Source organism: Gluconobacter sp. OJA (genome assembly GCF_039638325.1).
Lineage (GTDB): Bacteria > Pseudomonadota > Alphaproteobacteria > Acetobacterales > Acetobacteraceae > Gluconobacter > Gluconobacter cerinus.
Genome location: NZ_JBDIWI010000006.1, coordinates 55859 through 96425 on the forward strand (window position 1 = coordinate 55859; position 40567 = coordinate 96425).

The 40567-nt window shown below is 55.7% G+C and carries 32 protein-coding genes and 5 pseudogenes (1 of these 37 only partly in view); 16 read left to right on the forward strand and 21 right to left on the reverse strand.

The features are described from left to right. Positions 1–149, reverse strand: partial view of an NAD-dependent malic enzyme gene (locus ABDK75_RS16945; protein WP_346006521.1) — the beginning only. The gene continues 1474 nt to the left of window position 1, outside the view; the window shows 149 of its 1623 coding nt (coding positions 1–149); the start codon lies at positions 147–149; the stop codon falls past the left edge of the window. Between the two features lie 106 nt (positions 150–255). On the opposite strand from ABDK75_RS16945, the gene ABDK75_RS16950 reads away from it, so the two are divergent. The 4 genes and pseudogenes from ABDK75_RS16950 to ABDK75_RS16970 all read left to right on the forward strand — a co-directional run bounded on the left by ABDK75_RS16950 (position 256) and on the right by ABDK75_RS16970 (position 4555). Then, complete coding sequence (locus tag ABDK75_RS16950) at positions 256–1161, forward strand: LysR family transcriptional regulator (RefSeq protein ID WP_346006522.1); 906 nt, start codon at positions 256–258, stop codon at positions 1159–1161. Positions 1162–1298: 137 nt separating this feature from the next. Then, positions 1299–1807, forward strand: a pseudogene (locus ABDK75_RS17865) (transposase); the annotation flags it as partial. A 277-nt stretch (positions 1808–2084) separates the two neighbouring features. After that, complete coding sequence (locus ABDK75_RS17870; RefSeq protein ID WP_408874448.1) at positions 2085–3851, forward strand: Hint domain-containing protein; 1767 nt, start codon at positions 2085–2087, stop codon at positions 3849–3851. 371 nt (positions 3852–4222) lie between these two features. Next, complete coding sequence (locus ABDK75_RS16970) at positions 4223–4555, forward strand: SMR family transporter (protein WP_193391487.1); 333 nt, start codon at positions 4223–4225, stop codon at positions 4553–4555. Positions 4556–4659: 104 nt separating this feature from the next. On the opposite strand, the gene ABDK75_RS16975 is transcribed toward ABDK75_RS16970, so the two are convergent. Next, complete coding sequence (locus tag ABDK75_RS16975) at positions 4660–4962, reverse strand: hypothetical protein (protein ID WP_346006524.1); 303 nt, start codon at positions 4960–4962, stop codon at positions 4660–4662. A gap of 341 nt (positions 4963–5303) precedes the next feature. On the opposite strand from ABDK75_RS16975, the pseudogene ABDK75_RS16980 reads away from it, so the two are divergent. Then, a pseudogene (locus ABDK75_RS16980) lies at positions 5304–5666 on the forward strand (transposase); the annotation flags it as partial. 7 nt (positions 5667–5673) lie between these two features. Here the strand turns inward: ABDK75_RS16980 and ABDK75_RS16985 are convergent. Next, positions 5674–6431 (reverse strand): IS5 family transposase gene (locus ABDK75_RS16985; RefSeq protein WP_346006525.1). Its coding sequence is split into 2 segments (ribosomal slippage): positions 5674–6110 and positions 6110–6431, totalling 759 coding nucleotides; the frame shifts between segments, so codons are not numbered across the junction. Positions 6432–7051: 620 nt separating this feature from the next. Here ABDK75_RS16985 and ABDK75_RS16990 point away from each other — a divergent pair. Beyond that, positions 7052–7603, forward strand: a pseudogene (locus ABDK75_RS16990) (chromosome partitioning protein ParB); the annotation flags it as partial. A gap of 197 nt (positions 7604–7800) precedes the next feature. Here the strand turns inward: ABDK75_RS16990 and ABDK75_RS16995 are convergent. The 4 genes from ABDK75_RS16995 to ABDK75_RS17010 all read right to left on the reverse strand — a co-directional run bounded on the left by ABDK75_RS16995 (position 7801) and on the right by ABDK75_RS17010 (position 13313). Continuing rightward, a complete protein-coding gene (locus tag ABDK75_RS16995) occupies positions 7801–9270 on the reverse strand; it encodes a catalase (protein ID WP_408874446.1) in 1470 nt (489 codons plus the stop codon). Between the two features lie 55 nt (positions 9271–9325). Next, positions 9326–10759: a coniferyl aldehyde dehydrogenase gene (locus tag ABDK75_RS17000; protein ID WP_346006398.1), complete on the reverse strand. Its 1434-nt coding sequence runs from the start codon at positions 10757–10759 to the stop codon at positions 9326–9328. A gap of 79 nt (positions 10760–10838) precedes the next feature. Next, complete coding sequence (locus ABDK75_RS17005) at positions 10839–11675, reverse strand: alpha/beta hydrolase (RefSeq protein ID WP_346006356.1); 837 nt, start codon at positions 11673–11675, stop codon at positions 10839–10841. A gap of 282 nt (positions 11676–11957) precedes the next feature. Next, positions 11958–13313, reverse strand: a complete 1356-nt coding sequence (locus tag ABDK75_RS17010) for an IS1380-like element IS1247 family transposase (RefSeq protein ID WP_006473457.1) — start codon at positions 13311–13313, stop codon at positions 11958–11960. Positions 13314–13582: 269 nt separating this feature from the next. On the opposite strand from ABDK75_RS17010, the gene ABDK75_RS17015 reads away from it, so the two are divergent. Beyond that, on the forward strand, positions 13583–14317 hold the full coding sequence (locus ABDK75_RS17015; RefSeq protein WP_346006526.1) for a hypothetical protein: 735 nt from the start codon (positions 13583–13585) through the stop codon (positions 14315–14317). A 131-nt stretch (positions 14318–14448) separates the two neighbouring features. On the opposite strand, the gene ABDK75_RS17020 is transcribed toward ABDK75_RS17015, so the two are convergent. From ABDK75_RS17020 to ABDK75_RS17040, 5 genes are all read right to left on the reverse strand, one after another. Next, a protein-coding gene (locus ABDK75_RS17020) for an IS3 family transposase (protein WP_408874449.1) occupies positions 14449–15587 on the reverse strand; the annotation gives its coding sequence in 2 pieces (ribosomal slippage) (positions 14449–15332 and positions 15332–15587; 1140 coding nt in all). A 199-nt stretch (positions 15588–15786) separates the two neighbouring features. Beyond that, complete coding sequence (locus tag ABDK75_RS17025) at positions 15787–18876, reverse strand: CusA/CzcA family heavy metal efflux RND transporter (RefSeq protein WP_346006528.1); 3090 nt, start codon at positions 18874–18876, stop codon at positions 15787–15789. Positions 18877–18878: 2 nt separating this feature from the next. Beyond that, positions 18879–20033, reverse strand: coding sequence for an efflux RND transporter periplasmic adaptor subunit (locus ABDK75_RS17030; RefSeq protein ID WP_346006529.1), 1155 nt, complete (start codon positions 20031–20033; stop codon positions 18879–18881). Next, the gene (locus ABDK75_RS17035) at positions 20030–21319 is read right to left on the reverse strand and encodes a TolC family protein (RefSeq protein ID WP_346006530.1); all 1290 of its coding nucleotides are present in this window, start codon (positions 21317–21319) and stop codon (positions 20030–20032) included. Before ABDK75_RS17035 ends, ABDK75_RS17030 begins: the two co-directional genes overlap by 4 nt. Further along, entirely contained in the window at positions 21316–23454 is a 2139-nt protein-coding gene (locus ABDK75_RS17040) for a heavy metal translocating P-type ATPase (protein WP_346006531.1), read from the reverse strand. Before ABDK75_RS17040 ends, ABDK75_RS17035 begins: the two co-directional genes overlap by 4 nt. 75 nt (positions 23455–23529) lie before the next feature. Between ABDK75_RS17040 and ABDK75_RS17045 the strand changes: the two genes are divergently transcribed. From ABDK75_RS17045 to ABDK75_RS17060, 4 genes and pseudogenes are all read left to right on the forward strand, one after another. Continuing rightward, a complete protein-coding gene (locus ABDK75_RS17045; RefSeq protein ID WP_346006532.1) occupies positions 23530–23985 on the forward strand; it encodes a helix-turn-helix domain-containing protein in 456 nt (151 codons plus the stop codon). A gap of 133 nt (positions 23986–24118) precedes the next feature. Then, positions 24119–24802 (forward strand): transporter, encoded by a 684-nt coding sequence (locus ABDK75_RS17050; protein ID WP_346006533.1) that lies wholly within the window; start codon positions 24119–24121, stop codon positions 24800–24802. A 160-nt stretch (positions 24803–24962) separates the two neighbouring features. Further along, positions 24963–25262: pseudogene (locus ABDK75_RS17055) on the forward strand (transposase); the annotation flags it as partial. A 182-nt stretch (positions 25263–25444) separates the two neighbouring features. Continuing rightward, positions 25445–25600 (forward strand): annotated as a pseudogene (locus ABDK75_RS17060) (IS630 family transposase); the annotation flags it as partial. Between the two features lie 407 nt (positions 25601–26007). Here ABDK75_RS17060 and ABDK75_RS17065 read toward each other — a convergent pair. Both ABDK75_RS17065 and ABDK75_RS17070 read right to left on the reverse strand, forming a co-directional pair. Then, entirely contained in the window at positions 26008–26328 is a 321-nt protein-coding gene (locus ABDK75_RS17065) for a helix-turn-helix domain-containing protein (protein ID WP_346006534.1), read from the reverse strand. 43 nt (positions 26329–26371) lie between these two features. Continuing rightward, a complete protein-coding gene (locus ABDK75_RS17070; RefSeq protein WP_110914744.1) occupies positions 26372–26968 on the reverse strand; it encodes a recombinase family protein in 597 nt (198 codons plus the stop codon). Between the two features lie 155 nt (positions 26969–27123). On the opposite strand from ABDK75_RS17070, the gene ABDK75_RS17075 reads away from it, so the two are divergent. Continuing rightward, positions 27124–30081 carry a Tn3 family transposase gene (locus tag ABDK75_RS17075; protein WP_062020722.1) on the forward strand — a complete coding sequence of 986 codons (2958 nt, stop codon included), beginning with the start codon at positions 27124–27126 and terminating at the stop codon, positions 30079–30081. Positions 30082–30571: 490 nt separating this feature from the next. Then, positions 30572–31312 (forward strand): hypothetical protein, encoded by a 741-nt coding sequence (locus ABDK75_RS17080; RefSeq protein WP_346006535.1) that lies wholly within the window; start codon positions 30572–30574, stop codon positions 31310–31312. A gap of 234 nt (positions 31313–31546) precedes the next feature. On the opposite strand, the gene ABDK75_RS17085 is transcribed toward ABDK75_RS17080, so the two are convergent. The 5 genes from ABDK75_RS17085 to ABDK75_RS17105 all read right to left on the reverse strand — a co-directional run bounded on the left by ABDK75_RS17085 (position 31547) and on the right by ABDK75_RS17105 (position 34626). Then, positions 31547–32362, reverse strand: coding sequence for an abortive infection family protein (locus tag ABDK75_RS17085; RefSeq protein WP_346006536.1), 816 nt, complete (start codon positions 32360–32362; stop codon positions 31547–31549). A gap of 134 nt (positions 32363–32496) precedes the next feature. After that, the gene (locus ABDK75_RS17090) at positions 32497–32916 is read right to left on the reverse strand and encodes a hypothetical protein (protein WP_346006537.1); all 420 of its coding nucleotides are present in this window, start codon (positions 32914–32916) and stop codon (positions 32497–32499) included. A gap of 185 nt (positions 32917–33101) precedes the next feature. After that, complete coding sequence (locus ABDK75_RS17095) at positions 33102–33545, reverse strand: type II toxin-antitoxin system VapC family toxin (RefSeq protein ID WP_346006538.1); 444 nt, start codon at positions 33543–33545, stop codon at positions 33102–33104. After that, positions 33545–33799, reverse strand: coding sequence for a type II toxin-antitoxin system Phd/YefM family antitoxin (locus tag ABDK75_RS17100; RefSeq protein WP_061928388.1), 255 nt, complete (start codon positions 33797–33799; stop codon positions 33545–33547). The genes ABDK75_RS17095 and ABDK75_RS17100 overlap by 1 nt, the downstream gene beginning before the upstream one ends. 68 nt (positions 33800–33867) lie before the next feature. Next, positions 33868–34626, reverse strand: coding sequence for a hypothetical protein (locus tag ABDK75_RS17105; protein ID WP_346006539.1), 759 nt, complete (start codon positions 34624–34626; stop codon positions 33868–33870). A gap of 172 nt (positions 34627–34798) precedes the next feature. Between ABDK75_RS17105 and ABDK75_RS17110 the strand changes: the two genes are divergently transcribed. Next, positions 34799–35008: a hypothetical protein gene (locus tag ABDK75_RS17110; RefSeq protein WP_346006540.1), complete on the forward strand. Its 210-nt coding sequence runs from the start codon at positions 34799–34801 to the stop codon at positions 35006–35008. A 41-nt stretch (positions 35009–35049) separates the two neighbouring features. Here ABDK75_RS17110 and ABDK75_RS17115 read toward each other — a convergent pair whose 3' ends face one another. Beyond that, the gene (locus ABDK75_RS17115; protein ID WP_346006541.1) at positions 35050–35496 is read right to left on the reverse strand and encodes a hypothetical protein; all 447 of its coding nucleotides are present in this window, start codon (positions 35494–35496) and stop codon (positions 35050–35052) included. Positions 35497–35609: 113 nt separating this feature from the next. Here ABDK75_RS17115 and ABDK75_RS17120 point away from each other — a divergent pair, with 113 nt between their 5' ends. Beyond that, the gene (locus ABDK75_RS17120) at positions 35610–37058 is read left to right on the forward strand and encodes a site-specific integrase (RefSeq protein WP_346006542.1); all 1449 of its coding nucleotides are present in this window, start codon (positions 35610–35612) and stop codon (positions 37056–37058) included. Positions 37059–37517: 459 nt separating this feature from the next. Beyond that, positions 37518–38453: a replication protein RepA gene (locus tag ABDK75_RS17125; RefSeq protein ID WP_211555666.1), complete on the forward strand. Its 936-nt coding sequence runs from the start codon at positions 37518–37520 to the stop codon at positions 38451–38453. A gap of 355 nt (positions 38454–38808) precedes the next feature. Here ABDK75_RS17125 and ABDK75_RS17130 read toward each other — a convergent pair whose 3' ends face one another. Then, entirely contained in the window at positions 38809–39471 is a 663-nt protein-coding gene (locus tag ABDK75_RS17130; protein WP_346006543.1) for a ParA family protein, read from the reverse strand. Positions 39472–40567: the final 1096 nt, after the last annotated feature.

The window sequence follows — 40567 nt, forward strand, 5'->3', positions numbered from 1 at the left end:
TCCATCTGCCGATCAAGGGTTTCGACGACGTCAGGTAGAAGGCCGAGCGTACCATTCCTGTGTCGCTCCTCATTTGTGAAGGCAGTTTCGCGGTTGTGAACCGCGTCCAGAAGGGGAGGGAGTGAAGATGCAGTGCGATCGGACGTCATGTCTGTCTCCATTCATTGATGAACAGACAATGGATGTGCGTTGATGGTGCTGGTAGTCGCATAAAAGGAATTGTATCTGTGTATAAAATGCAAAGATGGCCCCTCAATGCACGATGACGCCGGTGACCTGAGATTTTTCGTACTTCTCGTTGAAGCGGGAAATCTGACTGCAGTCGCGCGTCACCTCAACGTTTCGGCAGGAGCTTCCAGTCGAAGGCTGGCTCGGCTGGAGGAGCGGCTTGGCGTACGTCTGGTCACAAGAACATCAAGGCGCTTCGACCTGACGGACGAGGGACAGACCTTTTATGAGCGTGCGGCAGAGATCATGATTGATATCGAGGCGGCTGAAGCAGAGATTTCTGCCCACCAGCAAGAGCTTCGCGGTGTCCTGCGGATCGGGGCGCCACTTGAACTGGGACGCCGCCGTTTGGCTGATTTTGTCAGTGAATTTGCCGATCGTTTTCCAAAGCTGCGTGTGCATCTCCTTCTGTCAGACGAAGGACTGGATGTCGTTAACAGTCGCCTTGACCTGGCCATTCGGATTGGAATGCCAAATGAAGCGGGGACTGTCGCGACGAAGATCATGAATAGTGAACGGATCATCTGCGCTTCTCCAGCTTACCTCGAGAGGTTTGGCATGCCGACCACCCTTGCCCAGTTAACTGAGCACCGTTGTATTTGCCTGATGCGAGGGCATGAACTGGGGATGCTCGACCAGTGGAGACTATCTCGTTCGGGAGAAGATCAGATTGTCGAGGTAACTCCTCATCTCTCGACGACGAGCGGCGAAGTGGTGCATGACTGGGCCCTCAAGGGCAAAGGTATCGTGTTCAAAGTCTTGTGGGACGTCGGCGACGACCTGCAACGCGGCAGGCTGGTCCGTCTTTTTCCGGAGTACCAGGGAGAGACGATCGGATTGTTTGCAACGATGCCCAGCCGACGCAACGTCCCGCTACGCGTTAGAGCTTTTCTTGATAATCTAAGAGACTTCTTGGCGCCTCCTCAGTCTTGAGCGTATTCGGGGAGGTGAAGAGCGATCAGAAGGGCCGATCGCAAACAGTGCTGTCGGCTGGAAAGTTCTAAAAAACCCCTTGGTTATGATGGGTCCTCGATGATTCACTTTTTTATCTTGTGATGAGGGGGGGGTATTTGAAGCAGCCAGATTTCTTTAATGTTGAAAAATGGATTGCTCGGCTGAGTAGGTTGGGTGATCAATTCGAAGCATTTTCTCGGACGGTGGATTTTGAAGTGTTCTGCCCTGATCTGGAGATGTCTCTGACTTGTTCAGACGGAAGAAAAGGCGGTCATTTCCCGTTTGATGCAGTGTTGGTATTCAAGATCCTGGTAATCTAGACGTTGTACAATTTTCCTGATGAGCGGACGGCATATCTGATTAACGATCGCCTGTCGTTCATGCGCTTAATGGGATTGGGGCTGTCGGACCGCGTGCCAGATGCCCAAACAATCTGGTCATTGGGTTCTTTGGCCACAAATCCCATGTCTCCATCAACCGGAAGTTCCGGTTCATCCGGAAATGGAAAACGACGGATGCCCCCGCCAGTGATGGTGTGCGGTTGAGAGAGGGGCTGCTGGAAAAGACCACTACGGCTTCAACGGTACGAGCAGATACGGTTGATTTCTTAAAAAGCGATGAAGACTCCACAAAAAACAAACGTAGAATTATATTTCCATATCCCATCAGATAATCTAGTAAATAATTTTTTTAATAAATTAGACATAAGAAAACCTGAATAATAAAACAATAAACAAATGTTAGTTTATTTACGAACCAGAGAATATTAATATTAATTAATGAACCGGATATGATATTTTTACAGAAACTATACATTCTGTAATTCATCACACATACATCGTTGCTCTTTGAAACATATCGCGTTAAAACGCGTCAACGATAAATTAACGAGAGGATAAAAGATGTCGCTGATATATGGATACAACCATACTGTCACGAAAAGCGGGAGTTACACTCTTGTTCCAGCTTTGCCTGTCCTTGGACTCGTATCGATTGGCGGAGCGAGCGCTAATTTTTCAGGCAAAAACGTCAATGCTTCCGTCAATTTTTCTCCCTCATTAATTTCCCTCGCAAACCCTTGGAGTGTCACCTCAAGCAACAACGCCTTTGTTACAGTAACTGGATTGACTGGTGGCGTTGTCAATGCATTGACTGGTGCGACATTCACAGCAGATGGAGGCACCATTTCCATGGATAGTGCCTCGACGATATCAGCCCTTTCTGGTTCGACGTATAATATCTCTTCTGGCGGAAAGCTGATTCTGAATTCAGTACAGAACCAGGCTGCGATTTCTGCCTTAAGTGGGTCTAAAGTCGCTTTCGGAAAAGGTGGTGGTACACTTCTGATTAACCCAGGAAGTAATGTATCCGTCATTTCTTTTCAAAGTATATCAGGATTTCAGAATGCGGGATCAACCATAGAAATTCCTGGCGCAACAAAGGTTGTTTCCGTTTCAAAGAACGGAAATAGCACAAATATCGTCACAGATAATGGAAAAACAATCACGGTATCTGGAGATTTTTATGACTATGGAACAAACAATAATTTGTTCCAGTCATATCAGGATGGAAATTTATTCATTAGTTCGACCCCGTTAAATAACACAAGTCAGAACGGAGTCTTGGTTTGCTTCCTGAGGGATACGATTATTTCTGTCCCCAATGGAAAAAAAGCCGTGCAGGATATCGTCATAGGTGACGAAGTCCTCTGTTATAAAGACGGGGTGACATATACAGATATCGTCACGTGGGCGGGACATGCGCATTGTACGGTGCGACCGTATCTTCCACTGGATCAGGCAGGCTATCCCGTCCGTATTCTGAAGGACGCAGTATCCGACGGCGTGCCGTTCAAGGATATGCTCATCACAGCCGAGCACTGCCTGTTTTTTGATGGAAAATTCGTTCCGGCCCGTATGCTCGTAAATGGTCGTTCGATCTTCTATGACACGTCGATAACCTCTTACGATTACTATCACATCGAAACTGAAGAACATTCAGTTATCATGGCAGATGGTATGCTGACTGAGAGTTATCTTGACACTGGAAATCGTAGTGCGTTTCGGCAGGCAGGAGAGGTCGTGTCCCTGACACCTTCCCGTAATCTGTCCTGGGAGGATGCAGCAGCGTCTTTGACAGTGGCCCGTGATCTTGTCGAACCCCTCTTCCGCCAGATTGAGACACGAGCTGTTCACTTCAATTCTCCTCTTATGACTGATACTCCCTCCCTGACGCAGGAGAACGATCTTCACCTGGTCACAGATACCGGTGCAACGCTCCGCCCGATCCGTAAGAATAATGATCGGATTATGTTCATGATTCCGGCTGGTGTTGAAAACGTTCGGATTGTTTCAAATGCAAGCCGTCCGTGTGATGTTGTCGGACCGTTCGTGGATGACCGCCGTATGCTCGGCCTGCTGGTTGGCGACGTCCAGCTTTTCGAGGGAAACGCGACGAAGACCCTGACATCTCATCTGCAGGACATCGATCTGTCCGGATGGAATAATGTCGAGGACGGCATGTCCCGCTGGACAAACGGAAGCGCGCTCTTGCCTCTTGGGACCCGGCCGATTGGAAGTATTGCTCTAATGGCGCTTCAGATTCACGCTTCGGGACCATATCTGGCCTCAGGCGCTGAAGCTGCTGACCTGCACGCTCTACAGGCTTGACGTGACACCAACCCAGCGTCAGTAAACGCTGGGTTGGCACTACATTTGCGTTTTCTTGAGAATTCTGAATCTATGGGCAACCATAATTTGGAACGAGATGAGTGGCACGGCTGGCACCATCATGTCACGCTGGCCATGCTCACATGAACGATGATAGTCGATCCATGAAATCCGCCGTCGCATCGTGAAGATCATCTAGGCCCGAATTCAGATCACATACATCAGGTCGCAACATATCTCTCACATTTTAAAACGAAAGCGCAACTGTATTACCAGATACAGAACCCATTAATATGATTTCCGAATAAATGGGTTATTTTTCGGGTTCTTAAGAGGGGCTTTTGTTCTAAGGTAGCCAGGACTATTATCACATTATGAGTTATCTCTATCTCAGCATTGCCATCATTGCGGAAGTCATCGCAACCTCGCTTCTCAAGGCCTCTGAGGGATTCACACGTTTCATCCCGACAGTCATTCTCGGTGTCGGCTATCTTTTTGCGTTTTATTGTCTTTCGATGGCTCTCAGAGAGATTCCAACCGGGATTGCGTATGCAATATGGTCTGGTGTGGGAATTGTCCTTGTAGCCGTGATCGCTTGGGTCTTTCAGGGACAGAGCATTGATCTTCCGGGCATAATTGGAATGGTTTTGATTATCGCAGGTGTACTAATGATGAACCTCTTCTCAACAACAACAGGGCATTAAGGAGCCATTCGGAGCGCCTGAAACAGCTTCAGATCTTATACAACATTTTGTCTCGATAACCTCCAAGAGAAGGAGACTAAAGCTGGTAGCAATAGATATGGTAATCAATTCATACTGTAATTATAATGCATAATTTCGTCGTCATTAACTCCATACACGCATTCTAATTTAGATAAATAACTCTTTATTTTATTGTATTTGTCATTTCTTATCCCTCCAATAACTATAGAATTTATATTTTTCATATTATATATAATATTGATTTTATTTTTATATAAAAATTTATCGATTTTTATATTACATTCACTGCTTTTATCATAAAATATAATGAGTTTTTTTTCATCTTTATGATTGGTATGGCACGAAGATAACAATATAAATGAAATAATAAATAAGCGCAGTGTCATTGGGGGATGCCTCCTATCAGAGTTATTGATTGCGTATAGAACATAAATTCTGCATGTTTTATCAATATTAGGAATCAATAATTTATTGTTATGTTAAATTTTCTTATGTATTGAGTTAATATATCCGCTCCCGCTTTTTGGATGCCGTACATCAAACATTCCTTATTTTGGATGGTAAGCGACCTCACGTCAAATGCAAGTCACACGTACTACAATAATACTTCAGAAAAATGTCAAACCATCAGCGTAGCCGGGCCTAGTACTACTTTGGCAGAAGCATGATTTTTAGGATTCCCATGGGGCTGATTGCGTGATTCATGGGGAGCCAGCTTTGACGGAGGCTGGCATTGGAAGAAGACTGGCAAGCGGATCTTGAGCAATGGCTCGTCCCGTATCTGGATGGTCTGGGCAACAAGACGCGGCGTAAAATGTGCCCGGCCTATATCGCAGGTCTGATTGGGCCAGGAGATCGCAAGAGCATCCAACCCATGGCCGCACGCTCGGATGCGGTCCCCTATGACCGGCTGCATCATTTCATCGGAGCCGGGCTTTGGGACAAAGCTCCACTGGAAGCGACCTTATGGAAACAGGCGGATGAACTGGTTGGTGGCAACGGATCCTGGCTGATCATCGATGACACCGCCTTGCCGAAGAAGGGCAAATCCTCTGTTGGCGTTGCGCCCCAATACGCAACCGCACTAGGCTCAGGACTCATAGCCAGAAGATGACGGTTGCAGCGAGGCAGATGGCTGAGAAGAAGACATTCGGGCATCTGTCATAGCGTGTTGCGACCCTCCGCCAGTCCTTGAGCCTTCCAAACATAATCTCGATGCGATTACGGCGTTTATATTTTCTCTTATCGTATTTGACGGGTTTTCCACGAGATTTCCGTCCTGGAATGTAGGGCTTTATCCCCCTCTCTTCCAGGGCGTCCCTGAACCAGTCGGCGTCATACCCGCGATCGCCCAACATCCACTGTGCCATAGGAAGACTGTCCAGCAGGGCAGCGGCACCGGTATAATCGCTGACCTGTCCCGCCGTCATGAAGAAGCTCAGCGGTCGTCCGTTCTGATCGGTGATCGCATGCAGCTTCGTATTCATGCCACCTTTTGTCCGCCCGATCAGACGCCCTGGATCCCCTTTTTTAGCCGCAGGCTTGAAGCCGTGCGGTGTGCTTTGAGATACGTTGCATCAATCATAATCGTCCGAGGCTCGGCTTTTGCAGCAGACAGGCCATCCATCATCCGCATGAAAATGCCCATGTCGCCCCAGCGCTTCCAGCGGTTGTACAACGTCTTATGTGAACCGTATTCCCGGGGCGCATCACGCCAGCGCATCCCATTGCGGTTCACGAAAATGATCCCGCTCAACACGCGACGGTCATCAACGCGAGGTTTGCCGTGGCTCTTTGGGAAAAAGGGCCGCAGACGATCCATCTGTTCATCCGTCAGCCAAAACAGGTCGCTCATCTCCAGTCTCCTCACAGAGCCTGAATCAGATTTCCGTAATCAAATCAATGGGTCCTGAGCCTAAGCTCTTTTTAGCCCTCTTCTACGGAACTTCTGGGACTGTCTTTTGTCATTGTAACACGTGGTAATATCCTCTTACCGTACTAAAAAAAAGCCGGATAATGGCTGGTATAGCAGAAAAGCTTCTATGTGACGCGCGCACCAAAATTCTTACGATCTTGGCATTAAGTTACCCCAATTCGTCCAAAAGGTAATTCTCCGTCTTTTTTCTAAATAATGCCCCTTTTTCCTGACCTATGTCCGTTAATTTCCATTATCGGACATAGGGGGTGGGAACCAAAAAAGACCCGTGAAGGTCTTTACGAGGCGTGTTCCACAGAGGCTCATGCACGGACAAAGCCTGCTGCTGGAAAGACAGTCTGATCGTCTCTGGCCCTCTTTGCGAGAGACATTCCAACTCACGCAGGTCTGTAACTATTCTGAGGCTCGCAGCTGACTTGGGGGGAAGCGGAATGTCTGCTAATTGGCAAACTAACACATGATAGCTGACGTCCATTGAAGCAGCCTTTCCCGAACGAGATGCCATTGAGAAAGCCCGGGCTATCTTGAGCGCCGTTTTTAAGGTCCATTCCCCCGACATGCCGGGCAGCCTGCCGGCTCATGCGCTGCGCCAGCGCAACGAGGGCTGGAAGCACGATCTGCCGGAGGATGAAGACGCCCTGTGGCGCTGGATCGACGGACTGGACGACACCAGCCGTCTGGCCCTGCTGGCGCATTGCCTGTCTTTCGGGATCAACGCACTGCATGAATCGTCTCATGGTCCGTCTCTGGCACGCAGCGTCAGGGAGCGGCTGGCCCGCGCCGACCGCCTCGCCACTGCGCTTACGCTTGATCTGGTCGAAACGGGCTGGCGGCCGACGGTGGAGAACTATCTGGGCCGCGTCACCAAGGCCCGTATTCTCGAAGCCGTGCGTGAGGCGCGGGGAACTGAGGCAGCCGAGCGTATCGCACATCTGAAAAAGAACGACATGGCGCAGGCGGCCGAAAGGCTGTTTGAAGGCACCGGCTGGCTACCGGAGGCTCTGCGGACGAAAGGACTGTCTGCGCAGATGAAAACTGATGAAGTCCCTGATTACTCAGCAGACGGGCCTGCCGCGGTCGCTGCGGAATAGCATTTCCCTGAATGAAAATGGCGGCTTCCGGTCTCCGGGAGCCGCTTTTTTTCATGCTGTCATGCTACTCGGCAGTGCTTCTGCTTCCGCCCTCATTCCCGACGTGGAGTCTCCCAAGCAGATGACCGTAGCGCGGATATCTGCGGGGTTGTTTCTTCAGGCCGAATTTATGACGTAGGGATGAACGCCAAACAATCTTAATCTCCTGCTCGTTCGGCGAGCACACCTTCCTTTACCCGTGCTCCGATCGTCGCGTCGATTTTCGACCAGTATTCGAAGACCCTCGACAAAACAGGCTCTTCGACGCTTTGCAACACATGCCCGACGATATTGTTCACCAGACGGTCACGCGCTGCGTCGTCCATGACGCGGTTGATCAGGGTGTTGGCCTGACTGAAATCGTTATCGTCCGTACGTAGCGTGTAGGCCGCACGCACGAAGTCGCCGTCTGCTGCCCAGACGGCGTTTTCCGGGAAGCGCTGCGGGTTGGCCGTCGGGCCGCCCTTGGAATTGGGGACGTAGGCAGGATCATGGGCTTCGCGTATCCGCATGGCGCCCCCTTTCGTGTAGCCATGAACCGGACATTTCGGCGCGTTGACCGGAATCTGCTTGTAATTCACCCCGAGCCGCGCCCGATGTGCATCCGCATAGGCGAACGAACGCCCCAGCAGCATCTTGTCGGGTGACAGTCCGGTTCCCGGCACGAAATTGTTCGGCTCGAATGCGACCTGCTCGATCTGGGAGTGGAAATCCGTCGGGTTCCGGTCGAGCGTCAGCTTGCCGACCTCAATCAGCGGATATTCGCCCTGCGGCCAGACCTTGGTCAGATCGAACGGGTTGATGTGATAGGTCTTCGCGTCCTCATACGGCATGATCTGCATCTTGAGCGTCCAGCTCGGATGCTCGCCACGTTTGATCGCCGTATAGAGATCGCGCCGGTGATAATCGGCATCCGCGCCCGCAAGCTGACCTGCCTGCTCCTGCGTCAGGCACTTGATGCCCTGATCGGTCTTGAAGTGATACTTCACCCAGAACCGCTCGCCAGCCGCATTCACCCATAGGTAGGTGTGGCTGGAGAAGCCATCCATATGACGCCAGCTTGCCGGGATGCCACGGTCGCCCATCAGCCATGTCACCTGATGCGCGGTCTCCGGGCTCAGTGTCCAGAAATCCCACTGCATGTCGTTGTCGCGCAGGCCGTTATCCACACGGCGCTTCTGCGAATGGATGAAATGCTGGAATTTCAGCGGATCGCGCACGAAGAAGACCGGCGTGTTATTGCCGACCATGTCGAAATTGCCGTCCTCCGTATAGAATTTCAGGGCAAATCCACGCGGATCGCGCCACGTATCCGGGCTTCCGGCCTCTCCCGCCACGGTCGAGAAGCGCGCGACGACCTCCGTCCTCGCGCCCGGTTGCAGGAATTTGGCGCAGGTATACCGGCTGACATCGTGGGTGACTTCGAACCGACCGAACGCGCCGCTGCCTTTGGCATGGGGCTGACGGTCGGGGATCATCTCACGATTGAATGCCGCTATCTGCTCGATCAGGTAGTGATCGTGCAGCAGGATCGGGCCATCGGCACCGACAGTCAGCGAATGCTCGTCGCTGGAGACGGGAATGCCGGACTCCGTCGTATGATATGCTGTTGTCTGCTCAGTCGTCATGACAGTTTCCTTCGAACGGTTATTCTGAATGTGAATCCGCGCTGACATTCTGTTTCTAAGCGTGTCGGCGCGATTTTCCGAGCGTCGCGCGCAGGGCAATATCCGCCAGACGTCCGAACGGTGCACGCAGCAGGGCGGGTAGGTTCCAGCGGCTCTGGATGAACACGCCCCTGGCATGGCTCATGGTACGAAACCCCTCGATGCCATGATAGGCGCCCATGCCGCTGGCGCCGATGCCACCGAACGGCAGATCGTCCTGAGCGACGTGTATCATCGTGTTGTTGATGCCGACATTCCCCGACGTCGTCCGGGCCAGCAGCCTGGCGCAGTCGGCATCGCGCGCACCGAAATAATACAGCGCCAGCGGGCGTGGGCGCGCGTTGATGAAATCGATCGCGTCGTCCATCGTGCGGTACGTCCGGACCGGCAGGATAGGACCGAAAATCTCCTCCTTCATCACCGCAAGATCGTCCTCAGCGCCGATAACAAGCGTGGGCGTGAGGGTCCGTTTCCGGGCAGCGTCAGGCCGGGCACCCACCTCGATCACCCGGGCCCCCCGTTGCCGCGCCTCGTCGATCAGCCCCGTCAGGCGCGTGTAATGGTGGTCGTTGACGATGGACGAATAATCGGCACTGGTCGGACCATCGGGATAGGACCGGGTCACCGCGCGATCCCAGGAGGTGATGAACGCCTCCAGATCGTTTTCATGCACCAGCGCATAATCGGGGGCCACGCAGGTCTGCCCGGCATTGGACAGTTTGCCGAACACGATGCTGTTCATCGCATTGTCGCTGACATGACCGCGCGCAACGACGACCGGGCTTTTGCCACCCAGTTCGAGCGTCACGGGAACAAGATTTTCGCTCGCGGCCGCCATGATGTGCCGGCCGACCGAGGTGCTGCCGGTGAACAGGAGATGGTCGAAGGGCAGTCGGCTGAAGGCTGCGCCCACATCCGGACCGCCCAGCACGACAGCAACTTTCTCGTCGCCAAATGCCTCGGCCAGCATCATCCGGATCAACGCGCTGGTCCGCGGCGTCGTCTCCGATGGCTTGATCATGACGCGGTTCCCGGCGGCGATGGCCGTTGCCAGCGGGATCATGACCAGTGAAAACGGATAGTTCCACGGGGCCATCACGCCGATCACACCCTTCGGCTGATACGTGACATGCGCGCGGCCGCCCTGATAGATCAGGCTCACATGCCGCTTCTCCGTCCGCATGAAGCGATGGAGGTTGCGGGTCAGGTAGTCGATGGCCTGCACGACGCCGACCAGTTCCATCAGGTCGGTCTCATGGCGCGACCTGTGCCCGAAATCGGCGTCGATCGCCTGTTCGATCGCGCAGCGGTGCTCCAGCACGATGGCGCGCAACCGTCGGAGGTCGCGCCGACGCTCCGTGCGTGTGGGTGGTCCGTCACGCAGGAAGGCAGCCCGTTGCCGATGAAGTGTCTCCGTCATCGCGGCCAAAGGATCGGTGTCTTTCAACATGGCTGTCACGTCACCCGAAACGAGGGGCAGGCGGCGCATCGGCGCCACCCGCGATGGTCAGACAATGATGAGGCGACCCTCACCCCGTGATGAAGGCCAGGATATCGGCGTTGATCTTGTCGGCATGGGTCGTGTGCATGCCGTGCGGATAGCCGGGGTAGATCTTCAGCACACTGCCGGCGATCAACTGATGCTGGAGCAGAGCCGCGTTCCTGTAGGGAACCACCTGGTCGTCGTCGCCCTGCAGGACGAGGGTCGGCACCGTGATCGCCTTCAAATCTTCGGTCTGGTCTGTTTCCGAGAAGGCCTTGATACCTTCATAATGCGCCTTGGCGCTGCCCATCATACCCTGCCGCCACCAGTTGCGGATCGTGCCTTCCGAGATCGCAGCACCCGGCCGGTTGAAGCCGTAGAACGGTCCGGTCGGGACATCGAGGAAGAACTGCGCGCGGTTGGCGGCAAGCCCGGCCCGCAGGCCGTCCAGCACCTCGATCGGCGCGCCTTCGGGACTGCGATCGGTCTTGACCATCAGGGGCGGTACGGAACTGACCAGCACCGCCTTCGCGACGCGCCCCTGCGGCTGCCCGAAGCGCGCGACATAGCGTGCGACCTGACCGCCGCCGGTGGAATGACCGACATGAACGACGTTCTTCAGGTCGAGATGTTCGACCACGGCCGAGGCATCGGCCGCGTAATGGTCCATGTCGTGCCCCTCGCTGACCTGCGTCGACCGTCCGTGGCCGCGCCGGTCATGGGCGATGACCCGAAACCCCTTGGACAGGAAGAACAGCATCTGCGCGTCCCAGTCGTCGGCGCTGAGCGGCCAGCCATGATGGAACATGATCGGCTGCGCGTCCTTTGCGCCCCAGTCCTTGTAGAAGATTTCTACGCCGTCTTGTGTGGTGACGAATGGCATGTCGGTAACTCCAGTATGGTGGGTTGATGAAGGGTACGCCGGACTCAGCTTGTCATGTAAACCTGCATTCCCCAAGTGGCGTGTCGTTTGAGGTGAAGATCGCCTGTATCCGAGCGCTAGACAAGGATTTTCTGCCGCAAGCGGCACCTGCGGTCGCGCAGACTGCTGGATCTGGACGGATCAGACCGCGAAGCCGCTGTTTCCTTGCCCAAGGGCGGCGTTTTTCAGCGCAGCGGACAGATCTGTCCAGCCGCTTTCGTTCAGTTTGAGCGTGGATCGCGATCATGCGCATAGCGGTGGCGCTCGCAATCGGCGGATAGCGGCGAGGATGGCGCGTACCATCGTGCCGGTGACAGCGACCTCGGCCAGCTGGAAGGTGATGGTGCGGGCGTGACGGACCACACGTGCCCCGATCTTGATCAGCTTCAGTTGCAGGCTGGTCAACGACCAGTCGGCCATGGCCTCGGGCAGCTCGATGCAGCGCAAGAAGGTGGCCAGGTTGTACGCCAGGGCGTGCAGTTGCAGCCGCACCTCATTGTCGCGGAACTTCCGGCACGACAGCCGCGTCCAGCGAAAGGCGTATTTGCCCTCTTTGATGTGCTGCTCGGCGGTGCCGCGCTGGTTGTAGAACCGCACCACCCAGTCCGGCTCCATCGGCAGGTTGGTGACGATGAAGCCGACACGCGGGAACAGTTCGCCCGGATGCCATTCGATCTTGGCGATCACCCGGCGTTCCTTGTCCCAGGACGCCGCCTGATACTCGAATTCCTCGAAGAACCGCTTGACCTTGGTCAGTGACGGCCGCCCGACAGGGCGCGTTAGCCGATGCGCGATCTTGTCCTTGAGGACCGCGTTTGCGGGCAGCCGGATGGCGTAGAAGAACCGCGCTTCTTCCAATCGCTCATAGATCGCCGGGATCGCGTAGGCAGCATCGGCCCGGAAGAACCTGCCACCAAGGTCGCGCTCCGCGTAGCGCGCAATGACGGGGTCGAGAACATCACGCCAGCCATCGGCGCTGTGGACGTTGCCATGGCGCAGGGCGCAGCGTTCCAGCATCCCGAACTGGTTGAACAGAAAGTTGGGGTGATAGCAGCTACAGTCGAAATGGCCATTCCAGGCGGACCCTTCCTGGTCGCCATGGGTCGGGCTGACCGAGCTGTCCATGTCCAGAACGATGTACTTCAGCCCGTTACGGTCATGGAACCGGTCGATCCATTGCCCGTTCAGGTCGGCCAGCGCGGCACGGTTCCCGGCCAGAGCCAGCGTCTCGGTCTCGAACCGTCCCATCTGCGATGCCGAGGCCGCTTGTGCATCGACCGCTCTGCCGCCGACAACTTGGCGCATGACCGGATCGCAGGCGAGACGGTTGGCGTCGTTGACATCCTCGTATCCGGCCAGCCGCCCAAAGACTGATTGCCGGAACAGGCCGTCGAGCCGATGGACCGTGTTCTTGCCAGAGCGAGTATCGCGCAGCGCCGCTGACGCCAAATCGGACAACCCGAGCGCGTCATCAAGCTCGCGCATCACCAGAAGGCCGCCGTCGGAACTGAGCTGCGTGCCGCGAAATTCCAGCCGCACGCGAGGGTCGAAATCCACCCGATCTGCCCGTTGCAAGCCCGCACCCTCTGGGTGATCCATGAAACGCGCCCCTCGCAGCCTTCAACACCATGTTTTATATAGGAAATATAATGGTCAGGACAGCGAAATCAGCGCCTTACTTGGGAAATGTGGGTTTTAATCAGGTAGATATTGGCTTCAATGCTTATCATAAATTATCTCGAGTTATTCATGCGCCAGACCTATTTTGCCGTTTATGTTATTTAACATTTTAGAATAACATGTTATCCGCAAGTCAAGTTATGTGAATAAATTATCAAAAGTGAATGCGATATCATAGGATGCATGTTATGACTGAAGATAAAGTTCCATCATTGAATCCAGAGGAATTGACTTCAAGAGCTACACGTTTCTATAGTCGTTATGAACGAGATCTTGAGCAGATTAAAGAAATTCTTAATATTAGACTCAACCAACTTGCACTTGCTTATACTATTAAAAATAGACTACCACCTGAAGCAATCCAAGTTACTTCACGTGTAAAATCCATTAAAAGTTTTTTGCATAAACTTGAACGAAAAAACTGGCCACAATTCTACTATCCCACTGAGATTGTAAGTGATCTAATTGGAGCGCGTGTGACGTGTTGGTTCGTTGATGACTGCACAGGTATTCATGAGTTTATCAAGAAGTCAAACCACCTCTCGGTCCAAGGACAACCTAAAGACTATATTGCGAAGCCAAAAATATCTGGATACCGCTCAATTCACCTGACTGCCAATGTGAATTATGATGCAGTACGGCATGATGAATTCGGAAACGTCAAAGTCATTGACGACAAAATGAAGTGTGAAATCCAAATTCGAACGAAAATTCAAGATGCCTGGGCTGATTTAACTCATGAATTTCACTATAAAGCTGGAAGCGCTGGGATTACAAACGAAACCTACGAGCGTATGATGTCCGAGATTGCTGAACGATTGGCCAGTGAGGATCGTTCGCTCATTCACCTTCGTGATGCTTATCAGCAATGTGCTGAAGAGAAATTGGCTAACGACGAACGCGAAAGTTTTCGCGAAAGATAGTTGAATAGATCAATGCTGCCTTAACGAACGCCCGCTTCCAGAAATTCAGAACAACTGTTCTATGTCTACGATGTAAGCGTAAGCAGCAGGTCTGGACGTGTCACGGTTTAGTTCCGGACCATGGGTATCTGTTAAGCGACGTTGCGCTCATGATCCAGAGGACTTTTCCACTGGAGTGCGGAATGCCGCCTCTGCGCGTTGTAGAAATTGTTGATGTAAAGAGTGATGGCCTGCTCGACCTCCTGACGTGTGCTCCAGGCCTGTCGCCACATGAGTTCTGCTTTCAGGGTTTTGAAGAAGCTTTCTGTCACTGCATTATCCCAGCAGTTTCCCTTTCTGCTCATGGACACGAGAAAGCCATGAGCAGAAAGGAGCTGACGGTAAGCCTCTGAACAATACTGACTGCCACGATCAGCATGATGGATGCAGCCAGGTGGTGGCTGACGCAAGGCAATAGCGCGTTGTAACGCTGTGGCGGCAAGATCTGCGGTCATACGGACATCAAGGTTCCAGCCGATGACTCTTCGTGAGAAGAGGTCCAGCACCACAGCCAGGTAAACCCAGCCTTCCCGCGTCCAGATGTCTGTGATGTCCGCTGTCCATTTCTGGTTAAGCGATGTTGCGGAGAAGTCCTGTCCCAGAAGGTTAGGTTCAATGGCATGACTGTGAGCGCTCTTCGTGGTTGCTTTAAAGCGCTGCGTTCGGACAACCCGGATGTCATTCTCCCGCATCAGCCGTCCCACACGGCGATGTCCGGCAGAAAAGCCACGAGCTCTGAGTTCCTCTGTCATGCGGGGACGTCCGTAGCTTCGCCTGCGCTGCGCGTGAATGGTGCGGATATGGACCATCAGAGCATCATCCTGTCTTCTGCGGGCACAGACCGGACGACGTCGCCAGGCTCTCAAACCTCGGTCGCTGACACCAAACAGCCGACAGACCCGTTCACGGGAAAGCGGACCGTGATATCGCGCAATGAACCCAAACCTCACGATCTTTGGTTCGCGAAGAACTGTGTCGCCTTTTTTAGCAGTTCCTTCTCCTCCTTCAGCAGAAGGTTTTCACGTCGCAATCTCTCATTCTCACGTAATAACGCTGTATGATCCGTTGTGTCAGCAACGACAGTGTCGTGCGTCTGCGCATCACGGATCCATGTCTTCAACGTCGAAGACCCAATACCCAGATCCTGAGCAATACGCTCACGCGACAGACCGCTACTCAGAGCTAAACGCACCGCCTCGTGTCTGAACTCAGCCTTGTAAACTCGTCCCATTCCAATTTTCCTTTACAACCACTTTCGGTCTTAAAGGTCCGGCACTAAACCGCGACACGTCCAAGGACCGGACGTACCTGCGGCAGGCCGGCTTCTACGACGGGCTGATCTACGACGAGCCCAGATCCTTCAACTTCACCCTCCGCGGCCATTACTGAAGGCGACACCGACGGGCGGCCCTGTGTTCGCCACACTGCGCCTATCCCGGCGTGATCGCATGCCGCGCGCGGGGAGCCCCGTTCCTGAACACCATGGCATAGAGGCTTGGCAGGACCAGAAGGGTCAGCAGGGTGGAGGTGACCAGGCCGCCGATCACGACGGTGGCGAGGGGCCGCTCCACTTCGGCACCCATGCTTCCCGAAAACGCCATGGGAAAAAAGCCGAGGCTCGCCACGCTCGCCGTCGCAAGGACAGGACGGAAGCGTGACCGTGCGGCGTCGAACGCCGCCGTCGCGGCATCCAGACCGCTGTTCCGGAGCGACTGGATCTGGCTGACCAGCACCACGCCATTGAGAATGGCGACGCCGAACAGCGCGATGAACCCGATGCTGGCGGCGATGCTGAACGGGAGACCCCGTAACGTCAGCGCGATGATCCCTCCTGTCGCCGCGATCGGCAGGTTGAAGAAGACCAGGCCCGCGGCCTTCACGGAACCGAGTGCTGCGATCAGCAGGACGAAAATAACCAGGAGCGCGATCGGCACGACGACACTGAGCCGCTGCATCGCGGAATGGAGATTCTTGAACTGCCCGGCCCAGACAATCCGATATCCGGCCGGAAGCACAACGTCCGTCGCAACGGCCTTCTGGGCGGCCGCCACGAAGGAATTGACGTCGCGCCCGCGAACATTCGCCTGCACGGTGACCCTTCGCTGCAGACCGTCCCGATCGATACGCGAAGGTCCCTCCTCCAGTTTGATCGTCGCCACCTCGGAGAGAGGAACCCAGCCCCGACCGTCGATTCTTCGAACGGGAAGGTTGCCTATGTCTGTTTCAGACAGTGTCGATTGCGGATCGAGCCGGATCTGGGTCGGAATGATCGTGCCGCCAATCACCACGGGTTTTCCGACGAGACCGCCGATCGCCGTGATCTGGGCGAGTGCGTCAGAGACCAGAACCCCCCGTCGCGCGGCGGCGCCGCGGTCGACGTCTAGATGCATGAAGGGAACAGTGCCGTCTCCCTGCGGGGCGACGTCGGCCGCTCCCGGCACGGCCGCGACCACCTGCGTGACGCGATCCGCCAGTTTTGCAAGTTCGTCGAGATCGTCTCCGTAGATGGAGATCGCAAGCTGCGTGCGTACCCCTGACAGAAGCTCGTCCATTCTCATTTGGATGGGCTGGGACCACTCGTAGTTGGCGCTCGGCAGCTTCGTCTCCAGCAGTTTCGACATCTCGGCGACGAGTTGCTCCTGCGACCGGCCCGTCTTCCAGTCCGATCGGGGTTTGAGGATGATGAAGCTGTCGGACTCGTTGGATCCCATGGGGTCCGTCGGAACGGCGGCGGTTCCGATATTCGTCACCACGGTCTTGACCTCGGGGAAGGAACGGATCAGCCGCTCCTGCTTACCGATTTCCTCGATCACCGTGGGCAGCGACGCACTGGGCCACCGAGTGACCGTCGTCGTGAGCGATCCTTCCTCCAGGGTCGGGACGAATTCGCCCCCAAGACGGGTCGCAAGCCCAACCGATACCACGAAGACGCCGATCGTGATCAGGAGGACCGTTTTACCCCGTTTTTCGCTCCAGGCGAGCATGGGCTCATAATACCGGCGCGCCTTGCGTACGAACCATGTTTCCCTGTGGCTTTCGCCGCCTCGCAGAAAGACGGCCGAGAGCACCGGAATGCAGACAAAGCAGTAGACGAGCGAAGCGAGAAGGGCCATGGCGACCGTCTGCGCCATGGGCCGGAACATCTTCCCCTCGATATCTTGAAGGGCGAAAATCGGGAGATAGACCATGATGATGACGAAGATCGAGAACGTTACCGGGCGCACGACCGACGTCGCGGCCTCAATTGCCGTGTCGCGCATCGACATCCTGTCGCTCCGGCCTGAGCGCAAGGTCATGAAATGCTCGACGACAACCAGAGAACTGTCGACGATCATGCCGAAATCGATCGCCCCGAGACTCAGGAGGTTGGCTGACACGCCGAAGACCCGCATCCCGATGAACGCACATAGAAGTGCTGCGGGGATCGCGGAGGCGATCACGAGCGAAGCACGCCAGTCTCCCAGCACCACGACCAGAACGAACAGCACCAGAGCCGCGCCGATCAGAAGGTTTTCCTTGACGGTCGCAATGGTCTCGCCGGTCAATGTCGAGCGCATATAATATGGATCGAGCGTCACGCCGGGAGGCAGCGACTTGCGAATGGCGGGAAGGGCCGCGCGGATGCTTGCAAGCACGGCGTTCGAACTCGCACCGTCCTGCATCATGACGGCGCCTAGCACGATTTCTCCATTCCCGTCACGTGTGGCGGCTCCAAGCCGGGTCCGTGGACCGAGTCCGACGGTGCCGACATCATATACCCGGATGACGTTGCCATCCTTTCCGATGCGCACCGGGATCTGGCCGAAATCGTCGAGTTTGCCCACGAGCGCACGTCCGACGATCACCTGCTGCTCCGCCTGATGCGCGATCCATCCACCGCCTGCGGAAGCGTTGTTGCCGTCGATCGCCTGGTAGACATCGGAAACGCTCACGCCGTAGCTGCGCAGACGCAGGGGATCCAGAACGACCTGAAATGTCTGCTCGGCGCCGCCATTGGCGTTGACCTCGGCGATACCCGGCAACAGCTTGATCGCAGGGGCCACTGTCCAGCGCATGATGCGGTTGAGGTCCATCAGCGAGTAGGCAGGTCCTTTGAGCTGGAACTGCATGATCTCGCCCATTCCTGTCGTGCGTGGGCCAAGCTCGACGCGGACACCGGGGACGGCGACGGTGTCGCGCGCATCCTGAAGACGTTCGGCGACCCGGGCCCGATCCAGATCGATATCGGTCGCATCGTCGAACTGGAGGTAGACGGCCGACACGCCCGTCCGCGAAACCGATCGAAGGTCAATCAGGCCAGGCAGGGCAGTGAAGCTGGTCTCGACGGGGAAGGTGATCAGCTTCTCGACCTCCTCGGTCGCGAGCCCGGGAGCCGTCACGGTGACCATCACCTGCCGGGGCGAGATGTCCGGAACCGGCTCGACGGGCAACCCCTCGACACAGGCGACGCCGGCAACCAGCAGGGCGACGATCAGCCCGAAAACGAAGAAGCGTTGCTTTTGGAAGAATGCAAACAGCATGTTCAGTCTCCACCGAGACCGGAAAGAAGAGCCATGGCCTTCAGGGAGAACGAACCCTGCGCCACGATATCGTCCGCCGCTGTGAGCTTCCCCGAGAGCACGCTTCTATCCGGCTCTTCCAGCAGACTTTGCACCGGCACCGGTTCGAAGCGATCGTCCCCGACCTTCTTGTAGACCACCGGATGGCCATCGACTCTCTGCACGGCCGCCGTTGGCACGATCATGCCCGTCACCTGCTCCCTGACAGACAGCCATGCATCGAGTTGCGTTCCGGGCCTTAAGATCGTGCCGGGGTCGTCAAACGTTGCGATCACCCTGACCAGTCCAGTCTCGGGATCGGCGGTTCCTTCGATGGTCCGGATCTTCGCCGTCCGAAGTTCGGCCTTGTCCGCGCCAAGCGGCAGAAAGCGCATCTCGGATCCGACTTCCAGTCGTGACACGTCGTCGGGCCGCACGAAGGCCGCGATCCAGACATTGGACGGTGTGACGATCCGCACGACAATATCCGCAGGCGCGATATCGTCCGCGACGGCGGTGTCGACCCGGCTCACGACGCCCGCGAAGGGTGCGATCAGGACAGAATTCTCGTCCTCGACGATTTTCTCCGTGGATGAAGTGAATTCCTCCTCGAGACGGTGGGTCAGCGTGTCGATGGCAGCCTGCTGATAGCGCACGGCATTTTGCGTCTCCTGCATCGCGGACAGACGTCGCGCGACTTCGCCCGCGGAAACGGTGGTGCCCGACAATGTCCTGCCGCGCCGATAGGCGAGCGTCGCATCCGCGAGCCTGGCTTTCGCGCCGGCAAGGTCGGCGCGCGCCTGGGCGAGCTGCAATTGCACGACATGCAGGGCGTGATCGACATAGGTCACGAGAACCTGCCCGGTGGTTACATGGTCACCGGGAATGACCGAAACCTTGCTAACCTTTCCGTCTCCGGCGGGTCGGATCGCGACCGATCGCCCCGCGTTCTCCATGACGGTGGCCATGGCCTTGATCTCGGGACGCAGCGCACCGGCGACCGGCCGAACGATCTGCAGCCCCTCCACCGTTCCCGCGTCGGGTTGCAGGGTGATGGTCTTCTGCCAGTTCGCATTCTGCGCATGTGCGAGGATGGGCGTCATAAGGCCGAGCGCCAGGATACAGGCAATCCGTTTCAAGGTAGATATCCCCAGGCTATGACAGTTCGAACAATGGCGATGCGGTATCCTGCTTCTGCGGTCTCGAACCGCAGACGCGCGTCGTAGGCATCCATGCGGGCGCGAATGGCCTCGATCAGCGGCGTCTCGCCAGAGCGCCATGATCGTTCCACCGCATCGGCGCGCGTCAGCATGTCACGCGCCGCCTGTGCCGTCGTCACGATCGAGGCGGACGTGTTGCGCAGGCGGGCCTGAACGCGGGCAACCTCCGCCAGAATTGTCCGGCGGGTGTCGATCTCGTCGCGTTCGGCTGTCGAGAGCGCCCCCTGTGCCTGAGTGCGGACAGGAACACGGGTGACGTCGGTTGGGATCGGCATCCGAAGGCTGACACCGATCTGGGTGTCCCAGGGCGATCCGTACTGGCCCTGATTGATCACACCCGCGCCAATTTCCGGATTGGGCATATAGCTGTGTGCCGCAAGACGATCTTTCTCGGTCGCGACCCGCACTCTCTGATGGGCCGCCCGCAGCCGCGGATCCCGGTCTTCGGACCAGGGGACCGCCTGGGCTCTCAGATAAAGCGGCCAGTGACTGTCGATCTCCGCGAGCGATACCCGCGTCGGCCGCCCGGTCAGAATATCAAGGCTTGCCTGTGACGCGTCCTCGTCTTCCACGCTGGCGTTGACGTCGCTCTCGATCACGGCCATCTGGCCGTTGACTGCTTGCAGATCGGCGGATGTGCTCTCACCGGCCCGCACCGATGCCTGCACCGCACCGGCGAGACGTCGAAACGCCGCGAGTGTCATCTGCGCCGTCATCCTGCGCGCGCGTGCGAGTTGCAAGGCACCAGTCGCATCCGTAACCCGGATGGCGACCGCCATATGGGCGACCTCACGCTGTGCCGCGGCAAAGGTCGCGTCTGCGCGGGCGACGTTTTCGGTGGCAGTGCCCTGTCCCGGCAGCCACAGCGGAACGGACAGGCCTGCCTGGGTCGTCCGATAGGCGTAGTTTCGCCCGCTCGGGCGATCATCGAAATATTGCGCGTCGATCGTCGGGCTGCCCGCGAACCAGGATCTGGCCGCCCGTTCGCGTTTCTTCGCACCGCTTTCCTGAAGCGCAAGATCGTTCTGCGCCGGATCGTTGGTCCACGCAGCTTCGATCGCATCATGAAGTGTGCCGGACGTGGGGTCGGTCGGCTGGGCCCAGGCTCCCTGTGGAAACGAGGCAACCATCAGGCCTGCGATCACCACATTGCCCAGAACACACGAAAACGGGAGGCGGCGCGCGCGAGGGAACAATCTCTTCATACGGAGACGCCCGTCCTGCCCGAACGCAGAAGGCGCAAGGCATTCAGAGTCACGAGCACCGTCGCGCCCGTATCGGCCATGATCGCCACCCAGAGCCCGGTCACCCCGGCGATGGATGTCATGAGGAATAGCCCTTTCAAACCCAGTGCGATCGAGACGTTCTGACGGATATTGCGCATGGTCGCGCGAGACAGGCGGATCAGGGCTGGAATGTCGCCGACCCGATCCCGCAAGAGGGCGGCGTCCGCCGTTTCGAGGGCGACATCGGTGCCCGAACCGATGGCAACGCCGACCGAAGCCTGTTTCAGTGCGGGTGCGTCGTTGATGCCGTCTCCGACCATCATGACGGGGCCTTGCTCCCCAAGCGTGCGAATGGCCGCAAGTTTCTGTTCGGGTAACAACTCAGCCCTGTATTCCGTACCGAGCGCGGTCGCGATGGCCGCTGCCGTCCGGGCATTGTCGCCTGTGAGAATGACCGGCGTGACGCCAAGGGTTCGGAGCTGGCGCATGGCGTCCCCGGCATCGGCGCGAGGTTCGTCTCGCAAAGCGATCAGGGCCAGGGCGCGGCCGGCATAGAGAACCGCTACGGTTTTTCCTGTTTCCTCAAGAGCTCTGACCTGGTTCGCACCGTTTTCATCCAGCGCACCGTCCTGTGTTGCATGTCGGGGGCTGGCGACTGCATAGCCCTGCCCTCCGATCGTTGCCGTGACGCCCTTGCCCGGTATGGCTCTGCTCTCCTGCAATATCGGGAGAGCAAGTCCCTCGGCCCGCCGTAAAATGGCCTTGGCCAAAGGATGGCTCGACGTGCTTTCGACCGCAGCAGCAAGTGCAAGGCAATCGCGTTCCGGCATATCTGCCAGTGTGATCACGTCCGTGACATCGGGACGGCCCTTCGTCAGCGTGCCAGTCTTGTCGAGCGCGACTGTCCTGATCTTCGCGCTCGCTTCGATGACCGCGCCCCCCTTGAGGAGGAGACCATTCCGGGCACCAGCCGACAGCGCCGATGCAACCGCGGCGGGGACGGAAATGACCAGTGCGCAGGGACAGCCAATCAGCAGAAGTGACAGACCGCGATAGATCCATGTCGACCAGTTTTGTCCCAGAAACAGCGGCGGCGCGACGGCGACAAAGGCCGACAACCCGACGATGGCCGGCATGTACCAGCGACTGAAACGATCAATGAACCGTTCGGTCGGCGCGCGTGATTCCTCCGCCTGTTCGACGAGCCGGATGATCCTTGCGATGGTACTATCGGTGGCCGCCCGCGTCACCCGTATCCGGAGGGCCGCCTCGACATTGATCGCGCCGGCGAACACCTGATCGCCCGGTCCGCGTGTCACGGGAATGCTCTCGCCCGTCACCGGGCTCTCATCAATGCCGCCTGCTCCCGAGAGGATGTCGCCATCGGCAGGGATGCGATCGCCAGGCCTGGCAAGAACCACGTCACCAGAAACCAGATCGGACGCTGCAACCTCCCGCACGACGATACCCTCCTCGCGCAATGCCGTCTTTGGGACAAGAGCCCCGAGCGCCTGTATGCCACTGCGGGCATGTTCGACCGCGACGCCCTCGAGCAGTTCTCCCAGCGCGAAAAGGCATACGACAAGAGCTGCCTCCTGCGCGGCCCCTATAAACAGCGCGCCGATGGCGGCAATGGTCATCAGGGCTTCGATCGTGAAGGGTTCCCCCGATCGCAAAGCAGCCCATGCCCGTTTCGCAATGGGCAGTAGACCGGCAAGGCAGGCCATGATGAAAGGCCATCGACGAGAACTCTCGGGCAGGAGAGTGCTGCCCCCCCAGGCGAGTGCCAGTAGCGCGGTCGTCAGAACAACCAGAAGTCCTTTGCCTGTCCTGTACCAGGGTGTTTTTGTGCCAGCGGCCGTTGGCGCAGGATCATCGACGGCCGCCTTGCGGTCTATCCCGCCGCGCGTTGTTTCGTAGCCAAGCCCCTTTACAGTGCCCTCTATCGCTTCAGGTGTGACGAGAGTCCGATCGAACTCCACGCGCAGCCGCTGTGCCAACGGGAAAAATTCGACACTTTCGATCCCCGGCGTCTTTGTCAGCGTACCCTTCACCTTGATGCCACAGGCCTGGCAGTCCATGCCTGCGACAAGCCACTCGTGTCTCTCCAGCATTCGAATCTCCTGTTCATGAGGAGGAGATTCGAGTAGATACGACCTCTAGCGACTAGAGGGTCAAGGCGATTTTTCATGGTCAATATCGGAAAACTATCCGCCGAAACCGGCGTCAAAATCCCCACGATCCGATACTACGAGCAGATCGGACTTCTGCCGGAACCCGAACGCAGCAAAGGGGGGCAGCGAGTCTACACGAAGGCAACGCTCGAGCGATTGAGTTTCATCCGCCACGCGCGAGAACTCGGATTTTCTCTCGATGATATTCGGGAGCTGACCGCACTGTCTGAGTCTCCCAATGAAAGTTGCGAAGTCGTCGACAGTATAGCGATGCGTCAGCTCAATGAAGTGCGCAAACGGATTCGTCGTCTGAAGGCATTGGAAGACGAATTAGAGAGAATGCTTGACCAGTGCAGCGGCGGCACTGTCGACACCTGTCGTATTATTCAGGTTCTCGGCGATCATAACCTGTGTATTACCGATCATTATGACACGTGCGGCAAAGCAGATCGTTGGCCGTCATCACTGTGAAAGCGACTGCGTCCCGAATCCGTGGATAATTCACACTCAAGGCGTGTCTGCGATGCCTTTCGCTACATCCCCAATCAAGAATATAGCAAATATTAATTTGTAATCGTAATATTCAACTACAGGAACAACGGCTTTGCACACTCTCGTCTATGGTCTCCCTCCTGTCCTGGCTGCCATAATCGGCGGCTTAATCGCCGTTTACCGACCGCCAGAAGAAAAGCTCGTCAGCGGAATGCAGCATCTGGCCGCAGGGGTCGTGTTCTCGGCTGCATCCGTAGAAATCCTGCCCTCCATCATGCACGGCGCGAATCCTGTCGCAACGCTGGTGGGCGGAGGAATCGGCACGGCAACAATGCTCGGCGTCAAGGCACTGGACAGCCGGCTCAGAGGTCCAGCCGCGTTCCTCTGCATGATCGGGCTGGACATCTTTCTTGATGGACTTGTTCTGGGTTTTGGTTTCGGTGCAGGGGCACGGCAAGGCTATCTCCTGACTGTCGCGCTGACACTTGAGGTCTTGTTCCTCGGGTTGAACATTACGACTGCGTTGGCCGAGAACGGGACAGGGAAACTCGCGATCATCGGGGCGACAGCAGCCATCAGTATGCTTCTGCCCGTCGGTCTGGTTGTTGCCACGCCTGCTCTTTCACTGCCGCATGCGTTTACGACCGGTTTTCTGAGCTTTGGGCTTATCGCATTACTCTATCTCGTCACCGAAGAGCTTCTGACCGAGGCACACGAGAAACCTGATTCGCCAGCATCGACCGCGATGTTTTTCATAGGGTTCCTGTTTCTTCTTGTTCTCGATGAAATACATTAGGTGTGATACTTTGTCTGGAGCACATTTGAGACACTCCCCCGGGTTAGGCATGATGGTCGGCGGGTATGGGCGTAATGCCTTGACCTTACGCAGGATTTAGAGGGTTATAAAAACCTCTTTGTTTTGAGCCCTTCTCCAGGATTTCATTTTTCCTGCTCGGATTGGAGTGATAGATGATGAAGAGCGGCTTGCTCGTTTGAACGGGCTTGGCGATCAGCTTGAAGCCTTTGCCCGGACTGTGGATTTTGAGGTGTTCCGCCATGATTTGGAAGCGGCTCTGGCGTATTCTGACGGAAGCAAGGGCGGACGTCCTCCGTTTGATCCGGCGCTGATGTTCAGAAGTCTGGTCATCCAGACACTGAACAATTTCTCCGACGAGCGGACGGAATACCTGATCAACGACCGCCTGTCTTTTATGCTTTTCCTTGGTCTGGACCTTTCGGACCGGGGGCCGGATGCCAAAAACGGTCTGGCTGTCCCCTGAGCGTCTGATATAGACGGGTGCGCTTGGAAAGACTGTTTGACCGATTTGGCGCGACCCTGCGGAACGCTGGTAATACCAAAGGGTGTGGCCGTTGACTCGTGTGTGAAGTGACGAGCGGCGTCGGTTCTGATTCTCTTGAATTGGGGAGGATCTGGCGGATGACGAGGGCGGTGAAGCTATGGGATGACTACTCGACCTCTGACCCGAGACGACTTGCGGCGCGCAGCCGGCAGGCGAACGTCGCACGCCGGCTGCGCGCCCTGGCGGCGATCCGTGACGGGTCCAGCCGGACGCATGCGGCTCGCACAGGTGGAGGGTTCGAAAAACCCCAATCCCGGCTTTTCCAGACATAACAATATCAATGAGTTATCAATTTTGATTGGTTGGAAAAAAGGGTTTTTCGAACCCTCCAATTTCATGAAATTCTCTTATGAACAGGTAAATGTGAATCAGGGAATAACGGGAGGCCTAAACAGTTCCTGAATGAAACAGCATAATCTGAAGCGCATTAGAATTTTTTTTTACGTGTCTGCTAATCAGCGTTTTGATCCGACAGGCGCCAGCAGCCATTATATCCGACTATAATCGTGCGAAGTATTTACCGGAAAAGCGGGCCATCGGACTGTGACCCACTGAGGCGAAGTTTACGGTTCTCAGCAACGAATTTGCGGCATAATCTCTGGCAAACACTCCGTCGACTATTGCTCCGGAAGCATTATGCCTACTGAGATTCAACATCTTCACAGACCAGCGTAGGACGTCCCGTGCATTTCGCGAATAGAGCGATAGCGCGGTCACAAACGAGGCAATGCCCTTCGCAGCAGTCCCTCATCAGGAAGGCCACCAGGTCTGAGAGAGCCGGAAACGTCGCGCTGTAAATGATCTGACGACCGTCGCGGAGACTTTCGATAAGACCGGCTCGTTCCAGATGTCCGAGGTGAAAAGAAAGGCGAGACGGTGGGATATTTCCGAGGAATGTACTGATAGCACCGGCCGAGCGGCCGTCTGCGCCGACCGTCACGAGATAACGGACGATCCGCAAGCGCGTTTCGGGGTCACGACACGAAAGTGTACTTTACGTACGCTTAGAGTGAACCCGACAAGAACATTGAGGCTGTTCTGCTGAGAGCTCGATAGACTGTCGGACGAGAGATGGAAAAGACTTCGGCTAGATCGCTGATGGAGTAATCGCCGGTATCATACATCCGGCGAAGCTCCTTCTGCTGCCGGTCAGAGAGCTTAGGTTTTTTCCCGCGTAGCTTGCCTTTGGCGCGGGCGACCGCCATGCCTTCGCGGGTGCGCATCCGGATCAGATCGGCTTCAAACTCCGCGAAAGTCGCCAAGATGTTGAAAAACAGTCTACCCATCGGATCTGACGGATCGTGAATGCTGCTCCCAAGTTGAAGCTTCACACCACGGGCTGTCAGACTATCGCCAATGGCTCGCGCGTCAGGGACAGATCGGGCCAGCCGATCAAGCTTTGGCACGACCAAAGTATCGCCACTGCGAACAGCCGCAAGGGCTTGATCAAGGCCGGGTCGCTCCCGGTTCGTGCCAGTAAAGCCTTTGTCCGTGTAGATGCGATCGGCAGCAACACCGAGTTTGAGAAGTTCCTGCTGCTGGACCGCGAGGTCCTGTTTGTCCGTCGAGCATCGGGCATAGCCGATCAATGTGTGCGTCATGCGGGAAAGTGTAACGTATAACGCCCCGTCAATGCAAAAAATATGGTACCATCTATATGAGACTCGGCTTTCGGCTGTTTTTCTGCCTTGGCAGGTGAACCAGTGATCGTCCGTTCAATGATCCCCTTCCGGACACATGAAGGAGACATCCGATCATGGCGCGGCGCCGTCTTCTGACCCGTGAAGCTCTCGCCCGACATTACGAGCCTTCTGTCGATGATCGCGAGATCACGAGACATTTTACACTCAGCCAGGATGACTTCGATCTGATCGCAACCCGCCGCGGAGAAGCCTCCCGATTGGGTTTTGCGATGGTCATGCTCTACATGCGCTGGCCGGGACGGGTGCTGGAATCTGGTGAAACACCACCGGCTTCCATTCTGTCATTTGTTGCGCGGCAGCTCGACCTGTCCCCTGGGCTCTGGTCCCATTACGGACGTCGTGACGAAACCCGTCGATCCCATCTGGCCCACCTGATGAAGCGTTATGGCTACCGAACCTTCGATCGGTCGGCATTTCATGACATGACCGGTTTCGCGATGCCAATTGCACATCATGTGACCCAGCCATCCCGCATGGCTGCGATCCTGATTGACGAGATGCGTCGCCGAAGCATTCTCCTGCCGTCGGTCACTGTCATTGAAGCCTTGGTGCGCCGTGCTCGCCAGCAGGCCAATCACCTTGTCCATGACGTCCTTGCAGGGGATCTGCCGCCGGAAACCCGTTGTCGTTTGGACAAAATGCTGGAGCGTCGTGGCGATCGCAGTGCCTCCTGGCTCTCGTGGCTGCGTAACCCGCCCCTGTCACCAGCCGCGCGCAATATCCTGCGATTGCTGGAACGCCTGGAGTATGTACGATCCCTGAACCTCGACAGCGCTCGCGCCACGACCATACCGCGTGTGGCCTTTGACCGTTTGGGCGAAGAAGCTGCCCGGATTACGCCCCAGCATCTGGCCGAGCTTCGGTCATCCCGTCGTTACGCCATTCTGGTGGCAGCCGGGGTCCGACTTGAGGAGGTTCTAACCGACGCGACCCTCACAATGATGGAAAAACTGCTCGGAAGCATGATCCGCCGTGCCGAACACCGGGTCCGTGACAAAGCGATTGTCACCGTGCGATCGTTGCAGGCGCAGCTCCGTCTGCTCACAACCTCCTGTCGCCATCTGATCGAAGCGCGTGATCAGGGTGTTGATTCACTGTCTGCCATTACGGGAATTGACTGGCCCCGCCTCCAGGACGCCATCGGCAGGGCTGAAACCCTGACAGCTCCAGAGACAATTGATCGCACGGCCGAACTGATCAACCGGCATCGCTCGCTTCGTCCTGCCATTGGTCCATTCCTGAACGCGTTCCAGTTTCAGGGTGGTCGCACGGTACAGGGATTACTGAAGGCGGTGCAGATCATTGGAGACCTCTATCGGACCGGTAAACGCCGCTTGCCTGACTCCTGTCCGATCCGTTTCATTCCGCCTTCCTGGCACAGCTTTGTCAGGCCAGAGGGAACAGTCATACGACAGGCTTACGAACTCTGTGTTCTGACCCAGCTGCGCGAGCGTCTGCGTGCCGGAGACATCTGGGTAACGGAAAGTCGCCAATACCGCGCATTCGACACCTACCTTCTTCCGGAAGCCACGTTTGCAGCGATGCGCGCGCAAGGACCGTTGCCTCTGGCGATCAATGCTACGGCTGACACGTTCCTTTCTCAACGGCGTGCAGTGCTGGAAACCGCGCTGAACCGGGTGACGGCTCTTGCCAGGAAGGGCGAGTTGTCACAGGTCCGGCTTGATGCACATGGTCTTGTGATTTCGCCTCTGAAAGCAATTACACCCCCTGCTGTGGAAGAGTTGAGGCGGGCGGCTTACGACCGGCTGCCACGGATCAAGATTACTGATCTTCTGCTGGAAGTGGACCGCTGGATCAGCTTCACCGACTGCTTTACCCATCGCCGTTCCAGCCGTGTCGCGGATGACAAAAACGCCCTGCTGACGGTGATCCTGGCGGATGGGATTAATCTTGGTCTGACACGCATGGCCGACACCTGTCAGGGTGCCACCCTGCGCCAGTTGGCGCATCTGCATGACTGGCATATCAGCGAGGCCGGATACGCCGAAGCCCTTGGCCGTATGGTTGCAGCCCATCGTGGGCTGCCCCTGGCGTCACTCTGGGGAGACGGCACATCGTCCTCAAGTGATGGTCAATTGTTTCATGCAGGTGGCAGAGGCGCTGCGATCAGCGATATCAATGCGCGCAATGGCAGTGAACCGGGCGTCAGTTTCTACACCCACATCTCCGATCAGTATGATCCGTTTTCGACCCGGGTGATTGCGGCGACGGCCGGTGAAGCGCCCTATGTTCTGGATGGGCTGCTGTATCATGCTAACGGACTTTCCATTGAAGAGCATTATACAGATACGGGTGGGGCATCGGATCATGTTTTCGGGCTGATGCCCTTCTTTGGTTATCGATTTGCGCCCAGGATACGGGATCTGAAAGAGCGGAAACTTCACCTTTTTCCGGGACAACACCCGGGCGAACTTCTGGGTGGGATGGCCGGTGACCTGATCAATACCAACCATATTGTGGAACACTGGGACGACCTGCTGCGTCTCGTCACATCTATTCGGAGTGGAACCGTGACCGCTTCGGCCATGCTGCGCAAACTCGGATCTTACCCCCGTCAGAATGGTCTGGCTGTGGCTTTGCGCGAAGTCGGCCGGATCGAACGGTCAATTTTTATGCTCGACTGGATACAGGATCTGGATTTGCGCAGACGAACCCAGGCTGGACTCAATAAGGGAGAAGCCCGGAATGCGCTGGCTCGGGCGCTCTTCTTCAATCAGCTTGGCGAACTGCGGGATCGGCGTTTTGAAAATCAGGCCTATCGGGCGTCAGGTCTGAACCTGCTGGTGGCAGCGGTCATCCTATGGAATACGCGCTATCTTCAGTCTGCCATCACGACGCTCGGTATTTCAGATGACCTGGCCCAGCATATCGCACCCCTCGGCTGGGAGCATATTTCTTTGACAGGCGACTATCGCTGGAATGTCGATGAGCAGCCCGAAGCTGGCGCGTTACGACCGCTTCGGGTACCTGCATCCCTACTTGTTGCGTGAACCTCAATGTGGCCAGTTCTACAGGTGTTCACTCCAAGCGTACGTAAAATACACTTTCGTGTCGTGATCCCTCTTAGATAGGATCGATATTGCGAGCACCATTACGTTACTAATATGTTATATTTTGTATGAGTTTTTTCACGTTGGCCACAAAATGTATAATAGATACTCCTTAATTCTATCTTTAATAGCCCTCGGTGTGTCTATATTATACGTGATGCTCTCATATATACTAATAACGAAAAAAATAAGAAGATATCAATCAGAAGTCTTCTTGGCTCAATTGTTTCTGTTCTTCTTTTTTGCCCTGAACAACAATAGCGACTGAAGAGGATGAGGAACTGCCGATTGCGCTGAGTGGCAGAGTTAGTACTGCAGCACTATAACGAGAGGGTGATCCGCGAACCTCCCGTTAGCGTTGTTGAGATATGTTCTGCGTCCCTCGACACTGCGTCTTTCCACGACGGTCTTCCGGCCGTCTCTATTTGTGATGACTGCATTGACCAAACTCATCCCTCTTTGTGTACCGTTCGAACGCCGCCACGAAGCCTCTCAAGGGGGTGCCTTCTTTAACGGTGAGCAAAAGTGCTGGATGGGGCACCGGGACAAGCTCGACGCTCTAATGCCTTTCGTCCCTTACCGGTATCGGCCGGATCGCAAGCCACCCTATATCCGTCCGTGGATGGTGCCGCAGGCTCTGTGGGGCTTTAATCTGCGCGCCTTCCTGGCGCCCGAAGACTGGAACCGGATCCGGAAGGATGCCTATGCGCGATCAGGGTCCCGCTGCCGGGTATGCGGAGGACGAGGACCTCAATGGCCGGTCGAGGCTGACGAAGGGTGGGCGTATGACGACGAACGCCGGGTCCAGATCCTTAAAGGGGTGATTTCCCTCTGCCCTGACTGCCATGGCGTGCGTCACTGGGGAAAGACCATGACCGAGGGCAGGCAGGATGCCGCTTTGGCCTGGATGGCGGAGGTGAATGGCTGGAGCCACATCGAAGCGGCGCGGTGCGGAGACGAGGCCATGAAGCGGTGGCATATGCGCAGCCGCCATACCGACTGGCAGTGCGACATCTCCTGGGCAATCAGAACTTACAGTGTTGTGCCGATCAAGGACGGCGAAACGCTGGCCCGCGAGCTGAACCGGAAATTCGTGCGGCAGGCGCAGACGCGCGTTGGCGTAAGGGCTGTGCACGTCACGCACATCAAACGTCTGTTCCGTGAACGATAGAGGTCGATTGCCGACACCTGTCAGTCTCCCTTACATTCCGTCTATGTACGGGACGACCATCGCTTCTGCGATCGCTTTGCTAAGACGCATTTCTAAAGACATAGATTGTCGACGGACTATAACTCCTAAACATACTGATGTGTGCCCTAGCATCCACTCCAGAGCACACCGCTCGATGCACGGTGCTTCGTGAGATAAGTAGTATGGTTCTAACGAGCGTGCTTCCGTCGACTTTTAATTCTCTGAGTTTTTAATTAGCCACGACGCCAGTATTAAACCGCACGAGGTAACGAGGCTGGCGTCGGCGGCCGTCACCTCTGTCTCATGGTCCACGTCACGGCCGTGACCGGCTCCAGCCGCGTTTCTAAACTCATTAGCGGTTAAAATCATTTTCTTTGCAGCGCTAACGATTTTGCGGGTGTGGCGTTCACTGTCGGTCTTTGGCTCGTCATTTGGCGTCAGTCCCAGTTCATTAAAGCACTGGGATGTCAGACCTGAAAAGTCGAGGTCTTTGACGCCTTGATACCCTTTGCGACCTAGTATTGTCCTCATAGTCGCCTCGAGCATCTCCTTAGTTACACCAATAGCGAGGGGCGGATCATTGGGAAGCGCGTTTTGTACGCGTTTAGTATACGTAGAAAGATCGATAATGCCTTCCACGGCTTCAGTCTCTGCAAGGCTGTGAGCGATCGCTTCCACCAAAGGGTCGGCGCTCTCTGTAAATACTTTAAGAATATCAGGAGCATTCGAACTGAACCAACGCTGTATTTCTGATCTATTGAATAGATCCATTAAGGCGGGTTGATCGTCGGAAAGTAGACGATCGACAATCTGCAGTATCTTAGCTTCATAGTCAGGATTCTGATATCTTACGCTGTTCATGAAATGCTGGTTTTTGGTGATTTCCTCATCAAGGTAATAAGTAAGTCCGAATTTCGACCATTCGCTCTCGTCCATACACTTAGCCAGAGCTTCGGCGAGCGTTACCTGGAAGCGTCTTGATAGGTTTGCGTCGCTGATTATACGAGCAGGGAGGGTTTCATGTGTCATTTAGTATTCAACCTTAAAGAGCGAGGATAATGAAAATCTGATGGGTACCAAATACCCTAGGAGATATGTAATATTAGACAGACATTGATTATCGTGAAGATATCTGTCTAATATTAATCTACTATTGGGGAATTTCAGCGGTGAACAGTTTTGTCTCCCTCTTTAGACATTATGAGAAGTGGTCTGCCGGAAGGCAAACCGAATGCCGGCAACACCAACCTCCTAGCAGAAGACTTGTCCGACAGTAATAGAAGAGCATTCCGGTTGAGGAATACAGAGCGTGGTACCCGCAATCCATTGTCGTAAAAGGCGATTAGCTCGCCCCCTCCCAATTCTCGAAAAAGCTTTCTGAGTGGCCCCCACTTGCTATCAATGTCAGGAAGCTCGGGAAGGTTGATCTTCCTGCAAAGACGTTCGTCAATGCGGATGCACAGTCGATGTAGCGTCTGACGGCCAAGCCCTGCACAGTCTGTCACCTGCTGCGCTACGGCAGCTTGCTCATCTTGAGGAAGATCCTGGTAAAAGCTGATGATCGACGGCTTTACGTGACACATGTGGTTTTCCAAATTGGCAGATCAATAAAGAGCTTTGAATTGGGGTACGTCCGTACCCAAAAACACGTCGGGTTTTACTTGCGAGCGAGCTTCGCACTTCCAGTCGTCCCCTATTGCTGATATTTGAACGGTTTTCCCGCTGCTCATTCGAGCAGTGCATAGTAGCTCATGTAATTTCGATTTCTTTAATGGGAGCTTAATTTCATGAAGTGGGCTTCCCAGGGATTTAGCAGTGTCACGCCTGAATGGCGGAAGTCGTTCGTGTTGCGTGTCACAACGGTCATCCTGTGAACAAGCCCGGTCGCAGCAATGAGCGTGTCGCGCTCTGAACCCGGGTCCGGTACGTGCAACTGAGCGCAGCGCCGAGCTACAGCAAGATCAATAGAGAGTATCCGGTTGGCAAAAGCGGGAAGAACGGAATTGTCCAACCAGTTCCGAAGAATCACGCCCTGGGCAGCGTCCTTTCGCTCAATCCGCATGACGCCCATATCCAGTTCCATCACGGTGATGACGGACAGAAACAGGCTGTCGGCTTCGACGCGATCTGCCCAGCTGGCAACATTAGGATCCGCCCTGCCCGAGCGGACCTTCCGCAATTCAGAAACGACATTCGTGTCCAGCAGAAACATCAGGCGAGATCCGCAGGACGCAGCCCGATGCTCATGGGCGCCGGATCGAACTCGATATCTTCCGCGGCAGGCAGAGCCAGCGCATCCGCAATCTTCCGGGGCGCATGGGTTAGCCGTCGATACTGCTCAATACTCATCAGGACATGCGCGGGTTTTCCACGGTCCGTGATGAAAACAGGTCCTTCAACAGCGGCCTTTTTAGCCCGTGCGGTGTCCTGATTGAACTCGCGACTGGAAAAGGTTGTGACGGTCATGCCAAACATCTCCTGAACATTTCGTAGCTACGTTACTACATTTATATGCCAGAAGCCAGCAAAGACGGTCAGTCTATTCGCGTGTATGCGACGTCCTGCACCGGAGCAGCATCCTCATCGCGCTTGCAGGCCTCAATGCCTTCGCCCAGCAAATCCAGAAGCCGCTGGTGTCTCTGGCGTTTGGACTTTAGGGAAAATTCCACCATCCAGACGAACAGGGCGCCCCACAGCAAGGCAAGAAGCACAAGAAGACCAGCCCCACGCACGATCGCCGGTCCATGCGTTGGAACAGAGGTTAGTAATCCTGTGAGCCCCACACCCGTCACGATTGGGACTAGCTTGAGGAGTGCGGGAAACTTCATAAGAGAGAGCCGTTCCAGATAGCCGTCGTAAGATCGCTCACACGCTTTGCGCGCTAGAGAAAGCTCTTCCAGAGGATATGCCGACAGCCGTTTGAGCATTGCCAGGTCACTTGCAAGCGTTTGGCCAGCACGGAGGACGCTTTCACTATAGAGGCTCGCCAGCTCTCGTTTGAACGCTACTGCGGCACTACCAACGAGATAGGCCGTCAAACTGAAATTGAAGACGAGGTAGGCTAGGAGAACGGCAAAAGCGACGTGCTGCAGTGTTAAAGACGCCCCTATCAAAGCTAGACTGGAGCCGACCCAGAGGACGGGGACGATCAGACTTCCTGGATAGGAGAGCTTCAAGTCATTGCCTTTGAAAGCCGGAACGGCATCGACGATTTCCAGAAGAAGCTCGCTGAGAGGCTGCCTGTCCGTGTCGTCTTCAGAAACTATCCGGTAGGACTTATTCGGATCAATCACAGCGTCTTATTCCCTTTGGTGACGGCATTGCGTCGGGGACAATAGAGACTGGGGTCAGACTGGACCACCCACGGCGTTCGCTCTCACTGCACTCACAACCACCCGCGATACGGTTGTCTGGCAGCGGGTTTCCTCCGCTGCATCATCAAGGTCTCAGACTGGAGAAGCAGACATGACCAGAGTTCTTTATGGTGACAGCCGCGCCCTCGCCCGTGCCGAAGACCATGGTTTCGTTCACTGTGTTCGCGACGACGCGTCTCTGGAGACGTTCCTCAAGGAAGGACGCGACACGATCCTGGTGCATGCAGAAAGCCCAGAAGGCGTGATCCGCCGCTACCCTCGCCTCGCGAGCGCGAACGTCACGTTCGAGGCAGCTGCCTGATCTGACGCTCAGAACGCCGGATCATACGCCGATCAGGGTTTCTATAGCCCCAGGCGTGTGATCCCGGCCCGATACAGCCCTTCGAACAGATCCCCGAGTGCCAGACGCCGTTGCAGCGTCAGACGTCGTTGGGCCAGGTGATACATCCGGTCGTGCAGTAGATGGCAGCGCTGACACAGCGCGCGCAGATTGCGCAGCCGGTTGCTGGTGGGATCATGATTCAGATGTGCCGCCGCCAGAGACACTTTCGTCTGACGCACCTGCAGAAGCTCGATCAGGTCCGGAGGTGAGACCCGCCTGCCCCGACCATTGAACCAATGCCCCGTGTCCGGATGCTTCCATCGGCCACCCGGTAGCACCTGAAGGTGATGTCCATGCGGTCGACCGCAGCGCTGACAGACACCCCCTGCCCGCTCGAACCTCACCTGTCGGCTCAGTTCGGGCCAGTTGGGAGGGTAAAGCGCTTTCAGTTCCGGTCGGATCGGCATTCAGTCTTCGTTAACACATTTCCGGTCTGCGTTGGACAGTGTTTGTTCTCCTCTCTGCGCTGCCCCGGGCTTCGTGCTATCAGGAGCCGAGTTCAGGTTTCACGGAGGTTTCCATGCTCAGCCATCTTCACATCGCAGGCTCGGCAAAGGCTGCCCGTAAGGCCCTCATGGACCGGCTGGACCAGAAGACCCGACAGCAGCTTCCTGCCGGCAGTCTGGAAAACTCTGTCGCGCTCCTGTCCACCGGTCGCTTCTCCCCTCGCCTGTCTCTGGTCATTCGCGGCATCGAATACCGGCATAACGAATTTGCCGAGGACACGGTCCTGGCCACCAATGTGGAAACGGCTGAAGACGCTCTGGCGATTGCGAGTGCCCATGTAACCACCCTGCCCTCCGGGCACGACCTGGCGATCGCTCTGGACCTCGAACCCGATCCCATCTTCGTCGCCTGGTTCAAGCCAAAGGCGACCAAGCGGCCCAAAGCGGGATCGCAGGCCGTCACGCTGGCTCCACTGGCCTCTCCTCTGGGTCAGCAGTCTGCGGCGGTTCTGCTGTGGTTCGATGCCCTGACCGACGAGGCGCTGCCCGACTATGATGGAACGCTGGTCACGGCGGAGCGCGCCTCGAAAACCTATTCCCGGGCGGCGAAGGCAATGAACACACGCCGGACCTATCGCTCGGCCGTGCGCTCCTGGTGCGCATGGGCGGCAGGACATGGGCTCCCTGCCCTGCCTGCCCGCAGCGAGGATGTCGCCGCCTATCTGGCTGATCTTGCGCTGCAGAAGAAGCGACCCGCGACGGTGGATCTGCACCGTGCCGCACTGCGCTATCTGCATCATATCGCTCAGGTTCCCGTCCCGACCTCCCATGCCCTTGTGTCCGAAACTGTTGCGGGTATTCGCAGGACGTCGACGGGAAGCGCGTCCCGGCAGGTCAAGGGACTGACCTGGGATCTGTTGAGCGAGGTCATTGAGCAGATCGATAGCACCGAGTTAGTGGGCGTCCGCGACAGGGCCATTCTTCTGCTCGGCTTTGCCGGCGCCCTCCGACGGTCCGAAGTGGCGGCGCTGTGCCTGGAGAATGTAGCGCTCGATGATGACGGGATGCGGATCCGGCTGGACCGATCCAAGGGGGACCGGACCAGTCAGGGTGTCGAAGTCGCCATCCCGCGGGGCATTACTGCCCTGTGTCCGGTCCGGGCCTATGAAGCGTGGCTTCGGAAGGCGAAACTGGCCGACGCCAAGGGACCGGTTTTCCGGCGGGTGTGGCTCCCGCCTGCTGCCGAGGCCGGTCAGCCTCCTGCCCCGCCCGCGATGGGTTCAGAGGCGCTGTCTGACCGGTCTGTGGCCCGGATCATACAGAAGCGGTGCCTGGATGCGGGAGTGACAGGCGATTTCAGCGGGCACAGTCTGCGCCGTGGCGCGATCACGACTGGCGCGCGGGATGGCACCGATCTGGTCTCGCTCAAGCGCTTCTCCCGCCATCAGACCTTTGGCGTCGTGGAGAAATATATCGAAGTCGAGGATGCAATGACCAGACATCCGGGGCGAAGTCGGTTTTAAGGTTATTCCTTCTGTGTGATTTGGTGAGGATCAAAAAGAACCTTATGCCATTCGGATCGTGTGATTTGGTGATGAAAGCGTGTGATTTGGTGAGATGCTGCATGTGGTAAAGTGCGGCCTTTCACATGTTGTTCCGTGTGATTTGGTGAGCATACTAATAATAGATTCACTAATAACCATTAGTTCGTCTCACCAGATCACACGAAAAGCGGCTATCTAGCCTCTCCCCGCACTAAACACCGTATTTCTCCATGGCCACCCTCACCAAATCACATGGTTTCGTTCTTCGACTTGGGATTAGTTAGAGCCAGAAGGATCTCTCGTCGGGTCTGGAGCGCTAAAAAGACCTCCCTCACCAAAACACACGCCTCGAACCTACCGGCATCACCAAAACACACGCCTGCTTTCCTCAGCTGATGTGCAATAAAAGATTTCTCGGGATGCTCAAGGGCTAGCAGTGTGACGACCATCCATAAGCTTTTAGAAGCTCAAGGTAAGCAAGGTGTTTTGGCCTTAGGCTTAGATCGAGACGTAGTCGAAGCTGCATCAGCGTACATGTCTGATGAAGAAAACGGACTGGGTTTTATATATTCGGGCTGGGCTCAATGCGCTTTGCCTCACCGTAGATTACCGGCTCATGAAGCATGGCAAATGTCGTCCGATCGGGTGAAACTAATCATTCAGCCGGGAATAAAGCCCATCCCCAATACCGATGAATTGGAGCATGTAGGTGTACCCTTCGGTGCACACGCCAGGCTGATTTTGCTCTTCTTGCAAACTGAAGCGATTAGAACGAACTCTCGAGAAATTGAGTTAGGCAAAAGCCTAAGACAATGGATTAAGCGGATTGGTATTCAGCCTAGTGGATCCTCTGCGCGTTCGGTTCGCGATCAAGCCGAACGCATTAGCAGATGCCGCTTAAGTTTCCATATTCATAACAACGAAACAGGGACGAGTGCTCTCGTAAACCAAGCAATTGTTGATGGCGCGCTTTTTGTCTCTGAAGGCGGTGCTTACAGTGACAAAAGTTATCTCGAAGTAGCAAAGCTTTCCGAAGGGTATTTTGAGCAACTTCGTAAGCATCCAGTACCCGTTCAAGAGGCAGCTGTTAGGGCCATCGCAAATAACTCAGCAGCGTTGGACATTTACATATGGCTTGCATACCGGCTTCATGTTCTAAATCAGAAGCGTCTTGTGACTTGGGGGGCTCTAAAAGCCCAATTCGGCCCTAGTTATAAGGAACTCTATCATTTCAAAGCTAAATGGCAGAAGCCTCTCGCGTTAGCGCTAGCCGTCTATCCCGATGCAAAAGTAGAGGTGACAGAGGAAGGACTGATTCTTCACCAGTCCCCTCCCCCTGTAAAACCACGGATGATTCCGCGAAAGTCGATTTAGCGATCTCGCCACGGAGTTATTTTGCCATTCTCTAGATCAGGTGAAGCAACGACTACTCCCTTGTCAGCAACAGCCCGCATAATAAACTGCTTGACTGTCATTCCCTGCTCTTCTGCAGCTTTGCCCAGGGCACGAAGAGTGCTCGCTCTAACACGCATATTATGATTAACAGCTTTGTCCTCTGGAACGACTTCAGCTGGTGGTAATCTTGGGTTAACGCTTCGCGCAGTCTCAAGTGCTTCGGTTGCACGAGTCTTCGTCTGAGATGCAGATCCTTCATCATTTCTGCCAGCTTTTCCGAGTGCAGCAGCGGTGATCTCACTAGCGTCGGGTCGCTTTCTGGGTTTGAGCGCCATTAACCGTGCTCCACGTCAGGTATCTTAGAGATCTCCGGTATCCAACCTATCGATCTTAGTTCGGCAATTAGAGCGGTTACCTCATCGGCAGCTGTACCCTTACTTGGTATCGTGCCTGAATAGGAAATTTCTCCGAAAGCTGTGCGGTGTGAGATTGATGCTTTCAAAGTAGGAATACCAGCTTCCTTCAACTCCTGTTCCGCGTGCTTTGTGAGATTAGTGCGAGACAAACGGTTCATTATTGCACGAACTTCAATCTTACGTCGTGCCGCCGATGCAAGCCCTTTGGCCTGTTTGATTGTCTCTTCGGCTTGGTTGAGATCTGCTGCTCCAGCAGTCAACGGAACAAGGATCTGGTCTGCCACGGTCATTGCCACTGCTCCGGCCAAGTTACCAAAGCCCGCCGTATCTATCAAAACGAGATCAGATGTCTCATCTAATCCCAAAGCGAGATCAGCGATTGACCGCTCCGAAGTTTCTGCAACGCAGGTGAACGGCTTTCCTTCATAAGTGTTGCTATGCCAGTCGGACATCGCTTTTGTTGGGTCAGCGTCGATGACTGCGACTGTCAAACCATCTGCCGCGCAACGCGCTGAGATTATCTGGCACAAGGTGGTCTTTCCGGGGCCCCCTTTGAAAGAAGCAATAGTCAGAATGGGCATTATTCATATTTCTCCCTCGATATATATGTTTAATAACACGTCATTACGGCGTTACGCAACGCCATAATGACGTAAAGCCGTAATGACGTAACGGCGTCTGTGATGTGTGCCGCTGTCTTGCCTGCGCCGAGCGCCGACAGGATGTAAAGCTGTCATTACGTCATGACGGAGTATCCTGGTTCGTACTCTTTCTCTCTGATGTCCTTCAGATGCCATCGCGTAAAGCTGTAACGACGTAACGGCATCTGTGAGGTGTGCCGCTGTCTTGCCTGCGCCGAGCGCCGACAGGATGTAAAGCTGTCATTACGTCATGACGGAGTATCCTGGTTCGTACTCTTTCCCTCCGATGTCCTTCAGATACCATTGCGTAAAGCTGTAACGACGTAACGGCATCTGTGAGGTGTGCCGCTGTCTTGCCTGCGCCGAGCGCCGACAGGATGTAAAGCTGTCATTACGTCATGACGGAGTATCCTGGTTCGTACTCTTTCCCTCCGATGTCCTTCAGATACCATTGCGTAAAGCTGTAACGACGTAACGGCATCTGTGAGGTGTGCCGCTGTCTTGCCTGCGCCGAGCGCCGACAGGATGTAAAGCTGTCATTACGTAATGACGGAGTATCCTGGTTCGTACTCTTTCCCTCCGATGTCCTTCAGATACCATTGCGTAAAGCCGTAATGACGTAACGGCATCTGTGAGGTGTGCCGCTGTCTTGCCTGCGCCGAGCGCCGACAGGATGTAAAGCTGTCATTACGTCATGACAGAGTATCCTGGTTCATGCTCTTTCTCTCTGATGTCCTTCAGATGCCATCGCGTAAAGCTGTAACGACGTAACGGCATCTGTGAGGTGTGCCGCTGTCTTGCCTGCGCCGAGCGCCGACAGGATGTAAAGCTGTCATTACGTCATGACAGAGTATCCTGGTTCATGCTCTTTCTCTCTGATGTCCTTCAGATGCCATCGCGTAAAGCTGTAACGACGTAACGGCATCTGTGAGGTGTGCCGCTGTCTTGCCTGCGCCGAGCGCCGACAGGATGTAAAGCTGTCATTACGTCATGACGGAGTATCCTGGTTCGTACTCTTTCCCTCCGATGTCCTTCA

What these genes read in the sequence shown, in the direction of transcription:
- ABDK75_RS17000 (WP_346006398.1), bottom strand. Translation starts at nt 10,759, where the DNA reads ATGTTGAAAGACACCGATCCTTTGGCCGCGATGACGGAGACACTTCAT.
- ABDK75_RS17015 (WP_346006526.1), top strand. Translation starts at nt 13,583, where the DNA reads ATGACTGAAGATAAAGTTCCATCATTGAATCCAGAGGAATTGACTTCA.
- ABDK75_RS16975 (WP_346006524.1), bottom strand. Translation starts at nt 4,962, where the DNA reads ATGACACTGCGCTTATTTATTATTTCATTTATATTGTTATCTTCGTGC.
- ABDK75_RS17040 (WP_346006531.1), bottom strand. Translation starts at nt 23,454, where the DNA reads ATGCTGGAGAGACACGAGTGGCTTGTCGCAGGCATGGACTGCCAGGCC.
- ABDK75_RS17110 (WP_346006540.1), top strand. Translation starts at nt 34,799, where the DNA reads ATGACCAGAGTTCTTTATGGTGACAGCCGCGCCCTCGCCCGTGCCGAA.
- ABDK75_RS17025 (WP_346006528.1), bottom strand. Translation starts at nt 18,876, where the DNA reads ATGCTGTTTGCATTCTTCCAAAAGCAACGCTTCTTCGTTTTCGGGCTG.
- ABDK75_RS17870 (WP_408874448.1), top strand. Translation starts at nt 2,085, where the DNA reads ATGTCGCTGATATATGGATACAACCATACTGTCACGAAAAGCGGGAGT.
- ABDK75_RS17085 (WP_346006536.1), bottom strand. Translation starts at nt 32,362, where the DNA reads ATGACACATGAAACCCTCCCTGCTCGTATAATCAGCGACGCAAACCTA.
- ABDK75_RS17095 (WP_346006538.1), bottom strand. Translation starts at nt 33,545, where the DNA reads ATGTTTCTGCTGGACACGAATGTCGTTTCTGAATTGCGGAAGGTCCGC.
- ABDK75_RS17005 (WP_346006356.1), bottom strand. Translation starts at nt 11,675, where the DNA reads ATGCCATTCGTCACCACACAAGACGGCGTAGAAATCTTCTACAAGGAC.
- ABDK75_RS17115 (WP_346006541.1), bottom strand. Translation starts at nt 35,496, where the DNA reads ATGCCGATCCGACCGGAACTGAAAGCGCTTTACCCTCCCAACTGGCCC.
- ABDK75_RS17045 (WP_346006532.1), top strand. Translation starts at nt 23,530, where the DNA reads ATGGTCAATATCGGAAAACTATCCGCCGAAACCGGCGTCAAAATCCCC.
- ABDK75_RS17100 (WP_061928388.1), bottom strand. Translation starts at nt 33,799, where the DNA reads ATGACCGTCACAACCTTTTCCAGTCGCGAGTTCAATCAGGACACCGCA.
- ABDK75_RS17070 (WP_110914744.1), bottom strand. Translation starts at nt 26,968, where the DNA reads ATGACGCACACATTGATCGGCTATGCCCGATGCTCGACGGACAAACAG.
- ABDK75_RS17120 (WP_346006542.1), top strand. Translation starts at nt 35,610, where the DNA reads ATGCTCAGCCATCTTCACATCGCAGGCTCGGCAAAGGCTGCCCGTAAG.
- ABDK75_RS17080 (WP_346006535.1), top strand. Translation starts at nt 30,572, where the DNA reads ATGACTGCATTGACCAAACTCATCCCTCTTTGTGTACCGTTCGAACGC.
- ABDK75_RS17010 (WP_006473457.1), bottom strand. Translation starts at nt 13,313, where the DNA reads ATGGATCACCCAGAGGGTGCGGGCTTGCAACGGGCAGATCGGGTGGAT.
- ABDK75_RS16950 (WP_346006522.1), top strand. Translation starts at nt 256, where the DNA reads ATGCACGATGACGCCGGTGACCTGAGATTTTTCGTACTTCTCGTTGAA.
- ABDK75_RS17090 (WP_346006537.1), bottom strand. Translation starts at nt 32,916, where the DNA reads ATGTGTCACGTAAAGCCGTCGATCATCAGCTTTTACCAGGATCTTCCT.
- ABDK75_RS16995 (WP_408874446.1), bottom strand. Translation starts at nt 9,270, where the DNA reads ATGACGACTGAGCAGACAACAGCATATCATACGACGGAGTCCGGCATT.
- ABDK75_RS17075 (WP_062020722.1), top strand. Translation starts at nt 27,124, where the DNA reads ATGGCGCGGCGCCGTCTTCTGACCCGTGAAGCTCTCGCCCGACATTAC.
- ABDK75_RS17130 (WP_346006543.1), bottom strand. Translation starts at nt 39,471, where the DNA reads ATGCCCATTCTGACTATTGCTTCTTTCAAAGGGGGCCCCGGAAAGACC.
- ABDK75_RS17035 (WP_346006530.1), bottom strand. Translation starts at nt 21,319, where the DNA reads ATGAAGAGATTGTTCCCTCGCGCGCGCCGCCTCCCGTTTTCGTGTGTT.